We start from the raw sequence: 54135 nt of genomic DNA, 5'->3' as shown, positions 1-54135 counted from the left end.
GTCAGCGCTGACATCCCCGATTTTCATCCGGGTCAGCACGCCATCGCCGTCAATAAGAGAAAGCACCCGCGTGTCTTCATGCACCCGGTCAATCACATACGACTTACGCTCTTTTGCATCACTGCGATCCTCAAGCACCATACCTGCGCGGTATGAGCCGGTCATCCTGCGGGTTTTACTGTCCAGCCAGACCGGTTGACGCGCCTCGATATCCACCCCATCCCGTCCCAGCTGGCCGGCATTCTGTAACGCATCACGTACCAGTCCGGTCAGTTGCGCCTGTTCCCGTTTGCCGACCACGACAGCGGTGACATTTTCACTGCCGCCGCTCAGCTCGGCAAAGCGGCTGGCCAGCGCCTCATAGCGATCACGTTTGACCGGGATGCTGATAACCTCCGCCTCCAGCCCTGGCGCAGGCTCCGTGCGGCGGGAACGGGATACCCCGGCGGACTCCAGCACCGACATGGCGTTGCCGTTCGCCTGACGTCCCGCGCTGTCGAGGAAGACCAGCTGTGCATCCTGCGCACGGGCTTCGCCGAGCAGGACCAGCGTTTCTTTCAGCCCCAGACGCTCGGCCCCTTCAATAATCAGGGTGCTCTGCGGTTTAAGATGAAAATCGCCGCTCAGGACATGCTGGCGACTGATAATACGCTCGCGCAGATCATCGGTTCTGGCGAGCGAAATGGCACGCTCCGCAGAGCTGGCCAGCACCTGCACATCGCGCCCGAGCGCGGTGGAAATCCCGGTCAGCTGCGCGGTCAGGTCACGAATGCCGGCAACCCCGGACGGCGCGTTCATCAGAACCAGAGAATCCTTTTCCACCACGTCCAGAGCCGGCGGGGCGTACTGCTCAGGCCGGGTGAAGCTGACGACTTTCGTGGATTTGAGGTGCTCCTGGCTGAGCGCCTGAATGGACAACTCATCCAGCAGGTGTATACGGGAGGTGAACACCCCTTTCTCACTGTCCAGCGGCACAATCATGCCGTCTTTCAGCGAGGCATCGATGGCGTCACGAATGGCCTGGATAGCCGGCAGCTGCTCACTCAGTTCAGCAGTGGTCAGCATCAGTTCCCCGAAGGTGAAGCGGGTCTTGCTGTCACTCAGTTGTGAGATGGCCATCCTTACCGCGTCTGCCACGTCCGGCAGCGGGACCTCAGCGGGCACCGACAACACCGGCGGAGACGTCCTGCCGGGTGAAAGATTTTGAGTGAGCGAGGGGGATGACTGACTCACGCTGTCAGGCTGTTGTGGTTCTGGCTGGCGCGCCGGGGTATCCCGCACCGCCGGTGCGGCGTCCACCTGCGGGCTTTTCTCTGTCCGGGAGGCCTTTTCGGGTTGTGTTCCTGCTTCCGGCTCATCCCGTACAGGCATGGCTGGCGATACCCGTTCCGGCTGTGGAGGCGTATCGCGCTGCCCGGCATCGCGCGGCTCCACACTCTCCTGATAGGCCTTCAGGTCAAAGCCTTTTTCCTTCATTTGCCCGAGCCAGCGCTCCATCAGCCGCAGGCGGGACGGATCGACCTTTGCGCGGCGCGTGTCTTTCGCGGCCACATCCCGGCTGCGCAGTGTGGCCTCTGCCCCCACTGCCCCCTGAATTTCCCGGCCACGGGAGGAGTATTCTTCCCGGACCTCCTCCGGGATACCCTTAATCTCCCAGAGTCCGTTTTTACCCGTTTCTTCCACTTCATGACCGAGCGATTCAACCTGCTGACGAAGGGCGCTGCGGTAAATTTTGCCGAGCGTGACCTGGTGTTTCATGACGGTTTCGATAAAACCGGCGTTATGGATGTAATCAGTGGCCAGCGCTTTCCATTTCCCTCCGGACTCCGTCATGTTGGCGATCAGCAGGTGGGTGTGCAGCTGCGGGTCAAGGTTGCGGGAGGTGTCATGGGTGTAGGCGGCGGCCACCATCTTGCCGGTGTGCACAATGGAGGTAACACCGTCTTTGGTATCACGCGCGGAAATGAGTTTTTCCACATAGCCTGCGGCCACACGAACGGCATGGTTGTGTGCTTCCAGCATGGCTTTATCGTTGCCGATTAAGGCCAGAATGGAGACACTTTTCGGAGCGGAAAAGGTCAGGTCATGGCCCGGGCGGTGGACGTGCTGTCCGTTAACCTCCTTGCCAAGCCGTGAGCCGTCCGGCAGACGGCCCTCAAGCACGGCCGTCAGGTCATCCCCACGGACATTGCCCTCAAGGCCCAGTTCTTTTGCGCCTTCACCCATCCACAGGCTCTGGAGGCTGCCCAGAAAATAGTAGTTATCGGAATTGCTGTAGTAACCGGCGGCCTCGCCGGCTGATGCTACGGGGGCGACTGACATCATAATTCTTGCTCTCTGTCGTAATAACGCTGGTCGTTTTCGTCGTAACCCGGGTCGTCCGCGTCACGGTGAAGTAAAATGTTTTCTTCTTCCTGCGCCAGCTGGCGGTTAGTCCGGTGCTCATCTGCCGCTGCGTCAGGTGGCAGACTCTTTCCGGCCGTGGTCACGGTCAGTACCCCGTCAGGCTGTACGGACACTTTCATCTCCAGGTTCATGGATTCACCACCGGCGCTATCCTCTGTCTGCTGATCACTGTCACCCGATGCAGGACGCTGACGCGCCCTGTGCAACATGCCCAGTGGCGATGCGGCAGGTTGTTCTGGCACGGAGTGGCGGTTACGCAGGGTTTTCAGGGCATCAGGCAGTGAAGCGGCAGAGTCAGCAGCAGGTGCTGACGTTGTCGTGTCGGGGGATGCCGCAGGCGGTGTATTCAACACCACTGCCTCTTTCAGTGGTCCGGAGGGGCGCAGCGATACAACGTTATCTTTTCTCTCTTCTGTGACATGTGCTGTCACTGTGTTGTGATTCTGCGTCTCCGGCTTCTCCGCCACAGGCTCCCGTTCAGGCAGCTGCTCTTGTTCAGCCTGAACGACACGGACCGGTTTCTGTCTGGTGACTGTGGGTGTACTTGCTGGTACATCGTGGGGTTTACCCGCCGGTTCAGACGCAGGCACCGCTTTGGTTGCAGTGTCGCTACCCTTTTCCATCAGCTCATCACCGGTCGGGAATGTCAGCCCGGCCGCAGTCGCCGCGCGCTCATTATCCAGGATAACCTTCTCCAGCTCCGGACTCAGCGCGTCACGGATGTTGCGTTCCATCAGACCAGCATGGCGTTTTTTGAATGGCCGGTATTTCAGCTTCAGCCGCACCACCGGGTATTCACCCGGCAGACGCACGTAAAAACTCAGGTTCGGCAGCCGCATGATCTGTTCATAATCGACGACAGGGTTGTTGACCTTGTCCTTGCCCAGCGACACCCCGTCACGAACCTGATCCAGACCGTAGCTGTTCTGCTCGCGGATTTCGCGTTTACGCTGATTACCCAGTTCCTCTTCCACCACTTTGGCCATTTCCGCACTCGGGGAACGGCCATACATACGGGTGTTCATCAGGTCGAAGATACTTTTGGCCAGCTCACGACCGTAGACGTGAACCAGCTGCGCCATGTTCTGCATCCCCAGCACAAAACAGCCCCCGAACTTGCGCGCTTCCGCCAGGGTTTCGGCCAGCTCCGGGATGCGTTGCAGACTCGGGGTTTCGTCGATAATGAACCACACACGTCGCTCGTTGTTCTCCCCCATGCTCTGTAACATCAGCGTGGCCAGTGACACCCACAGGGAGATCAGCGGTCGCACACTTTTGCGGTGACGGGCCTGGGTGGAGATAAACAGCCAGCTGTTGTCGTAACGCGCCTGGGTCATCCACTCACGAATGGTGAACGGGGGTTTCGTTCCGTCATCCAGCCCTTGCAGGTAGCGCAGCGCTTTAGCGTAGTTGGTCACCACCGAGCGAATGGAGATGGCCGTTTTCTCAATTTTCTCCTCAACCAGGTTGGCTGACGGTGTGTTGGCCAGATAGCCACGCAGGCTTTTCATGCTGAGCGAAAGCAGGGTTTTGAGGAATTTCTCTATGCTTCTCTCCGGGTCAACTGACATGCGGATGGCGAGGTCAGCGAAAATGGTGCGCGAACTGGACACCCAGAACGGGTCGGACTCGCCTTCCACAGGAATGAGGCTGGCAGCCAGGTTGTCGTAGTCGACGGCATCGATACACTCCCCCCACATCTGCCAGTTGGCACAGCGCTCATCGTGGGCATTAAGAATGAAGTCAGTAGCCGGGTTATAATGGGTTTCGGTGAAGGTACAGCCAGAATCGTAGATAATGGCCCTGTCGCCACGTTTGCGTATGTAATCAAGTAGCCAGCGAATGAGGGTCGATTTACCCACCCCGATAGTGCCGTGCATCAGGAAGTTCAGCACCTCAGCCATCCTGACCATGTGCAGGTCCCCCACACGCAGATCGGACAGCTCGCCGTTTTTACGCAACAGTTTGTTGACCTCAGCGGGTTTGTCGGTCAGCTGCATCCCGGAAATGTATTCGTCCTCACTCTCCTTACGGCCGATATCGGCGATAAACCAGGTCACGGCCACAAACACCACCATACTGAAGATGCCGCTGGCGCCGGCCGCCCACTCCAGTTCATTCAGGACCTGTTCACCCATAGCCTGCATGTACGGATCGGTGTAAATCTGCGGCAGGGTCATTTTGAGAACCATTGCCGTCGAGGTCGGGGCATACCAGTAGTGCACGTCATAGATTTTCGGCGTGCCCGTGGCTGGCATCAGATCGATAAAACTGCTGTTGATGCTGGCAAACCACCACAGAGAGCCGTTATCGAGGGCTTCCTGCGGGATACGCCAGAGAAAGATGGCACTGGTCACTACGGCAAACAGGATGAAGATCCAGAAGCCTATCCAGTTGTTCACCTGAATGAACATTCGCCAGCGATAGGCGGTCATCTGCCCGCCCTGGGTGAGGTTTTTTCCTGCAAAGCTCATAAATGTAATGTCCGGCAGCCATCCCATCACCAGAGAGGTAATGTGACTACAGTAAGGGGTTAATAATTGAGAATCCGGCGCTCGCCGCAGACATGACTGCGTCAGACGCAGTCATGCGAGGAAGCGAAATTGCTGGGGATTTCCGTAGAGCACTTACGCGCCAGAGTTAAGAACACACCCCTGTAGCTCGTAAGACACCTGGCAATGCGCTATATTTATGCGCATAGTTAATGCACATGAGAACATGCGTATGAATACCACTCCGCGCCCACGCAAGAAGAGCACTAATATTTCGCTGGATGTATCACTTGTTGAAGAAGCGAAGACATTAAACATCAACCTTTCATCCACGCTTAATTCAGCGCTGGAAGATGTCGTACGGCTTAAACGTCAGGCGATGTGGAGAGAGGAAAACAAAACGGCCATCGAAGCCAGTAATCGCTTTGTGGAGGAACATCTCATACCCCGGAGCAGTGACGGGTTGAGGGTTATAAAATGAATCAGGGAACGATTTTTCGCAGACCGGATAACCCTGACTATCCCTATTTTGTCATTGCTCAGTCAGAACCACTGGAAAGCCTGAATACGCGGGTTATCATCCCGTTTGTACGCTGGCGACCAGCACTCCCGGGCATGAGCAAAATCAATCCGATTGTTGTTATCGGAGATGAGAAATACATTCTGATGACACACCTCATCCAGACCGTTTATCTGCATGAACTGAACGAAGAAGACATTCACAGTTACCGCGCGGAGCTACGCGATACTCTCGTCAACGCGGTGGATTTTCTGGTAACCGGGAGTTGAAGGAGGTTTCAGGTGCGCCAGTCAATCAGCGCACCTGACTGACGGTCAGGAGCCGATATCGACACCATGCTGCTGCATACAGTTACGCCATGCGCTGCCCGGTACACCATTATCAAGAAGGGTAGCTTCCACGTAAGGAAGCCAGGTTTGCTTACCTTCTTTTAACGCCACTCCGCCAGCGCGGGCAACCACCCCGTCTTCTTTACGAATTCCCAGGTGATTAACCGTGCCGGATTTCCCTTTTGCGATGGAATCAATTTTATTCACACACTCCTCAGCCACCTGCTTATCAGGATTTTCTGTATTCTTTTGGGAAGAACATCCTACAACCACAAAACTCAGCCCTACTGTCATGATGAACTGGCTTATTTTTTTCATTTTTAACTCCTGAAGTCAGGGCGAGAAAACCCGCCCTGAAAATTACATAATCCCGGCAATAGATTTTGCCAGCTGAGCTTCCAGAACGGGCTGCGCCTCTTCAAACTTGAGGTTCACCTTGTTGGCGTTGGACACCACACGGGTCTGGTATTTGGCGCGGTCACCCTGCTCGGTACTGGTCTGGACCTTAACGCCTGACGTTCCCTGCTTCAGAGCCGCGATATTGTCTGTAGTAACCGTTGCCTTGCTGTGTTCGGAAATTTGCAGGTCTGTCACCATCGTATAGTTGATGTCTTCGACCATCGCATCCGCCGCCATACCAATCAGGCCACTGGCCAGTCCCACACCCAGGGTTGCGCCGGCTGACGTCGAGTTATACGCCGTAATGCCCGCGCCCAGTGCCGCACCCATTGCCGCACCTTCATAACCCGTTTTCAGGAATCCCTGCGATTCACGCAGGTCCATTTTCTCGGCTTTCAGCACGTTAGCCTGAATCCAGTAGTAGGCTGTGTCCGGAGAGCTGGACACGCGGTAGCCTTTTGAATCGCCACGGGTTTAACAGACACCTCAGAGTCATTTAAGATGGCTTAAAGAGAGGTGCCCATGAGCGGTAAGCGTTATCCCGAAGAGTTTAAAACTGAAGCAGTCAAACAGGTTGTTGATCGCGGTTATTCTGTTGCCAGCGTTGCAACACGTCTCGATATCACCACCCACAGCCTTTATGCCTGGATAAAGAAGTACGGTCCGGATTCTTCCGCTAATAAAGAACAGTCAGATGCTCAGGCCGAGATCCGCCGTCTCCAGAAAGAGCTGAAGCGGGTTACCGACGAACGGGACATATTAAAAAAAGCCGCGGCGTACTTCGCAAAGCTGTCCGACTGAGGTACGCCTTTATCCGTGACAACACCTGTTGCTGGCCTGTTCGCCTGCTCTGTCGGGTGCTGGATGTTCATCCCAGTGGTTTTTACGCCTGGCTTCAGCAGCCGCATTCACAACGCCATCAGGCAGACCTGAGACTGACAGGACAGATTAAACAGTTCTGGCTGGAATCGGGATGCGTCTATGGTTATCGCAAAATCCATCTGGATCTGCGGGACAGCGGGCAACAGTGCGGAGTGAACAGAGTCTGGCGACTGATGAAACGTGTCGGGATAAAGGCTCAGGTCGGATACCGGAGCCCGCGGGCACGTAAAGGCGAGGCCAGTATCGTGTCGCCCAACAGGCTCCAGCGACAGTTCAATCCGGATGCTCCGGATAAGCGTTGGGTAACGGACATAACCTACATCAGGACCCACGAAGGCTGGCTGTATCTTGCCGTGGTTGTTGATCTGTTCTCACGCAAAATTATCGGCTGGTCCATGCAATCCCGGATGACAAAGGACATTGTCCTGAACGCACTGCTGATGGCTGTATGGCGCCGTAATCCCCAAAAACAGGTGCTGGTTCATTCGGATCAGGGCAGTCAGTACACAAGCCATGAGTGGCAGTCGTTCCTGAAATCACACGGCCTGGAGGGCAGCATGAGCCGTCGCGGTAACTGCCATGATAATGCGGTTGCAGAAAGCTTTTTCCAGTTGTTGAAACGCGAACGGATAAAGAAAAAGATCTACGGAACGCGGGAAGAAGCCCGCAGCGATATTTTTGATTACATCGAAATGTTTTATAACAGTAAGCGTCGGCATGGTTCCAGCGATCAGATGTCACCGACCGAATATGAAAACCAGTATTATCAACGGCTAGGAAGTGTCTAGATTATCCGTGGCGATTCATTTGGCAGCAAGCTCACTGGTGATCTTCGTCTGAAGACCAGACATGTCCTTGTCGGAAGTATTACGGATCTGAAGATAGACTGTTTTCTCTGATGATGGCTCCAGCCAGATGGTTTCACTCATCTGTGTTTTCACATCGAGGTTACGCTTTTTCACTGCGGTGGACATGGCACCACAACCAGAAAGCGCCAGTGCAGAAGCGATCAGGCCAACAACGGCTAATTGTTTTAATTTCATGAGTTCATCCTGTGCATAGAAATACATCCCCGTTAGCGAGGTACAGCTAACAGGAATGTTATCGGCTGATTTGAATGGATATTTATATAAACAGAAGTGTTAATGCTGGTTGGTGCATTAAAAAGGGGGCTTATGCCCCCTTTTTCTCAGTAACCCCGATTAGGGTCATATGTGCTTGATGGTTCGTTGAAGTTTGTACCCCAACTGTTTCCGTGTACATCCAGACCAGAGATACCACCAACCATCGGCATTCCTGATGTAGGATTTATAATTAAATCTGTATTACTAAAAGAATGGTTAACAGATTGGACTGATGAACTTACATCAAATCCAGTAACATCACTGGATGAAAATTCAGCGAACTGAAGGCCCTTACTCATCGAAATTGATTGGAACCTGGCAGCATCAAAGTCATTCAATCTGTATGCTTTAGCCCCACGAATTTCGTATAAATGGCCGGTATCTTTATCTCTTAGTAGGTTAAGTCCTTTCTTACCGTAACCAAAGATCACTGCGGACGCCCCCATAATTACTGCCATTGATAGATAAAGATATGCTGGCTCGTTCCATAAGAGATATAGGCATACTAACTGCATTAATACGGTAATAAAAACGCGCGGGATTATTGAATTTACCGAATTACCATATCCATTCTTGTCAGATTTACGTAGAAGATAAAGAAGCGGAAATGCTATCAAAGTACCTAATACATACATACCAGCCAATGCGAACCAATCTTCGCTGTTATAAACCCTGTGATAGGGTATTACATCATGCACTAACGGTAAGCCTGCATAGATCATTAAGACAGGAAAATAAGCAATTTTACTTAAATTACCTTTTATCATACCCCCTCCTACCCAGTTCTTTTCCTTAATTCCAGCAATTGACCTTCAAGTTTTCTTTTTTCTTCACCATCAACTACTGGCATTTGCTGATCGATCTCTGCCTCTTTCCTATGAATTTGGAAAGTGCTGTTCGCATTTAAACTCTCTCCTTTCAGGATATCACTGGATGTCTGAACAGTGGATTGTTTTTTACCAATTTCACCAGCAGATTCGTTGATTTTATGCTCATTTTCAGATCTTTGTTCCGCAACCCGGCGCTGTATATCATTTTGCGGTTCAAAACTCCGCCCTGACTGCTCGTGCAGTTTTGACTGATTTTCTTCGAATGCATCCTGCATAGTCGAACCCGATACCCGATTTCCGTCCACGGCGCCAGGGGTCCCGGTTTCAGTCATTCGGCTTCCGCTATGCTGAATCGTTTGTGACTCCAGCTCCTGCCCAGAATGACTGAATGTCCGATGTGAGGTTCCAGCCGAACCAGTGTGTTCCGCAGCCGCTGAATGTCTGCCATGTTCAATACCGCTGGCTGACGAAGCGTTGTTCCCTGTTCCAGTTTTCTGAATCGTCACAGCCTCGTGTTCACGGCTCAGTCCTGAATGGTTTGCATCCTGACGAGTGTATTCAACAGAGCTGTCTGGGATGTTCTCATCGCGATAAGAAGTGCCTGGTTGACTGACAACGCGCCTTTCAGCGATCGTTGATTGCTCACCACGATAGGTTTGTCCGCTTTCAGTATGCACTGAACCCGTAGTCTCCTGACCGGTTGATATGCCTCGTCCGGCTGGAAGGCTACTTTCCTCTGTAACCTGATGATTACCGGAAGAGCTACCACTCCTTATAGCCGCAGTACGTTCAGTTTCACTATTTGCTGAGCTGTACCGGACGCCATCATCATTCCGTACTGAGCCTGAATCCTGTTGCCCACCAGACCCACTGTGGACAATATGCTCACCACTGAATGCCGCATGTTCAGTACCACTGGCGAGGTCTGAGCGCGCCTGCTGATAATCACCGCTGATTTCAGGTTTCAGTCGTTCGTTTACAAACTCCATCGCTGCTTCACGCGCTGTCGGCGCACTGGTCAGCATGGACTGAGCCTTGTCACCATACTTATTAGCCGCCCAGTCAACGAACTCCTGACTGTAGTTCGTATCGAGGCTGGCACTCTGGTTCTGCGCCATCGTGGCCATACGGCTGAACTCATTACTCTGCGTTGAACTGGTAGTGTACTGATGGTACTGACTTTGAGCATCGTTGAGCGTAGCGGCAAATTGTTGAACGTTACTGTTTGCCGCATTCTCCGTATGATTCGAACCATCGCTTACCCGACTGCTGGTAACCATATCCATACCCTGACGGAAATCATTAACCGCCTGGCTGTTCTGGTCATGTCGCATATCCTGGGTATGTGAGCCTGAATCCTGAACCCCGCGTGAACTCCCCGTTGTATGGCGTGCATCCGCTGAAAGATTCCCTTCAGCCCCCCATTTAGCCACACCAATATTTATGCCACCACCAAGCGTAGTTTTTACGCCCGCAGAAAGGGAACCCTGATTACTGATATCCATCAGCTTGTTATAGGCTTCCTGCGTTGAGACGTTGTTCGCTTTCGCATAGTTTTCCGCTGCGGACATCATCATGCTGGCACCGCGCGAAGCATTGGTCGCCTTGCTGTTTTCACTGCCCTGGCTAATGCTGTCGCTGCTACCGGTCTGATGGGACAGTTGCGAAAGCTGTGACCACCCGCTGGTGACGCTGTGGTTGTAACCGTCGAGTGCCGTCTGGGCCTGTACCTGCGACTGCCGCGCCGACTCCTGGAATCCGCTGCTCGCCAGTTGGCTGAGTTTCATGTTCACCGGCAGGTTTGACATCGCACCGGAACCATCGATTACCGTATGGCCACCGGCAGTCTGGGTCTGAGTCGAACCATTATCCGCCTGCCATGTCTGCTGGCCCTGACGCTGCATCAGGTTGGTGTCCATCTTGTTCTGATTGACGTTATCCATCGACATGTTGTTAAACGACCAGTTGCCATCTGCCGTGGTTGCCGACACGCCGGCGGAGGTGAAGGCGGCCGAACTGAGTACGCTGCCTGCCACCTGTGAACCCATCGCCGCTGCCCCTTTCGTCAGGTAGAACGAAAGCAAGGGGATTGACAGTGAGAGATATCCGGCCAGGTTCGCCACATCAGAGTGCTGCAATGCCACCACATCCGTATTGGCCAGCACCAGTGCCGTGCCACCGGTTTTGGTCTGCAACCAGAAATTTGCGGCATAGTTCAGAATGGCAAACATGATCGGCCACATCTGGAAATAGATAAAACCACAGACATACAGCTTAAGCGTGTTCAGGCCAAACAGACTATGGTTGGACGCCGCCAGCGCTATCATCAGCGGGAACAGACACACCAGGATAAGCATCAGAAGCGACTGGGCAAACGGCAGTGTGCGGGTCGCCAGCTCATTACCGGCGGCCCAGCTGAGACGTTGCTTCGTTGCCGCGTTCTCGGTCGCCAGATTCAGCAGGTTCGCCGTATCGGAAGACCGTGCCGCAAACCCTTTCACCCCCTGCCGGACCGCGCTGTTGGTGATGTTGTTTTTCATGATTTGCGCCGCACTCATCCCGCCGGCATAGAAATACCCGTAGCTTTCACCCATCGCGTTAGCCAGAAGGGTCGCCCCGTTTACCTTGTTGCCGAAAATTTTATTGGTCAGCATGGTAAAGGTGGCACTGGCCGGATTTCCTTCCGTATTGGCCAGCGAGTTTATCTGTGCAGCCGCCTGCTGGCAGGTCAGAAACTGACGGGTCGAATCAGTGGTTTTGAATATCCCGCGCAGCGGACTCGGGTTACTGGTGATAAGCCCCAGCGGATCAGTGGAGTTCAGCAGCTGGTTCACGGTGTATTTGTGATTCAGCAAAATGTCGCCAATCACGCAGTTCTCCACGTAATCCGGCAACATCTGGGCCAGCTCCGGGTTCTGCGTGGTGAAGTCACTGGTTTCCGCCACTATCTGTGAGCCAAACAGCATCCCGCTCTTGCTGTAGGTCACCGAATCGGGTCTGGCCATCAGCATGTCATACGTCGACGCCATCTTGTACCCGATACTGGTGGTCAGTGAGGCAATGGCCGCCAGTCCCACTGGCACATTATCGGTTTTCCAGACCGCTGCCGGGTCTGACAGGTCGATAATCTGCACGGAACGTTTTGGAACCAGCAGGACAGACGTCAGGACCATGAAGATAGCCAGCCACTGCACCATCACCATCGGGTTACGTTGTTTGATAAAGGCAAACAGGGCGGCCAGCACCCCAAAGGTGCCGGCAATACGTAACAGTGTACTGAACGTGTTCATACCCAACAGGGTGACAACGGCGTCCAGCGCCGTTTTCCACATCCCCCCGCCATAGATGGTGTATATCTCAAGCATCAGCGATCACCCCAGTGATAGTTGCTCTGATAAGAGCCTGAAACGATGGTGGATACCTGCTGTTGCAGGTACTGCATGTTACGGTCGATGCCATCAAGCGCGTTCTGGTCAGCAGCAGACTGGAGTTTCATGTCAGCCAGCAAGCCCTGGGCATGTATGACGTTGTCGCGCAGTTTCGCGGCAGCCTCTTCCGGGAAGTTTTTGCCGGCAAGCGACAGACTTGCCTGTTTAACCAGTTCCTGGAGGTACTGGATCATCAGGTCCTGCGCGATGAAGTCAGCCACCTGCAACAGATAGGTCGCGCTCATCCCCATACTCTGTGCGTTGGTCAGGTATTTCAGGACGGGCACCGACGTGGTGTTTACAAACCCTTTTTCCTGATCGGACAGCGCATTGTCATCGACAAGTTTGTTTTGCATCGACAGCATCAGGTTTTTGACCAGCGTCACGAGCGCATTGGATTCGCTGATGGTCAGGTTCACGACAACCGGCGTGAGGCAGAGTGTGGCTTCATCACAGCCGTACACCTTCGCTGTTCCGCCCCGCATCAGCACCTTAATCAGATCCCGGTTATCGACCAGCGGCGTCAGAATGGTGACGTCGCCGTCCTTGTTGAAGATGATTGAGCCGACCGTGCTCATCACCAGCTCCTTCAGAGCCCGGTCATTGCCCAACAGGCCGTTTTTACTCAGCGTGTCCCAGATCAGGTTTTTGTTTTTCAGCACCTGGTCTTTTTCATCGTCACCGGCCTTGCTTGTCACCTTGTCACTCTGCCCACCCACGGTACAGCCCTGACGGGACGCGGCCCAGTCAGCAAACATATTGGTTTCACCCGAGATGTCCTGACAGATTTTCTGCTGCGACACCTGTGTGACCGGCCACAACCCGCCGATAATGCCCTGTGCCGCCTGACACGAACTCATGTTCATACTGTTCACATCGTTGGCCAGCTTTTGCAGAAAATCTTTCGCCTGCTTCAGTTCCGGCACCATCGTCTGGAGAGCCAGGTCAAAGGCGTAGCCGGCGGCGTTACTCATGATTTGTTTAACAAACCGCTGAATTTCTTCCCCGCTGATCATACTGAACGACCCCAGATAGGCATCGATACCGCCGCAGCCGGCGTTCAGGGAGGGCAACTGCATGGAGATGAGCTGGACGTTTTTGACGGGGTTTCGCAGATAGACAGAACCACCCGAGAAGTAACCTGCCGCCTGTCCCTGCCAGGCCTGAGCCTGGGAGACGTTGCCGCTGTAGCCGAGACTGCCAAAGAAGCCGTTCAGGTCGCCGTTGACATCAGCCTGCGCCGGCAGCGCAGCCAGACCGGCAAAAAAGACAGTGCCTGCTGTTATCAGTGCCTTAATCATGCGATCTCCTCACGGGGTTTCCGGGACAGGGTCAGGCGGCAGATGTACAACCCTGTGGCAGTGAAAAAGAAGCCGACACTCAGCGAAATGAGCAGCAGCACCGGCACGTCCTGAAGGTAAAGGGTCATTTCCGGGCGGGACAGTGCGCTGACCACGCGATGGGCCAGCGTCCCGTAAAACGCGGCAGATACCAGCAACGTCATGCTGAACAGCAGCCACACGCGCTCGGCACGCGATAATGCATACGATGTTGTATTCATGTTGAAGTCCGGTTGTCTTACTGAGGGGTGACCTGCGCACTTGCCGGCATCGGCGGCAGCGATTTCGGGTCAACGTTATCCAGGTCGGCCTGAATCAGGCTGGCCATACGGCTTTCAAGCGTGGGGATTTCCATCACCCCCTGCGTCAGCGGGTACGCCTTCAGGGTGTTGACGTTGACCACGAAGGCGGTCGGCGTGGCGATGGGCAGACCGTTGCCGAAGAACGTGACGATTTCATCGGCTATCGGTGAATTCGGGTCCGTTTTGCGGGGGATCATCGGGGTCGGGAAAGAGCCGTCCCCGCCACCGTCCAGGGTGTAGGGGTACACCCGGATATCGTGCTGATCGGCCCAGCCCTTCAGTAACGGGTCAAACTTCGCGCTGTACTGGCAGTGGGCCTGCATAAAGAGCACCACCGCATAATCCTTCATGTTTGCCTGGCGACCGTCCGGCAGTGACATCAGGTTCACCGGTGCAGGTGCCGGGATGGCCGATGCGGTCATGGCAGCATCGTGAGCCGGTGCTGTCGTCTTCGCCGCTTCCAGCAACGCCAGTTCTTCACGAATTCCGGCTTGTGCGAGCAGCGGCATGGCAATCAGCAGGGCGGTGAGTCCGGATTTAATGCTCATGATCGGCCTCCTTGTGATCCTGCTTTGCGTCATGACGGAACCAGCGATATCCGGCATACATCAGCATCCCGGCCGCTCCCATCCAGAGTCCGTTGCATAACCAGAGCAACCCCTGCTGGGTATGTTCAACTGACAGGGTCATCAGCTCACTCAGTACGCGCGCCATCGTGCCCCAGAAAAACAGTCCTGCGAAAAGATTAACGTTCATGGTTTGATTACCTTATGAATTCGGTTTAAAGCCGGTGGCCACGTTCAGGAATCGCTTCGACAGATCATCCTGGGTCATGAAGCCGTAGGACAGGGCACGGTAGTTTTTGCTGGTCGGGTCGACCAGGAAGAGTGCCGGGAAGTGCGAGATATTCATCGAACGTGACTGTCCGGTGTCCGGACGACTCTGTGGCAGACTGGCCGCCACCTGCCCGTCGACCGAAACCGGGATAAGCGAAATACCGTTGGTTTTTGCAAAGTCGGCCACCACGCCGGCCATCTGCACATCAATCGGGTCACTGCCCCGGTAGAAATAAAACAGACCGTACTGATGCGCCAGCTGCGTCACCGCGTTCTGCCGCGACTGCTGGTCACGCGTCTGCACAAACGGCGCCATGCTGTTGTAGTGCGGGTACTCCAGGTTGTAGTCGAGATCCGGGTGGCTCAGCTGCGCTGCCGCAAAGGACTGGCTGAACATCGACCCCCGGTCGGTCCAGAACTTCTGCCAGCGCAGGAACGTTGCCGTATTCTCTTTCGTCGGGTACAGGATGGCGCGGTTAAGCGCCTCCATCGTGTACCCGCGCAGCACCTTTGCCTGTTCCTGCGCGGACAGCTTACTCATATCCGGAACCGACTGCGGCGCGGGCTGCTGTGGCTTTTTGGGCAATTCAGCGGGCTTTTTCGGTTCGTTGTACCAGGCCCAGCCGGTAAACGGATCAGCCGGTGTCACTATCTCTTCAGCCAGGGCTGACTGACCGGCAAAGGCCAGCAACAGCCCCCAGAGGACACATTTTCGTTTCATTTACTTACCCCCCTGCTGGTTCACCTGGGCGGCGATACGATCCTTGATTTGTTTCACCTGCGTACTGGTGTCAGGCACTTTCTGGTTGTTCATCAAATCTTCGTAGAAGTCCGCGAAGTTGATTTTGTCGAAGTCGATGCTCTGCAGTTCCGGCACCGTGATCCCCCGGCAGTCAGGACTGCTGCCGCTGCCAAACTTCACGCCCAGCTGGTCACGACGCCCCTGCTCCTGAATGATGCGGGCGAGTTTGCCGTCAAAGACGCAGTAAACATGGCTGGTCTGGAGACATACGCCGGCAACCTGACGATCGCAGCGGTCACCCACACTGACGGTAATCTTCTTGGCTTTCGCCTTGCCGATGGCCATCTCATCATCGTTACAGGCCGATAATCCGGTGTCCTGTCCCCAGCCAGAGTCCTTACAACAGTTAGAGAATCCCGCGAAAGCTTTACGACAGCTCATCGCCTTACCGGTAAAGGCTCTGACGTTAATGGTGGAGTTCTGGTCCCTGACGTCTTCAGCAGCAGAGGCCAGGCCAGCGAGTTTGGCCACGGCAGTGTCAAACCCGTTATCCCCCGCCCCGTTGGTGTCGTCGCAGTCCCCTGACTTACAGATATACTGGCCACCGCAGACCAGGCCCGTGGACGAATGCACCGTCTGGCACTGATAGATGTAGTCTTTATGAGAACAGGTGCCGTCAATGTACTCAGAGCAGGTTTCACTCGCTTTGGTACAGGCAGCGTTGCTGGTCAGTGAGGCACAGGTGCCGGTCGTGTTCTCGCTGACCAGGTACGTATCGGTGTACTGCCAGCAGTCGCTGTGAACCGTCTGCGTGACACCATCAACAACCACCTGCCGGTCACCGCCTTTGATAGTGCAGACCGAGCCGGTTTTCTTTCCACCCGGGCTGTCCGGACAGACTGACGGGGTCGTCGTCGACGGGACCCAGACTTTCACCGTTGTCACGATGGTGATTGTCGCCGTGATTTTGGCGAGGCCATCATTGTTGGGGTATTTTGACGACATGACCGACATCATCATCTGGTCTATATAGTCAGAAACATCATTTGTCAGTGTCCCGCGCAGCATCCCGTCAGCCGGGACAACCTGCTGGGCCACATCCACATCAAATGTGTTATTCACATTTTTCAGCGTCTTCGACGTGCCGTAGAACGTCAGTTTCGAGCTAAAAAACGGGTTTCCGGCGCTGCTTTTTTGCGATGTGGTGATTGAACCTTCCAGCATGGTGGCCCCCGGTTCATCCAGCGGCAGCGCAAATCCAAGCGTGTTGTCATCGATTTTCGTAAAGACCAGCGTCGCCGGCGAGATGACCACAGTTTTCGTGGACACCTGATTCTCATAATGGCCGGTAATTTGTGTGTCGCGGGTACAGGTCTTTGATACAGCCACATCGGCGCTACAGGAGTAGTTATCAAACGTCGATTTTGACACGGTCGTCTGTGTACACTGCTGGCTGCTGCCATCCATGATCCCGTCAGCCGTGCCCTCCGCATTCTTGCCGATGGTGATAAAAGGGGCCTTCGGATCAATGGCGGGTGCCGGGTTTGTCGTACCGGACGAGATAACCGACTGCGCGGCATCATTGCCCTGAAGGGCCGCCTGACCTTTGTTTGCCAGCCCGCCGTCCCCGCCACTCACGCCACCGTAATACCCTTTCTCCGGCGGGTTCGCGGTATAGCCCGGAATGGCACTGGTGACCGTACCGGGATTTTTCAGGGTGTCTGTCCCGCTGGATGCACTGCCTTTGCCAAAACTTGCCCCCGCATCAAAGGCCGGATCAGCAGCACCGGCCAGGAGCGGAAACAAGATCAGCAGGGTGAAAAGTGACTTTCTCATCGTGCAGCCTCCAGTAACTGGCGGGCCGTTGCGGCACAGTCACCGCTTTCCGCCACTTTTTCCAGCGCCTCCTTCAGGGGCAGACTGCCCCTGATAACGTCATACCGGCCCGGGCAGGTCACCACCAGGGCTGGCACTGTGGTGATGTGGTACTGACTGAACAGGGTTGGATCGATTTGCACACCGGCATCCTTGTCTTCCTTGTTCAGCTCAAACATGAGCGCCGCCGTCTGGCGCATATCGTTATTGACCAGACCGCGTAACGTGGGCGGAATGTTGTATCGGCGCGCATCTTTCAGCATGGGCAGAAGGCCTTCACGTGGTATACCGAGGCTCACAAAATAGATGGCCGGGAACGTGTCTTTGTCACCCATCGTGGTGGACTGCGCCGCGATATTGCCCTGGAGGCGGTTAATCAGGTCCTGCTGCGCCTGCGGTAAGACAGGCAGCCCTGCGCCCGGGTCAGGCATTCCTTCTTTCATCGCTGCCAGTGCGTCCTGCTGTCCTTTGATCCAGTTACGGTCCGTAACGGAGGTCTCTGTCTGGGCACTTGCCAGCACCTGAGACGCAAAGCCTGCCAGGACGCTGAGCATCAGCGCCCGGAAATAAGCGGTTTTCATTGTCATGTCCTTAAAGGAAGACGCAGTTTCGTTTGCGCCAGAAGAGGTAGCCGAAGTTCTTTTTGGAGGACGGGGAGTTGTGCTTCATGCCCCAGGTCTGGGTGATAGCCCCGAACGGGTGGCAGTTGGTTGCCTCGGGGTACATGTTCACCATCTGATATCGCCACCGGTCTTTGGGAATAATGGGTGACGGGTACTGGTTACAGACGGCGTTATCGGCTCCGACAGAGTTCCAGACCAGTCCCTCGCGGTGCATCTTGAACGCCATCCTTTCCCCGACCAGCAAGGAGGTTTCCAGCGGTGAGAATTCACCACTGGTGTAACCGGTCAGCGGGTACATTGTCCCCTGACTACCGGCACACCAGAACAGCGGAGCGAGCGACATACCTGCCGCACTGGCCACCGCGTCGGCCGCACAGGCGGCCTGAGCCACAACATTCCCGAACAGTGCCGCTTCAGGGTTAATCAGCATCGAGAGCGTACTGTCATTCCACAGAGGGTCAACTTCAGAGAGGTAAGCGATGTCCATATCGCCGGTCTGCAGGCAACCCAGGCTGGTGATAATGTTGAGCCAGAAGATCAGCGGGTATTTGTACCAGTGAACGTGGTAAAACGCGCCGGCTGCGGGCCGGTCACTCTGACCTGACGTCCCTGTGCCCGTCCGCCCCAGGTCGATTTTAAATCCCCCCATATTCACCATCACACCCGGCTCACGGGTCACATCCACCATCGCCATCGGCTCCCAGAACCCAATGGCCAGACCAACGCGGTACAGGACCCCCACCGGACATATCTGGAAGGGGGAGGATGGGTTAGCGGTATCTTTCTGCGGACCGGAGGCGAGCTGGATATTGCCGAGTGTCATCGGGAACAGGCATTTCCAGCAGACATCCGTTATCGGGTTGACCCAGCGACCGTCTCCGGCGTTGCTGGCGGCGGTTGCCTGCGTGGGGGACCAGGACAGTAATATCAGCAGAATGCCGGCAAGCCATGAAAAGTGCTTCATTTCACCTCCCGCAGCCAGATACAGACCGGGCCGTCTTCCGTGTCATGAATGGAGCCGATAAACCAGCCATCGCCCGCAGGCGCTGAGGGTTGCCAGGCACTGATATCCGCCGCGCCCTTTTCCCAGGCCGCAATCACCTGAGGAGGGGCATCGTTTTCCATCCAGCGGGTGGCACAGGTCAGGTTGTGACGGTGCATCCAGTCGCCAAATTCAGCCCGGGTGGCCTCATCACTGGCTGGCGTAAAGTAGTGGGGGTGCGTCCAGAAGCCGTTGCGGTCACGGGTAACCGTCACCGGCCCGATATATTCAGGATGTGTCATGGGGTATCTCCGGGAGTGCCGCAGCCACCGGACGGCGGGAGGGCCAGTTAAAACAGAAAGGTCAGTGTGTTTCGGGCTTAGTCGCGGCTTTCATTACGATCGTTAGCCGTTGTTCTTTGCTCATGTCCTCAAGGGCTAGCAGGCCAGCCCGCAAGACGAGCGAGGGATAATAAAGGGGATTCTCTGCAAGAATGGCATTGAGCCGTAATGCCGATTTTTCATCATGACGAACGGCTGTAACATTCCGGCCCTTTTCAGCATCAGGGTCTTTTTTCATGGTGTTACCTTGTCGGGGTTAATCGGAAACCGTGAGAACATTCAGGCTGAGGCGGAGCGCAACGCAGTGAGCACCGAACATCCTGGATGGCCGCACGGTTGAATCAGTGAGGTTTAAGGGTACGCGTGACGATAAAGGCATAACCGTTGTCATCATCGTAGTCCGCGCCATGAGCCTCCCCGGCGGAAATGCGTTCAGCAGCAGCATTCAGATACAGGGTTAACATCTCTGTTGAGCGCGGAGACGTTATCTGCGCGAAGACCGCCACAACCCGCTTTTCTTCGTCCTGTGGTACAGCAATCATCCTCGTCAGCGCCTCCGGTACGTTCCGGCCAGCAACCTCAGAAAAGAACCCCGGAGGCGTAGTGCACAACTGACGCTCCAGTGTCACCTGAAGGCCCGGGCTTGTTACCGGTACATCGCTGAGTTCAGGCATATTGTCGTTTTCAGGAAACGGCGTGTGACTCACCCTGTTCACAGCCTCATTCAGACCGCGGACCAGATCACGGGTGATGACCAACGTATCAGACGTCACGATGATGCTCACCTGCCTGACGGGCCACATCTGTTTTTGCCAGTCGGTCAGCCTGGTGGAGTTTTCATCCTGACTGCGGGTGATATACCATCCTTCCCGCTCACTGCCCCAGATAAGCATGTTCAGCCATTCCACAGCGGAGCCATTTCTCATAGCGTCATCAATACTGTCATTCAGTGCCTGTTCTGAGAGAAGGGGGGTCATATAACGGTGGCGAACGCTGGTCACTTTTCGGCTGATGTCGCGTCTGTCTGCATTTGCCAGCCGTGTGCAGCGTGACGCATCCTGCGTCAGTTCGTAACCTGCCGAAAACAGTGCTTTTTCCATCTCGGCGAGCATCACCTGGTAATAGTTCTGGTTAGCAAAGTCATGCACAGCAGATGCATGACGGGCATTACCAAATTGTGCCGGCGGGACGGGTATTCCTGGTCTGGCTTCCCGGGTCCGCCGTACACGTCTCGCCTCTGCCAGGTATTGGATCACCAGCCAGCCGACCAGTAAAATAATCAACACCAGAAAGCCACTCAGCCCCTGCCCTATACTCAGGCAGGAAAACACACCCTGCAGCCCGTCCGGACGGGTTAAACAGCTGATTAGCGCCATACGTTCATCTCCTCCATTCTGTTACGGATAAGACTGACGAGATACAGGGGAAACGCCTCATCACGTTGTTCTGGTACCGCCGACACCAGACTGTTCTGCGCACACCAGTGATGCCAGGCACCGGCGATCAGCTCGGGTTGCCACGATTCGATTTCAGGGTACAGCTGACAGAGTTGATTCACGGCGTTGTCATTGCCTTTAGTATCCGTATTGTGGTCTGTCATGTGCTGAGGTACAGACTGCACCGCGGCATTGTGTTTCAGTGACATTCCGCGTTCTCCTGCCCTTCGCCTGCGAACAACCTGTCGAGACGCTCAGAAAGCGACATCGTCTGGCCCTTTTTACGTTTCGCACCGTCTTCTGCCCGCATGTTCTCCAGCAGAAGATGAATGATGAAGTCAGGGAATCTTTCATCGCGTGTTTCCGGCTCCTGAGTATCCAGCTGGTTCTGTCCGCACCAGTGAAGCCATGCTTTAGTCACCAATACCGGATGCCAGCCGTCAATTTCGGGGTACAGCGCCTTGAGCCGTTCAGCGGTTCCGCTGCGGGTCACGGTCGCTGGCGTTTTTCGGTCCTTTTTTTGGGGATGGCGTGGTGCGGATACCGCGTTACGGAGAGTGGGAAATAGGTCACCTAACGTAGTTGCTGTCATTTTTTTGCTCCTGATACCGGAATTTCTTCCACCTTCATCACACGGCCATCACGCGAAATCCGTGCCGGGATGTGTTCAAAACCAAACTTACGGGTCAGTACGCCAGACTGGTCAAAGTAGATACGCTCATTCAGGGCATTGCTGCTGTCCCTGATGTTGCCTTTCACCAGGATCACCTTAAAGTCTGTTTGCCCGGCGATTTGCTGCCGGATCCAGTTCACCTGCTCCCTGTCATCACCGTCGATGAAATAGAGCACCTGGCTGAAAGGCACCTTATCCAGCGGGTTGACCGTGTCACCCTTACGGGCAATCACGTTGCCCTGCATATCGGTAATGGTCTCTTTTACGGTGAAAGTCGGGTCCCAGACGAAGCTGCGGTAGGTCACGGCCTTACTGAGTCCTTCAACCGGGGTCGGGCGAACCGCGTGTTCTTTTACCCGCGCGGTTGCCTCCTCCCGTAACCGGTCAAGTTCACCGCTCTGCTCCATTCCCTTCAGGCGGTTCTGGATAAAGGTCAGCATGTCCTGTTCGGCAGGTTCGAACACGTTGCCCCAGGTCCCGAGATCTTTGGCACCACTGGCAGCAGAGAGCGTCAGCAGTATCAGAGCCGTCAGCTGAAGTCGTTTTTTCACATGCCCCCCTGGGTGCGCCGGGCAATGTCGGCGCGGATTTCATCGGTGATATCACGCTGAGGGCTCATCACTGCCGGTTTCACCAGGATGATGGCATTATGTGAAGCCTGCCATTCGCCCAGACTGGTCGTCAGTGCCGCGTTGAAGCGGGCCGTCAGGGCTTTCGCCCTGCCCTCATCAAGCTGTAACTGCGATGACTGCTGCATGAAGAGGTCAACCGTCCCTTTCATGTCAAACACCACAACTTCCGGGGTGACGGCCTTCGCCGTCACATACGCCACGCCGGTCATGGCCAGCAGTCCCGCCAGTCCCAGCAGCCCCCCTTTAAGCCAGCGGGATGTTTTGCTGGCCATCGTCACACCGTCCCGGACGGCATCGCCGTCATACGGCTTTTCGTTTTGTTCACTCATGCTGCGTTCACCCACTCTTCAAGTTCCCGAAGTTCACCGCCAAATTTCTTCTCCGCCAGCAGATATGCCGCCTCTTCCGCCGTGGCTCCGGCTTTCTGCGCGTTCTGCATATAGGCGAAATCCTCACCGCGCGAGCTGAACATGGCACGCGTGACGGGGTCGACAAACAGACGATGGAAGGAGCTGTATTCACCGGCGCTTATCAGCAGGGAGCTGTAGCCGGTTTGCAGGGCGGGCTGGAAGCCACGGATAACTTCTTTTTCCATGTCCGAGAACTGATCCGGGTTATCGGCAAGGTACTGTTTAAAGGCCCTTGCATCCTGCAGCAGGGTGATTTTGGTGGAGCTGTTGTTCCAGGCGGCTTCTGCTTCCTTGCTGGCGCTGAAGTCCTTGATGCCCTGGGTGATGGTGATAAACGCGCCCCGGTGGCGGCGCACGGTACGGTAGCCGGTTTCGATAAACCGTGCCGCGTGCGGGTTGGAGCCACCCAGCAGACGCCAGGCCTCGTCGATGATGCAGACTTTTTTGAGGTCGCGCGGGCTGTGGTACATCTTTTCCTGTATCGCCAGAATGAGCGAGAACAGGATGGACGAGAGCAGCTTCGGCTTGTCTTCCAGGCTCAGCAGCTCCAGCACCGCAAAGCGGGTTTCGCCATCGAGGGTCGGGTTGTCCGCATTGAAGTATTCGCCATCCGGCCCCCAGGTGCAGTAGGTATCGAGCAGCATGGCCAGCTCAGCGAGACGCGCGATAATCGTCGGTTTGTCCGCAAAGGCTGTATTGACCTCTTCACTGGTCAGGTAGCGATGAACATCATCGATACGCGCCTTGTGTTCTTTTTTCTCCCACGCATCCATGACCGCTTTTTGCAGGATGGCTTCACACACCCCATCCAGTGGCTGCGTCGGACTGGCCAGCACCGTCAACAGACGAACAATCCCTTCAGCAGAGTGTTTGATGTCCCGGACGTTAGCAAACGGGTTAAAGCGCAGCTGCGCCCCGTCGAGGTAGACCCCGCCGGCCTGGTGGCAGTAGTTCTTGTAGCTGTCCCCCATGTCAATGACCCAGGCATACCCATTGGCGTTGAGTACATCGCGCAGGACCCCCTGCGTCAGGAACGATTTACCGGCCCCCGAGGTGCCAGTGACGGCAATGTTGAAGTTGGTACTGCCGTTCTCTTCACCAAACATATCGAAGAAGGCCACCTGGTTGCGGTAGGTTGGCAGTGGCATTCCCACGTTCGACAGCTGGCGTTCTGCCACCACCGGCATCAGGCTCACCGCGTTCCAGGATTTGGCGCGAAGCGTAGCCCCGGTCATCTTCAGGTCTTCCCACATCCCTTCCTGCATGACGAACGGGAAGCCGGCCAGCCAGTTACGCATCTGCTGGTACTGTATCGTCACCATCTCCAGCTCGTTCTTGCGGAACACGTTGACGGCGGCCAGCTCGCAGGCCTGGGCATCGGTGTTGTTATCCGGCGCGAACAGGGTCAGATTGAAGTAGGTGTTGCAGAGCGCGATTTCGTTGCTGTTCAGCTGTTCGCGGGTGCGTCGCCATTCGTCTGCGGCTTTTTTGGTGCCGGGGAACAGTGCGGCGTAAGCTGAATTCGCTTTTTTTGACAGGTCCGTGTCTTTACGGAAGGCCTCACTCTGACTTTTGGTCTGTTCTTCCAGCTCCGTCGTCCAGGTCAGCATGAACGGACAGGGAATGCCGAGGTCGGGGAAACGCAGATTTTGCAGGTTGTCAGCCCCCTGCCAGAGAGCAAAGCGGCGCGGGTTCTTGCTGAGCTGCATGTTAATGATGCGACAGGCTGATGCCGGCAGGCGCGTCCCGCGCGTATCGATGCTTTCCGGCAACGCCATACGGATATGCGATGGATGAACCTTAAGGTCAATCCCCGGATCAACCACCTGGCGGTTAAGCTTCTCATCCTCGTTGTAATCCCCGGAGGACATCAACACCTGCTCCTGCCGGTAGTTCATCTGTTCACGTACCGCAGACAGGAAGGCGTTCACATCGGTGTTTATACTGTCGATACGCGCAGCTCCCAGTGAGACGCGGATGGTGTTGCGTATCTGAATCAGGTCATCAATTATCCGCTGCGTCTGGGAGGCGCGCTTCAGTGATTCTCCGTAGACAATAAAGATGCGGTAGTTACGCAGGTAGAGCGGGTATTCACGTTCGTTGGCCAAACCGTGAAGCGCCGAGCGCTGCCAGAATGCACGGGTGATTTTATTGAGGTGTTCGGCCATCTGACCTTTCCACATATCACCGCTCACCCCGCGATCGATACGCTCTCCTACACACTTGCTGGCCAGCAGAATAACGGTCAACGGCGTTTTACGGGGCAGTTTCTTGCGCAGCATGTCGTCGAGCGCGGCCATCACCTGCTCATTCGCACCGGGCAGTGGCGCGGCTTCCATAATGAAGCCTGCCGAACCGGCGTTGACGAAAATCTCATTGGTGTCGTCGTAATACCGGTACGGTAGTGCGGCGACCAGGGACGGGTAGTCCCAGGTCTGGGAAAGGTTGTTACGGGCCGTTGCCGCACCGTCTTCCTCTTTCCCGTTTTTCAGCATCCCCATCAGACTGTCGACAAAACTCATTTTCGGCCCTCCGCTGCGGCCCGGATCAACTCCAGGCGGCGCAGCCGCTCATCTTCCGACTGGCGAATAATGTGTTGCTCATTACCCCTGTTAACGTGCCAGTCACCCTGTAGACGCTCAATGACCACGCCCTCATCTTCCCGGGCGGTGGTGTCATTGCGGAAATCCGTCATTCGCCGCCCTCCCCGATAACGCGATAGCTCTCATCCCAGTGGGATTTGTTTTTCACAAACTCGACAACGGCGGGCTGATGAAAGTTGTCGTCCGTGTCCACCCAGGGTGCAATCCACAGGCGCTGCGTGGCGTCAGGGATGCGCTGAACCGGGACGCGGCCAGCGGTGTTGACCGGCACCGGCGTGGCATGACTGGTGGTGACCAGCGGCGTGACCAGTGAGCCGGATGTCTCCGCCTGGGCAGTCGCCAGCGGGCGAGGAGCAATTGGCTTAGCGGCGGCGGTTCCGGTTGCTGCGACGGAAACAGGACGCCACGGATTGACGCCCGGCGCTGTGTTACGCAGTGCCGGCAGGGTTTCACCCGCAGGCTTTTTTGTGGCTTTATCAGCCGTCAGGTCGTCCAGGCTTTTGCCCTGCGCGGCCAGTTTGTTGGCCTCTCCGGTCGTCAGGCACTGGTCGGTGGCGGTCTTGTTGCAGTCGAAATCAGAATTGAGACCGGCGCAGCCGGTCAGTGCGCTGCACAGCAGTGCAGCACCCAGTAGTTTTTTCATGGGGTAACTCCGGTGGTGTTTTTGGGGGTTATTGAACGGGAAGGCTCTGGTGCAAAATCAGCAGCGGTGGTCGCTTATGGGTTACAGATATAGCGGATCCATTTTAAAAGGGTTGCAGGGTTAAGGGATGCGGGCTGCATGTCTGGCGGCTTATACATCGCGCCGGACAAATCCATATCTCATAGCCGTTTCAGCCACGTCCAGCAGGTCAGCATTGGCTTTAAACTCAGCTTCAAGCCATAACCTGACATCATCATGTTCCAGCTTCCCTTTTTCCAGAACAGCGGCCCTTAGTGCTTTCCAGGCTTCACTGTCACGCGGTTCATATGACTGAAGCCTCCTGTCGATAACCTCGTCCCAGCCGCCTGGCGTACTCAGTTCGGAAACCAGAAAAATGGCAAACACACTCAAAGGTGGAAGGGAGTACAGGCTATAAGGCAAAAGCTCATAGTTCAGCACTATGGTAACGAAGATAGCGGCCACCACAGCCAGTAGTATCCCGGCGAGCTTCTTGCTGATACACCCCAGCCTCTTTCCTTCAGACCAGGCTTTCCAGTCCTGCTTAATACCTCTCAGTAAAACAATGCGGTTTTCCATGTCTGGCTTCTTCATTTTCTCTCCTTTTCTTCAGGTGTTGTGTCCTGGGTTGGCGAGTGCAGCTCACGCCACACCATGCCGCCAGGTATTGACTCGGCCAGGAAAAGAAGGCCTGCCAGAAAAAGGAACATGCCGATAAGCTGTACCCATATAAAACCGGAGAAAAGCGTGGAGAACAAAATGGACCACGAACCGGCGAATATAAGTCCTGGCCTCCACCGGGTTGTTGCCCACTGCAGTGTTTTCCGTGATTTCATCCTGAGTTCCTCATCAGTTGATGGTGTCACCGAGGCGCAGCTGGCTGGCCTGGCGGAGAACATCATCGGGGTTGATGTTGCCGACTGAGGTAGTGCTGGACGTGGTGGTCTGACTGGCGGGTTGCGGAGCAACGGCGTTCTGCGCGGCGCTACCTGCTTTCTGCAGTTCCTCTTTCGCTTTCTGGTCTTCAGCGTCTTCCAGTGTTTCCAGTCGGAAACCTTTCTGGAACACGACCGTGACCAGGTTGCCGGCACCGATATCAATCACCGGGTGATACTGCTCAGCGCGTTTAATCCAGTACTGACTCAGGGTGTCGGCCGCCTTACTGGCTCCCCCACCTAACCCCTGCTTAAACACGTCGCCGGCACCGACATCGGCTGTGGCGCCGAGTCCTACTGACGGTGTGGCAGCAGACTTAATCCCTTCACCAAAACCTGAAAGCAGACCCGCTGCGCCGGCGTAGCCGACAATCATGCCGTTACGCATCACTGGCTTGCCGCGCACACCACCCTTACCCTGGTAGCTCACGTGACCGTCAAATTCCATATCGACGTGCTTGCCGTTTTTCAGCACGCAGCTGATCGACTTTGTTCGCACCACACCGCGCTCGCTGGAGATATCCCCCCAGATTTCGCCCACCACAAAGCAGCCATCCGCGCTGTACTCTTTGTTGTTGGGCATCTGGATACTCCCCAGAAGACGAATGGTGACGGGCTGGGTGTTCTGCTGGCCGGTGACGCTGGCGTTGGCATCGGCCCCTTCAATCATGATGGCGTCAGAGAAGGAGCCGGACGGAATCCAGGGCAGTTTTGTGGGCTTTTTCTTCAGACTGTCGTAGCTGAATTTGGTGGTCGACAGACCGCCTGTCATGCGCTGGCCGGAGCCGCCCGGATAGAACCCTGCGCCCTGCCCCATATTGACACCAGTGGCGGCCGGTGTGCCTGTGGGGGTCACGGAGTATTCGGGGGGTCGGGCCTGACCGGCAGCAACGGGACCCGGGAGTGGTGTTCCGTTCTGACCAGCAGGTGGTGTCTGCTGGCCTGTGGTCGGGTTGCTGCTGGGGGCTTTCGAAAGCTGGTCATTCAGGCGCTGAATTTCCGCGTCCTTGTCGGCGAGTTTCTGGTCGGTGGCGAGTTTGTTCTGCGCAAACTGCTGCGAGAGCGTGGCAAAATTTTGCTCGAGCGCAGAGGTCTTCGCCTGCTGTTGTGCCAGTGCGGCATCGCTGACCTGCTGGTTAAATGCGGCGGTCACGACACCGGTCATGTTCGGTGCGGCAACCGGCGCGGGCTGCTTTTTCGCCTGCTGATACTGCCCGTACCAGATAACACCGCCCGCAGCGGCTGCGCCGCCCACAAGAACGGCGGCGAGGATGGCCACCTGCTTACGGCGGGTCTTCAGGTTTTCATTCAGATTCATGGGCGGGTGTCTCCGTCATCTGAAAACACAATCCAGGCGTAGCCTTCGCCGCCGGCATAGAGCTGGCTCTGTGAGAGCATGACGGCCCTGACGCCCTTGCGCCAGAAGTCGCGCTCGCGCAGGCTGCGGGTGACGTTGCCCGGATTGCTCATCCGGAAACGCACCAGACGAAGGTGGTTGCCGACAAACTGGCGTTCCGGTGTCAGGCGTACATCACTGGCGGGTGTGTATGCCGGCATCCGGCTGACCGGGTATTCCTGGTAGTCATCAGGCACCTGGCCGTTGACGACGGCCCGGGACAATGCGACCAGTGTCTTTTCATAGGTCTGCCCTTCTTCCCAGGCCTTCGCGTCATCGTTCTTGCGAAGTGGTGGTGACATGGGGGTGAAGCGCAGGGTCTTGCCGTTGCCGGGCTGCGGTTTGATATTCAGGCTCAGCGATGAGCCGCGGTCAGTCTGGATAAACAGTGTGAAGTTCTGGCCAACAAGCGGAGACAGAATGAGCGCTCCGTCATCGGTCGTGCTCTGGTCGTAGGCACCGGATGGTCCGCTGATGCTTGTGATTAATTCTCCGTCGACAACAACCTTGCTTGGGTTGGTGTTGCTGAGAGTGACGTTAAAGGCGGCGTCGTTCTCAAACGGAATGGCTGCGGGTGCGGAAGCGGCCCGAAGGCCGCCAGTAAAGAATCCCGCTGCCAGAATCACAGCAGCAGCTGCCGGTGAAATGCGAAATTTCATGGGCAGTCCTGTTAGTTGGTGGTGGTTACCGGCTGGAGTTCCTCGAAGCTGTGGAGGTTAATCACGCCATTCACATAACTCAGTTTCAGTCGGTAGATTTTTTCTTCGGGCTTCAGGAAGGTGGTGATTGCGCCGTTGGTGGTGGAGGATTTCAGCGTGCCGCTGAATTCCACGGAGCCATCATTGGTGACCCGGATTTCTTTCGTGTCGAACTGGGTGGTAATCCCTCCTTTCTTGATGCGTTCAGCTTCAATATCCAGGGCTTTCTTGAGCACATCCCGCTCAGCAGAGGGGACGTACCCAAGAATCATTTTCTGGTTATTGTCGATGTTTTCCGGGGTGATATTCAGTCGCCAGTAAATAAAGGAAGTGGCGAACTGTGTCATGCCGGTTGCGTCTGCGCTGACTGCATCAGAAGCGAACGGACGGTTATACGTCATTGGGGTGGTAATGGTTTTCTGGGTGGTGGCAAAATGCCATGCCAGCGAACCGGTTAAAACGTTACCCACTCCCAGAATCAGGGTTAATCCTGTAAGGCCAATAAACGCATAGCTGAGTTGTTTATCGCGTTCCCCTTTGATTTTCAGTTTCATGAAAGTTATGCCCTCCAGTGTCGGAAACTTGAATCAGGTATCTGGCGAAAAGTGACTTTGAATAAAAGTGACGGCAGGTGCCAGTAACAGAAATTAAGTAACCAGAATGACCCCTGCCCTTTTTTCAGATATCTCACAATAAGCCAGAGAATCCCCGCTATAACGCCAAGTTCGAGTGACATATTGTTAAGCACCCCTAAAATAACCAGGGGTGCGGTCACAATTAATTCATCAATCGGAAGGCCTAAATAGCGCTCCTGCTGGTTCAGAGTTTCCGGGAAGTAGTATTTATCCTCTTCCCCGCTCATCGTCTAGCTCGCGATGCCGAAGGCGACACGGGTAAAGATGATACAAATTACGATGCCGACAAATACCAGTGGGGAGCGGGCTTTAATATAAATAAACAGGCCCATAATGATTTCGGCGATATAGAACCATTTAACCAGTGAGGAGCCAGAGCCGAATGTTGAAGTGACCGTGGAGGCCTGTGAAGAAAGAAGGTCAGTACCGGATGCGAATGACGGGTTGGTGACCATAAGTGCAATTAAGAATGCACTTGCTGTTTTTAAGTAAAATTTCATCTGGCGATTTTCGCGAGCTTTACGGAATAAAGACGCTACCGCCCATCCCTTACCGACGTTAAGGGCGCTGCCTTTGGTTAACATGCTTGTTTTCTCCGGAAGTAAACAAAAGTGGTGTGCGTAAGTTGTTGTTTACGCGGGCGCAATTGTCCCATGACCCTAAAAAAAAAAAACTGTGACGCATGTCACACTTTTTTGGTTTCATTCGGATTTATCTGAATATGTAAGTGAGTAGGCTTTGTAGACCGGAAAGTTCTGAAATGGCTTACAGGATCTATAGCTATGAAAGTAAAAGAGAAAATGTGGGATGGTCGCGGCCGTCCACGAAAGTTCCAGCCCGGCGAGGCGGTCGAGTGGCGGCTACGTGCGCCGGATAATTTGCTTATGGAGCTGCGAATATGCGCGCGGGCGGGTAACAGGAGTGTGAATGAGGAAATTATTGCAAGGCTTCTTTTATCCCTGAATTATCAACCAGGGAAGGCAGTAATTAAAACTGCGGAAGGCGAACGGCTCATTTCGCTGGCGGTCAGGTTCGAGGAGTGGCTCGGAAATTTACTGAATGAAGTGGATGGTGAGGCTGAAGAGAAAAATAAGGTTCCGGTGCACCAGGAGCAGTTGTGGATGTGGCGTGAAGGTGAGCGTGTGTTACTCCCCGGGAAAACTACAGGCTACAGTATGCGTATTCCCGAGAATCTTGCAGATGAAATCAGGGCAATGGCAAAGGTGCATAACCGTAGTCTGAATGACGAAATGCTCACCAGGTTAATGAATACGCTTGGATATTTTACTGAGAGATTACTTGACCAGAATGAGGATGCGCAGGCACTGAAAGTGCTGTGTATGGAATTTGAGGTTTTTTTAAAAGAAAAAATCACGGAGGTGGAGAAAGAAGACCTTCCGTGGGATGAGGGTGAGTCTCAGTGATCGACAGGGCCGGAAAAGTCCGGCCTGAAACCAATAATTAATCCGTCAGGAAGTGGTCTTTTTCAGCCTTATCTTCTGCATCGTTAATCGAGCTGATATTGGCATTTATCAGTTCTTCAAGCTTCACTCCAGAGTCTGGCCCCTTCATCGTGACAAAGATATCAGAGACAAGTGCGGTGAGAATCATAATACCTTCACGTGAGCCAGAGACTTTCTTAATGAGGTCGCGTCGGAAACCATCGAGATCGAAAGATGGGCCTTCTTCCTTCGATTTGTAGACCATCAACCCGAGTCGAACTAATTCGTTGACTATTGATGAATAGTTCATGTCAGACGTTGTTGCGCCTTTCTGTAACTCAATCTCAAGAATATCATGTATTTCTCTGTCAATTTTATCTTTAAAGTAGATGTTCTTTCTTGGCATGATATTTTCTCAAAAATTTCATGCAGTGCCTGATGCGGCACTGCAATGCTACATATAAGTCAGTTCCCGAAGTAACTCGTCTCTGTAACTTACTGAGAGTTCGTGTAAATCGGGCTTTTTGAAGTGTGCTAATCCGGCACCATCATGTGTGTGCATCAGGCACTGTGATGTGTGGGGTTCAGGCACTATTCATTTTTAAGTTACTCTAATTATTGAATACACACAATCCCCACACTCAACAGTGCTGTATCAGCACACACAGTAGTGCTGCATTAGGCACTGCAAGGTGTGCTGATGCACACACCTTTATCGTTCACACAGCATAATTCCGCATAATACGAACAGGTATACATCTGAATTAAAAGAAAAAATCTGCAAGACGAAGTCTTGCGTGGGGTGTGATGTTTTATGAGGTTAGTAAAGAGCGGCATGTAAATACGGTTGCCTGGTCCGCTTTCATTATTTCAGCCAGGGGTAAAAGTCATGCCGGAGAGCGCTTACGCGCGTTTGTAGTGAATAAACTTGATTAAGACGATCTGGCGGGGTATTTTTTAAAGCGGCTCCCATTCGTGCTTATATCTCGTTAAAAGGCCAGATGATGAAAATAACATTATTACCCGCTGCCGTGCTGGTCGTTTCACTTTCAGCGGGCGCAGCTCCCCAGATGTGTTTTGACCAGGCAGGAAAAGACTACCGTATTGATCCACTCCTGCTGATGTCAATTTCCATTAAGGAAAGCAGACTGCGGGCAGGTGCGATTAATGGATCAAACAGGAATGGGACAGAAGATGTCTGCGGGATGCAGGTGAACAGCTCTCATTACGGAAAGCTTAAAAACTTTAATATTACGCGTGACCGGTTGTTAAATGATCCCTGTATCTGCGTCTATACCGGTGCCTGGGTTCTGGCGCACAACTTCCGGTCGTATGGTAAAAACTGGGACAGCGTAGGAATGTATAATACCGGCCCCTCGAAAAAGCTCATCACTCAGCGCCGGGCGTATGCCGAAGATATTAAAAATATATATCGCGTTTTGCTGGCACGAAAAACGATCCTTTCGCAGCATCAGGAGCAGAGCGGGGGAATGGTTAATGCAGAAAAAACAGCAGAGACGGCGTCACTGAATAACACACAATAAAAAGCCGCTCATCAGAGCGGCTTAATTTTCAGGCCTTCATCTTTGCAAACTCTTCAGCCAGTTTCCATAATGCCTGATTTAATTTGATATCACCGTCAATACCGGTGACTTCCCGCGTTCTGGTCAGACTGCCTTTTTCAGTTCTGCCACGGATACCACCCCGGATCACATTTTCCTGCACCACATTAAAAGTGGTCCATAAATCCTGTCCCTGGTCGAGGACACGGCGCGGTTTAATAATCTGCTCTGGCGTTACCGGCGATTTTTTCCCGTCATACTTATACTCCAGAGCGGCGGCACCCAGGAGACGTTGTTCAGGTAAAGAGAGCTGAATGCTTTTCATCATGTCGATATTTTCATCAACAGCATCAAATGTTTTCAGCACTGTATAAGCGCCCTCGATAACCTGTCCGACAATATCCCCTTTGTGTGGTACGCGGATTTCACCAAAATCTTTCCAGGCTACCAGACCATTTGAGCAAACCTGACGAAACATGCCTGGGATCATTTTATAACTGCTGGAGCCATCATGGCTGTTAAGCAGAATAATTTCCGGGACTTCTTTACCGTTAATCTGGTCATGTCGGCGCAGGCGCAGCATATGTTTCGTAAACTCGCGTTTATCCTGGTCACGCGGGCGTGACTGGGTTGCATAATACGGCTGGAATCCCTCATCACGTAAACGATCAAGAATATTAATGGTCGGGATATAGGTGTAACGCTCTGAGCGAGAATCATGTTTATCAGCAGAAAACGCGCTCGGGACAATGCGCTGTAATTCATCATTCGTCAGCGGGCGGTCTTTACGGATTGATGACGGCACACGATAGCGGCTTGCGAAACTGACCATAATTATTGACTCCTGATTAATTAGTAAGTGATGAAGAAATAACACGGTGAAAATTGTCCAGCGGCATTGCTGCTGCTACCGGGCGACCGTCGATAACCCAGACAGAGATATAATCCGGGCACTCGTTATTAATTAACGTCAGCTCAGTGGCATTCGCTGGCGGTGTAAAAATTGCCGGTTGTGGCTCCCCTTCCGTTGCGGCAAGGACCCAGCAAAACAGATCCATGAACTGGGCAACGGTGAGGTTTGAATCACATCTTCCGGTAGATTCTTGAGCGGCGGTTTTGACGTTGACGTTTTGTGTGTGCATCCTGGTTTTCTCCTGTGGTGATGGTGTCCATCTCCCTGGTGAGTTCTCTCGCGGCAAAGGGCAAAGGGAGCAACGGCGAAGGGAGGAAGGAAAGGGGCGCTGACGAAAGTTTTTGCAGCCTTTCGCAAAAAGTTTTGGCGGCGTTTATTTCACCCCTTGTATGACGACCCGGCGGTGCTACAAGCAGCCCTCCGCGTGAGGACACACGGGGGATGGCTTCACCTGGCGAACAGGATGCACACACCCGACACGTCGGAACGGCGTGGCGACATTAAAGCGACGGCTACGCCGGCGCGGTGAAGGCGCTCCGGACGGTACGGCCGGAGAAGCCGCAGCTGTTGACCTCAGCCATCAGACCCTAGCGATAGCCCGAAACCCGCAGGGGTTCGGCGGAGACTGGCTGGTGCGAAGCAGCTGCCTGGCGGAGTGGGGCTCGACGACCGGACGGCGCAGCTGGCCGGGAGCCGAAGGGGGCCATCGCCCTGCCCGTTTTTATCGTTCTGGCCATCCTGGTGACGCTGGCTGATATCACTGTGATTTGACCGGAAACCTGACCCACACATTCAAAACAGCAATTACCATTAACGCTAATGTATGCGTCCATTAGCACTAACTTGCAGTCCAGATGGTGGCATACAGATGAGAATGACCGGGAAACTGAGGGGCACAGCGGTAGCGCCGGAGGCGCTTTCACCCGCCCTGGCTCCCCGAAGGGGAGCGCTGGTTTATGGGGTTACCCCGATGAAACGCACCGGGGTATATCGTCTGGCAGGATCAGATCAGTTCCTCCCCGTTTCCCCCGCATTCCTGCTGATAGTGCATCATCGCCGTCACCAGCAGGCCGTTAAGACAACCTGCACCGTCTCCGTCAGGATCACACTGCCCGCACAGGTGAAGCAGGTTGGCCAGAAAATCGGTGACAACAGTTTCCACACTCTCACTTTCGCGGTTAAGCCCGGTTTTACAGGCGAAGGCCCACAGCGCCTGTGCAGCCAGTGCGGCGTGGTCTTCAACACTGCGGATTTTTACCGGCTCAGGCTGCCCGCTGAGGTGATCGGCCATTGTCTCCAGTACAGTGGCAGGCATTCCGTTGAGTGTATTATTTTTCATGTTTCTCTCCCGGCGGCAGGTCTGCCCTGCCGCCCTGTCTGTCAGGCGGCCACGGAGGCCAGAATGTTTTTCATGGCGTCAAAACGCTCGCGAAACGCCAGACGTTCGTGCCACGCGTTGAAGTAATAAACGGGCGTATAGCGTACAAGGCTGGCCTTGAGGGTCAGCGTATTGCCGGTCACCACTTTCGCGGGTATACCCAGTAGTGCCAGCTGGATGAAGGCCATATCCGCCACCATCGGATCGATATCGGTACAGGTGGCGTAAAGCTGTTCAGACGGGTTCAGTCCAGCTTCCACCATCCAGTACGCAAAGGCGATCACCATTCCGGCGCTGCCGCAGGCTGGCTCATCAAGCGCCATCCACCCGTCACGTTTTATCGTCTCCTGAGCGCCAGGCATGAGTAATCCGGCCATCAGGCGGGAGATGCAGGAAGGCGAGAAATACTGCCCCATTTCGTCCGCGCCCAGCTCCTGCTCCATATACAGGGAGCCGAGAAAATCATGAATTTCGCCCGCCAGCCCTTCCACCATCAGACAAAACAGCTGTTTCATGGCGTCTAAATCGGACGGCTGATAGCGGTCGCAGATCCGGCGGCTGCTCTCGATGTTCTCCGGCGAGCGGATACGCGCCATATCCAGCTCGCTGGCCGCCAGGGTAATGAAATCGCGGAACACCTCAGAACGGCGCATGTACGGCGCCGTATGGCGGAACACCTGGGCAAACTGCTTACGCGCCTCAGCAGGTAACATCACCCGGGCAGGGGCGGACTCTGCTGGCGGCACCGCTGGCGACTCAGCCAGGAACAGGGATTCAAAACTCAGTTGTGACATGGTTCCTCCTTACCGGCCGCCCGTGGGCGGCCGTCTCCTTTTAAGCCAGTCCGAGCGCCGGATAGACGCTGACACCCAGACCACAATCGGCGTTTGCCGCATAGCCTGTGCCAGCATTCACCACGGACATAAATTGCTGCCACTGGTTAAAGCGCAGTGCGGGAACGTGGGCAGATTTTCCGGCCCGGAGGGCATTTACAAACGCCTCGGCCTGTGCGACAGTCTGCGGGTCAAATTTCATGATCAATCTCCTTTGGTTGTGATTGCCGGTTCACCGTTACCGCGGCTACCCGGCGTTGAGAAAGCGGGGGAAACCTCGCTTTTTTAATGCGCGGAATTCAGCGGCGCATCGAGAAAGAAACGGGAGATCACATCCCCGATCAGTTCTTTGTGATTCAGGGTGTGCAGGTCGTGACACTCGAAGAAACGTTCTCCGTACCGCACATAAATCGCGGTCACATCGCCGCCCGTGAACTCCATCGATTTGAATGACTCCCCGCCAAAACCCCGACACCAGTCCATCGGCGGCAGCATTTCCAGCTGTCGGATGTAGCGATTTTGCGTAATCTCTACCCACTGACGGCGAAACCCGATGTTTTGCTTTTCCTGTACCAGGGCGAACGTCATCAGCTCCGCATCCGGGTAAAGGTGACGCACGTTATCCAGCGTTTTCGCGCCGTACTCGGTGACCCATTCACCGTTTCGTTCTTTCGCCCAGGCATACACGGTGTTGCTGGACGGAATGAAGAAAACCATTGGCACTGCGGTCGGGGTGTTAGCGTTCATTTATCTGGCTCCTGTTGGCTCAGTTCCGTGCTGCGGCTGCCGCACGGGGTAAAGAGGGTTATGGGCTATTTCACGCCCAGACGGCGGAACATATCGGCAATGATGTTTCTTCGGGTATAAGAAGCCCCTGCGGCCTTCAAATCCTCCAGAACGTTCCATGCGTAGCTCACCTCATTGCCATAAATCGCAATGAGAGATGCAGTTTTAGGCTCAGGGCCTGATTTTCCCCCTATCTTCCTGGAAGATTCAGGAGCGGCGGTTCTGACGTTGACGTTTTGTGTGTGCATCCTGGTTTTCTCCTGTGGTGATGGTGTCCATCTCCCTGGTGAGTTCTCTCGCGGCAAAGGGCAAAGGGAGCAACGGCGAAGGGAGGAAGGAAAGGGGCGCTGACGAAAGTTTTTGCAGCCTTTCGCAAAAAGTTTTGGCGGCGTTTATTTCACCCCTTGTATGACGACCCGGCGGTGCTACAAGCAGCCCTCCGCGTGAGGACACACGGGGGATGGCTTCACCTGGCGAACAGGATGCACACACCCGACACGTCGGAACGGCGTGGCGACATTAAAGCGACGGCTACGCCGGCGCGGTGAAGGCGCTCCGGACGGTACGGCCGGAGAAGCCGCAGCTGTTGACCTCAGCCATCAGACCCTAGCGATAGCCCGAAACCCGCAGGGGTTCGGCGGAGACTGGCTGGTGCGAAGCAGCTGCCTGGCGGAGTGGGGCTCGACGACCGGACGGCGCAGCTGGCCGGGAGCCGAAGGGGGCCATCGCCCTGCCCGTTTTTATCGTTCTGGCCATCCTGGTGACGCTGGCTGATATCGCTGTGATTTGACCGGAAATCTGACCCGGACTGATTTGATAATGGTCACTATTAATGCTAATGTACGCATCCATTAGCATTAATAAATGGTGCATGAAATGGCTAAAGAATCCCGGACAGAACAGTCGCGGGCCTGTTTTTACCGCAATTTTACGTACACCCGTGAACACCTTGCGAGAGATTACCAGGCAGAACTGCAGCTTTATTCTGATGATTCCTGGGAATACCCTCAGCGCGCAGCCCGTCTCAGTGCTGCGGTGAAACGTTATAAAACCTACCGGATGCTCTGCTTTATTTTTGAGATTGCAGACAGCATTGATCTGGATTTAACACCGCTTATTGTAAAGCGCCTGTGCACCCGCCTTTTTGGCAGGTCCGGCAGTCAGGATATGATAGTGGCCATCTTTGGCCAGAAAGGTCGCCAGCACCGCAGCCGTGACAATACGCCTTCCACACTGGATGAGATTGCAGACCGTTACCGGCTTGCGGCACATTCCTGCCAGGCATCAACCCTGAGTGATATTGAAAGCGTGAAAAGGGATTACCAGGCAGAGATCAGGAAGGGAAGAGAGCAGGCAGCGCCGTAGGCGCTGCCGCCCTGCCCCGTTCCCCGGAGGGGAACAGCCCTTCCCGGAAGTAAAGGCGTGCGGTCGCGCAGGGAAGGAAAAAGGGGCTACCGGCGAACCGGCAACCCCTTCATAAAGGCGCTTCAGGCATGTCGTGGCAACTCAGCTCCTGAAAAGGCGGGGTTTCCCCCGCCTCCAGGTAGCTTACTTACCGGATTCGTAGGCCAGAACGGCAGCGACCTCCCGTTCTCCGTCCTTCAGCCGGATTTCGCAGAGCGATTTTCGGGTGAGGAATGTGAATATTAAGAGTGTTAAACACACGATTAATACGCACCAGATAACAGTACTTCGCGGCAGTTTCATGGTTTACTTCTCCTTGCCTTTCGGCAGGTAAGCGGCCATACTGGTGTTGATCAGACATGCAGTGGGCCTCGGGTTAATTGAAAAATTACTCGGGGCTTTCTGTTTTCTGCCACACAACCGGCAACAAACCACCTTCACGTCATGAGGCAAAAAACCTCAAGCGCCATCGCCATTATATCCCGTTGTCGATCATCTGCCCAGGAATAACAGTCTGAAAACTGTATAAATTCACATCCTTTTTCGTTCAACCGTTAACCACTTTGTGGTGCAGTTTGTTTGGAACCTGCCAGCGCTCGGCGTCCCGGATATGTTCCGGTGTCTCCCGGACGATGAACGGGATTTCATACATCAACGCATACAGCGGTTCACCGCTCAGGCGCAGCCAGTTCAGTTCTTTCAGCGACGCGAACCGCGTCTGCCAGCGCCAGAATGCACCCGCCAGCTCCCCCGCGTCGAACTCGTCGCTCCACCGGGTATACCAGGTGCAGACGGTTTCCGGGGACTGAAAGTTGATGTCGGTTTCAGCCTGCGCGAGCAGGTTCTGGCGTAACTTCCAGCGCTGGTCGAATTCACGGGATTCGCGGCGTATCTGTCGGGTGGTCTGGATACCCGCCCTGTGCAGTCTTCTGCCCATGCGGGTGTGCATGACTTCGGGGAACAGTTCGGCCTGTACGTCCAGCGTGAGCGGCAGCGGGCAGGCTTCTCCTCCAGTGGCAATCATCGTGTCCAGCGCTTCCTCGACCTGTTTCAGGTTCGAATGGCGGTTCTTTGGTACCCAGTTCAGACCCGGGATCTGACGTGCGACCGTGGCATTCAGGCGACCGCTGCCCGTGAGCACCCGCAGAAAGGTGCGCACATACGGCATGGCGGGCAGTCGGGAGCCGCGTTCGCGGGCGGACTCCACCTGGCTGATAGCCTGAATCGCGGCCTGACGGGCAGGTTTCAGGGAGACAAGGGCATGGGATGACGGGATCATGCTGTCACCTCCCCACTCATCAGGTTTGCCACGGTACTCGCCGTGCAGTTAAACCGGCGCATCCCTGCCATCCGGGCGATCAGCTGGCTGACCCGCTCAGGCTGGAGTGTCTCATTCTGGTACAGGGTGCGCACTACGGAGCCACCCGAAGAAAGAAGAACCAGAAGCCAGTACGGCGACACCTCACCAGGACTGCACACGCACAGGTGCCAGTCATCACTGTTATCCGCGCTGAAACGGCACTGTACCGGGAAAAAGCCCCCAAATTCACTGCGGTACTCGGCGCAGACGCGCCAGCCCTGCGGGACAGTCAGCAGGCCGGTCACGGCATCGCTGAGGGCGCGGCGTGCTTCCTCGCCCTGCTGGCGGATAAACTCCAGATCGGAGGCGGTCAGGGTGTTGATTCGGGTCAGATCGTAGTTCATGGTCATATGTGTTCCCGCCGCCCGAAGGCGGCGGCCTCCGGTGTCAAGCAGCGTGGTCAGTGTGGGTTTCTGTTGTCTCGTCGGCCTGAACCGCTGGCGCAGGGCGCACCATCCAGTCAGGCAACCAGCCCTGAGCATTCAGATCCTGTTCGGCGGCCTTCGCCGCATCGCGGCGCTTGAGCTTCACCACCTCACCCGCACGGGCGCTCAGTCCGGCTTCTTCATAGGCCTTGCCAATCTGGGCAATTTTGAGCTTGCCAAAGTAGCTCTCCGCATCAGGCTGCCACCATTTGCGCAGGTCAAAGTCCAGCGCCGCTTCCAGCCCGTCCAGTGAACTGACAGCCGTGTGGTTGTAAAGACGCTCCTGTAGCCCGTCGATACCGTGCGCCGCACAGAATCCCAGCAGGGTATTCACCTGCTCTGCTGACCATGACAGCAGCCAGGTGAAATCAAGATGCCAGCCGTCGGGGAGCGTTGCCTGAAGCGCCGCTTTCTGCTCTTTGAGCGCTGTCAGCGCCTTCCCTTCCTCACCGGAGGGAGCCAGTGATGCAAGATGATACTGATTCGATGACACTGAGGCTTTCAGCGGTTCGCTGCGTTTACCGTAGCTGCGGTCAAACATACTGAGGCACAGTGTCCACGTCAGCAGCGCCACCGACACATCGGGGCGACCCGCCAGTTCGGCCTGAACGGCGAGCGTGCGCTCGGCGGACATGGCCTTAACCAGCGTTGCCGGATAGGCGTCAGCGGGAATGTCAGGTGTGGTGTGTCTGATAACATTATTCTCACGCTCCTGACGAACCTGTTCTTCTGCCGCCCTGTCTTCGTCGGTCAGTCTGCGGATGCCTGGCTGAACCTGAAAACTGTCCCCGTCCCATGACACCCAGATACCGTGCGCGGCGCGAAACTCCGGCGTGGCTTCGCGGTAAGTCGCCTCGCAGTGAATATCGTCAATCTGCTGCTGAAGCTCGTATTCGTCGTCATACGCCGCACATCCTTCAATTGCATCTTCCAGCTCGTTAATACGTTGCTGTTCCTCTTCGGTCAGAACTGGCTCTGGCATGGCAAAACGATACAGTTCCCTGTCCTCGCCGCTGCCCCTGAGTTCTGTCATACGGAATTCAGACCAGCCCCAGCCCTGCTCCTGCTGAAGGCGGGCGGCAAGCACGGTGAGTTTTCCTGCCAGCAGGGATTTCACCATCGCGGCATCGGCAAAGGTGCTGTCCTTATCGCTGAACAGATCGGCTGTCAGCGTACCGCCAGCGGCGGTATAGGTTTCCTCGCTCACATACGCAAACATCGGGTGACTGATGGCCATTTTGTCGTCGGTGGCCATCCTGCGCAGGGTCTGTACAGAAGGATCACGCCACTGTTCAACAGCCTCTTTCCAGACCTGTTCCTGACGTTCATGGGTGTCCGCCAGCGTCAGCACTTCGCACTGTTCAAGGGAGATACTATCCCGCGCCAGCGCGTCCAGCAGGGAGGGCGCAAGGTTCGCCAGTTTCAGGCAGCGCTGGACGTGGCGCGGGTGGTAGCCCATCAGGGCGCCAATCTGTGAGGCGGTTTTACCTTCCTGCTCAAGGGTGCGAAAACCGATAATCTGCTCGGCAGGGTGCATGTTCTTGCGTCTGCCGTTCTCAATCATCGAGGCCGCCACCGCCATCTCCACGGGCAGGACTTTTACCGGAACAAACGGGGTTTCTGCATCGAGCACACCGCGCAGCACCAGAATGCCCGTCCCCCTGCGACGACCTTCCCCGCCGACAATGCCGATCGTGCCGTCCGGCAGTTCTGCACCAATCAGGTTTTGCAGGATACCCATTGCCTCAATGCTGCCTGCCATCTCTTCCACTTCCTGAACGGTATGCGGAATGATGCGCGTGTTCAGACTGGTAGGCGACAGGCGGGAGTAAGGGAAGATTTGCACGGGCGTGTCAGCGAGCAACTGAACGAGCTTCTGTTCAGTAGACTGCGCGATTTTTTCCGCTGACTTTTTAGCGGGGGTGGATTTTGCGGTTTTTTTTGCCGTATTATTGGTGGCGACCATGATTTTTACTCCTGTGTTTAAGTGATGGTTCGCCGTGGCCGGAGGGCTATCCGGTCACGGCACTCGATTAATCAGTGATGCGTTTCGGGTGTGCTGCCAGCGCCATAAAAGACGGGTAGCCATCGAGCACCTGCATCATGGCTTTCGCCCCTTCCAGCATCGCGGTATCAGATACCGTAGCGCCGTTCTCACACACGGAAATCGTTGCCACGATCCCCGATTTCACATCTGAAAAACGCTCATACGTGCGGTTACTGAACAGGACGCGCTTGCCCTCAGCCATGACCTGCCAGTTGTTGCAGTCATTAAAACGGGTGTCCACGTTGTCAAACTCGACCACATGGGTGTCGCTGGCCTGAATGCGCAGCAGCTTCACAATGTCATTGCTCTGCCCTACTTTTTTGCCCGACTGGACGGAATTAAGGTTCTGCATGGTTCCTCCTTCTGTGGGTTAAGGCCGGATATCCGGCCTCCGGTTACAGCTGCACGTCTCGCAGGTTGCGTTTCAGATCACTCAGAAAATCCGCTTCAAACGACCACGCGCGCCAGTTGAGCAACCCGTGAGTGCGGATCTCCGCCTGAATATCGCCATAGCGGTTCACCTCTGAGAGCGTGACAGTCACGCCCTCTTTCAGCGCAGTGGCCTGAGCCACGTATTCACGGGCGACCGTAACCGTGTCCTGCCCTTCCCCCATCTTCCTGGAAGATTCGGGAGCGGCGGTATTGACGTTGACGTTTCGTGTGTGCATCCTGGTTTTCTCCTGTGGTGATGATTGTCCATCTCCCTGGTGAGTTCTCTCGCGGCAAAGGGCAAAGGGAGCAATGGCGAAGGGAGGAAGGAAAGGGGCGATGACGAAAGTTTTTGCGGCCCTTCGCAAAAAGTTTTGGCGGCGTTCACTTCACCCCTTGTATGACGACCCGACGGTGCTACAAGCAGCCCTCCGCGTGAGGACACACGGGGGATGGCCTCACCGGATGAACAGGATGCACACACCCGACACGTCGGAACGGCGTGGCGACATTAAAGCGACGGCTACGCCGGCGCGGTGAAGGCGTTCCGGACGGCACGGCCGGAGAAGCCGCAGCTGTTGACCTCAGCCATCAGACCCTAGCGATAGCCCGAAACCCGAAGGGGTTCGGCGGAGACTGGCTGGTGCGAAGCAGCTGCCTGGCGGAGTGGGGCTCGACGACCGGACGGCGCAGCTGGCCGGGAGCCGAAGGGGGCCATCGCCCTGCCCCTCTTTTTGGTGATGGCCATCCTGGTGACGCTGGCCGATATCGCTGTGATTTGGCCGGAAATCTGACCCGGGATGATTTGAGAACGGTCACTATTAATGCTAATGTACGCATCCATTAGCATTAATAAACGGTGCATGAAATGGCTGAAGAAACCCAGACAGAACAGTAGCGGGCCTATTTTTACCGCAACTTTACGTACACCCGCGATCATCTGGTCAGAGACTATCTGGCCGAACTGCACAATTACCACGATGATTCCCGGGAATACTCTCAGCGGACAGCCCGTCTCTCCGCTCCACTCGCGCAGTGTTCACCTGTTGCTCTCTTTTGGCTGCTGCACCATATGGATTATCTCGCGTCGCAGCACATAAACATATGAAATCATTGCCTCCTCGTTAGCGGGTAAGCTATGGGACTTGAGTAGGTACTATAATCAGCAGAATTGCAGTGCTCCGATACCATAAAAAAGTTTTTTTTTAAAAAAAACCGAGTACATTTAAAGGCTCACAGCCTAAGAAAAGAAGCAGATCGAATGAAACGTTTTTTATGTGTTGCCAGCGCATTTCTTTTTAGTTCGACGGTGTTTGCCTCGAACGAACTTGAGATAAACGGATTGCCCTTAACACTAGTATTGAATGATAACAATATTGCAAAGGTTTCTTCATGTTCTGATTTCATCTCATTACGCAAATCAGGTGAAACTGTAAAAAACATCCTTGATATTTCTGAACCAGATTATGACCAGGCAAAAGCTGCCCTAACTGATTGTTATATAAATGCCTATGCAATCCAAAACGGACTGGTTAAAAAAGACGCGTCTGCACCATCGTTAAGTGACTTATTGAAGCATTTCCCAGCTTCTGAAAAATTAATTGTCAGTGATAATGAAAAGGAAGCGGTGCAAAAAAAATTCAATGGTGAAAGCATATGGGATACCTCACCAGATCTAGTGATGAAAGGTGATGTTTTACAATCTCAGAGTGACGATACAGGATACCGGTTAATATCCTACAGCACATATTCAAATAGGGATGGAAAAGATTTTAATATTGTAACCATCGCTGCGTTTACGTTACACGGAACATACGGAATCAGAAATAGCTACATCATTAAATCTAAAGAAGAAAAGATATGGAAAATACAAAAGGTTGATGAAAATAGCCCACTTTAATGATATGGCCACAGCCCTGTGGCCATTAGCTTTATTAAAATAATTACTTATCAGAAAGAAGCTGGTCGTGCGTATCTTTATTACGCGGGTTTCGACTGTCATCTAAACCGGTTCTATGGGACTCAGCCGCAGCAGTAGGCCAATCACCACGGTTTACAGCAGCGTTGAAATTAGGGAAGTTTGATTTTAATTTTGGAATGCCAATGTTAAATCCCATGTCGACTAAAGCTACTTTTCTGTCATTAGAAAATGCATCATAACCTGTATAAAGACTACGTAGTCCCGTCTCTGTTATCTGGACATCTTTGATACACTCCGATATGACAGCATCATTTGTAAGATGGATGTTCGGAATTGCAGAAGAATCCGCTGCATATTTATTAAATGCAGCCTTGATATCTCCAGCAGAGACACTTTTATCAACATCTTCGGCATTCCCATGCCCCTGATTAATAGTAGCGGTCTTCTTAAATGGTAATGCAGCAGCCATCTCAGCGGTAGCTAATAAATGACCAACTCCGACGGTAATATTACCACCGGTATCCTTATACATTTTATTCTTAAAACCCTCATGTTTTTTAAGATTATTGACACACATACTCATCAGAACACCGTTGTATTCCTTTGTTGTGGGAATATCGATTTTCGTGCTATCGCCAATCCCATCGTGACCATTACCAGCATTACCAGCATTACCACCAGTTCCGCCGCTAGAATTGTCTCCATCGTAGCTATGAATTGTACCGTATGGGGTATCATGGTCGTTCCAGCCAGTTCCCTGATTTGAAGTTTCTACACCGCTCATAAAATTCCTCTTTGACGTTCATTAAAATCAACAAAAAAAACAACTGTATATATATACAGTTTCACTACCTTACGCCTATCATAACCATGCAGTCAATAAGCTTTTTTAACTATTCCGCTATTTTTTAGCAGGTACCAATAGCGGGTGAACTAGCGTAGTAGGACACACGGGGGGATGTCCTCACCGGATGAACAGGATGCACACACCCGACACGTCGGAACGGCGTGGCGACATTAAAGCGACTGCTCTGCCGGCGCGGTGAAGGCGTTCCGGACGGCACGGCCGGAGAAGCCGCAGCCTTTGACCTCAGCCATCAGACCCTAGCGAAGCCCGAAACCCGAAGGGGTTCGGCGGAGACTGGCTGGTGCGAAGCAGCTGCCTGGCGGAGTGGGGCTCGACGACCGGACGGCGCAGCTGGCCGGGAGCCGAAGGGGGCCAGCTGCGGGATTCAGGTGTTTTGAGGGAATTTGCTGATCGGGTTTCAGAGCCGGAGACTACGCCACGCCACGCCACGCCACGCCACGCAGGACAGTATCTGTGACAATTTGCCCTCACAACATTTTCAGGGCCGTACTTTGTGCATTCCGGGGCGGAGTGAGGCAGCGCCGCAGGCGCTGTCCTTTCCGCCCGTCAGCCCGCAGGGATGACAGGGTTTTCGCGCGCGAACAGGCGGCGCCTCTGCCCCGCCCGATCCCGTTACTGACCGTCTCCCTTCCCGCCCTGAAGGATGAAGTGACCGCACAGGTATACGGCACACTGGCGGGTTGCTGATTCGCAGATCTCTTCCAGCACTTTTGCCGTGGTGACGGGGCTGAGTCCTGCCTCGCGTCTTCGTACGTTTATCAGTGTTTTGTACTGGCGCAGTATGGAACGGGTATCTGTTGAAAGCTGCATGGTGTTCTCCTCTTTCACTGGCAGCCGGAAGCATGTCTTCCGGCATCCTTTCAGGCCTCAAGCGCAGCGCACAGGCTTTGCATGATCTTAACTTCTTCTTTCAGGGTGACCTCTGAAGACACCCCTCCCTGCCCAGCGCTATCGGCGATGCGCTTCAGTTCACTGCCAGCCAGCTTCATCACCATTTCGAGAGAGGCCGCCGGAACAGTCACGGTGCGCTTCGCGCGGCGCTCGTCGAGCATGGTTTCAACAATTGCGTGTATCTGGCCAATGTCCGCACCACTTTCGAGACAGGAACTCAGCCGGCGCATGACTTCATCCAGATCCTCATTGTTCAGATCCCAGTCAACGCACATGCTGCGGATATCATTTCGGTTCCAGCTTGCGAAAACGTATTTCTCGCCATCAAGGTCGGAACACCGGAACATTTCAAGGGCGATTTCTCTTGCTGTACCAATCATCTCTTTCTCCTTAATTCGGGCGGCATCGCCGCCCATGGTCAGTCAAGCGCACGCCAGATGGTTGCGCTGGCGGGATGGTTTTCTGCGAAAGCCATCAGCTGCTCATGACGGCGGCAGAAGTGGCGGCACAGCTCCTCATGGTCATGGTTGCTGTGAAACCAGCTGCGGTGATTCAGCACCAGTGCGGTGAGGATGATCCCCGCCACTTCCCCGCTGACAGTCTGCTCAAACCAGTTATCCGGATTGCAGAAGGTCAGGCTCTCCACGTCCGGCGCCATATAACCGCTGCCGTCCGGCAGGCGGTAAAACTGCCAGAAGCCACCCTGATAATCGGGGCAATAACGCTGTGCATAGGCGTACACGGACGCCTCAGCGGTCATATAGTCGCCGCCGAACATATCGGGCAAAAAGGTCAGACGCTGCGCGCCCTCAAGACGAACGGCATCACAACAGGTCACGGTCTGGTTCATAGATCCTCCACGGTTAACATATTCTCGGTTCCGGCATCGCCGTGACGACACGACAGACCGGCGAAAAGCGGAGGACGCAAGGGCGACGCCGCAAGCCGCAGCGCAAAGCCTTCACGGGCTGAATGCACCGTGAAGGGTGCGAACGGGTGAGGACGGAGGCGTCAGCGAACCCTTGTGGCCGATGCGGCCGGGCTACAGTGAAGTCACGGCTATGCCGTCGCCGCACGGAGTTTCAGGGGAGTTTTACTGTCCCGACGCGGCCCGGCGGGCGGCGGCGGATAAAAGCGGAAGGCACTGACGTCCTTATTCGCTGTGGATGGCCACCGGTTGCCGGGGGGTATTTCCCCCGGCTCGTTATCAGGCCGCCAGTGCGTCTTTGAGCGCGTACACATCTTTTCGCGCGTTCTGCACGGACTCTGGCTCCGGCCGTCCGGCTTCCCATGCCTGTCCGGTACGACGCTCCAGCTCGCGTTCATAGTCGCGCAGGATGCGGGAAAGGAGGGACGCCGGCACACTGACCAGGCGGTTTGCCGCTTCACGCTGACGGGCCAGGAGGTCGCTGACGTCTGAATTCGTGACACCTTCACGGCGGTAATCCGCCATAGTCATTTCACCGATGGTCTTCATTACGGCGCGAATTTCGGCCACATCCGGTTCGGGCTGGTTTTCACGACAGGCCACGCTAATCCCCTCTTCCGTCCAGATCAGCAGGGTCAGGGGTTCGTCGAAAGTGAACATGTTTTCGAGCTGCACACAAAGTTCTTCACGGGTTCCGTACATTGTCTTTCTCTCTTTATCAGTGTTAACAGGCCGGGCCTTCGCCCGGCAGGGTCAGTCAGTCCTGAAAGGTTTCATCCAGTACCAGGGCTTCTCGGTACGCTTCCAGTAGCAGGGTGTTAATACGACGCAGACTCTGCGCGGCCATTCTTTCAGGCAGCGTGGCCGCATCATGGCGATGCTGAGATTCGAGACGGTTCAGCATCATGCGCACATCACACATGGCGTTACTCAGTGCGGCCACGTCCGCGCGCAGATCTTCAAGCCCGGGATAGTTCATGCGGCCTCCGGCCAGTCAGGATAAAAAACGCCGTCATTCGCAGCCGGTATTCTTCTCGCCCGTTCAACCTGTGCGAGACGGCGAACACCGGCGGCGTGGTACTGTTCCAGCATCTCGATACCGATATAGCGGCGGCTGGCTTCGGCGGCGGCTACGCAGGTGGAGCCGCTGCCGGCGAACGGGTCAAGGACAATTGCGCCCGGACGCGTAAGGGATTCAATCAGCGGGCGCAGGCTCTGCACCGGCTTCTCGGTCGGGTGGTGATGGTTGCCCGTGTATTTCCAGGGGATCACGTCCGGGATGGGACGGTCCGGTGTCTGCGGGCGGCCCTTCGCCAGCAGGTAGGCATTCTCATGGGTGTAGCCCACGAAGGTTGATTTGGAGGCGTAGCTTTTGGCAAAGACGACATGCCCGACAACGCGGAACCCGGCCGCTTTCCAGGCATTCAGGAACAGTTCTGCACGGTTCCAGGCGTAAAAGCTCACCATCAGACTGTCGTTTTTCAGGACGCGATACATTTCGTGGCACGCAGGCTGGAGCCATTCTGCTGAATTGTCCCCGGCCAGGGTGCGGCCGGTGCGGTCCTTATAGCCCACAAGGTATGGCGGATCGGTAAGAATAAAATCGACGGCACGCGCCGGAAAACGGGACATCACCTGCACGCAGTCACCCAGGATAAAACGGGACATAGACACACTCCTCTCTGATATGCGGCACCCTGTTGCGCCGTGCCGCCACAAAAACCCGGCTCTGAGCGGAGGGCGCAGGGGCGATGCCGCAAGCCGCAGCGCAAGCCTTTCACGGGCTGAATGCACCGTGAAAGGTGCGAACGGGTGAGGACATCGACAACGTGAACCCTTGTGACCGCAGCGGCCGGGTTAGCGTGAAGGCACGGCGCCGAACCCCGCCGCCGGCAAGGCGGCATAAACGCGGAGGGAACCGACACCCTTTGTGCCCTGAATTCCAGGACATGACTGCCCGGTGTCGTCCTGTTTTCGTGCGATATATGGCGGGTGAAAATGCGGGGGTGTTATGTGATCATCCGTCCTGAAACCCTCTGAAGGGTTTTCACTTCAAACGAATGGCATGATTCAGGGACACCTCCCTCCCCGGAAGGTGTCCATTTTTTTGTCTCAGAGCCCCTTCACCCGGTCAATGGCAAACTGCAGCGTGTCCCAGTTAAATCCAGTGCCGGCATCGTGGCTGCGGTTGCAGATACGCATGGCTTCAGCAATCTCCTCCGCTGTAAGGCTGCCATCAAGGGACAGAAAGTCATCTTCAAGCCAGAACGTCCCCATACACAGCGCGTCAGGCGGATACTGCTGTAGTCTCGCGATGAGCGCCGCCACGGTCACAACATCGCGACAGGCTGAATGAGGCGGCAGCACGCGATCGGCAATGTCATTCCAGCACCAGTCATCGTCCTCCGGAACCGTCGACCGGAGCGTGGTTTTCTCCACGCCCGGTAGCAGGGAAAGCTGCTCCAGAATTTCACCCAGGCAAAGTCGTTCACTGCTGGCATCCTCGCTCCCCAGGTAATGGTTGTTGATATACACGGCAAATTCGCCGTTATTCAGTTCAATACAGGTCAGTCTGAACATGGTTATGTCCTCAGCATCCGGCACCTGTCTGCGCCGTGCCGACACAAAAACCCGGCGGAAAGTGGAGGACGCCAGGGCGATGCCGAAGCCGCAGCGCAAGCCCTTCACGGGCTGAATGCACCGTGAAGGGTGCGAACGGGTGAGGACGGAGGCGTCAGCTTCCCTGGCGGACGAAGCGGCCGGGTTAGCGTGAAGGCACGGCGGTTTCAGGAAGGAGGACGGGAGAGGAAAAAAATAAATTTAACTTAGAGAGGGAGTGGAATTTACTTCACACAGGGGCATTTTATAATTGTCGAAAAAAATAAGCCTTCAGATTTAACGGCAGGACTGAGATGTCACCCTGCCGTTTTTTTTAGTCCTGAAGAGAACAATGCAGGATAGAGGGTTACAGGATTGAGAAAATGAGACGGTGCCAGCCGAAGACAGAAATCTGGAAGTTGTCAGCTGGCACGAAACTTATTTAGCTGTACTGCAGGCGGAGACTAACGATGATCGGAGTACGCGAAACTCAATTACGTCGTTACGCTCGAGGAGCCTGAGGGCATCTGGCGAACAGGTCATTGCAGCCTTCAGTGCCAGTGAAACAGCGAGGCTGCGGTAGCGGTTTTGCAGCTCGGTGGGGGTATCACCAGGCACTGCGCCAGAGACTTGCAGGTACGCTTTCCATGCATCTGTCTGGGCCAGAGCATCACGTTCCACGGCTTCGAACTGGGCTTCACGTTCCTTTTGCTTTTGCATGGCCATCTGGTTAAGAACCACCGATGTGGCAGCGGCATTCACCGCACCAGGTATTGCCACTGTGAGCGCCACAAACAAAATTGCAGTATTACACTTCATATGCCCTCCTCATTGTGTTCATCTCCCTTATGTCCTGACAGTTCAACAGCTTCTTCCTGATACCGGCTTCTGATAGCCGTCAGCGTCAGCCCCGCTATTTTAACCTTTTGCATCAGTCTCCCCAGGCTGTCTGGTTACCATTCTGGATGATGTTCTTCAGGATCGGTCCTTCGCCTTTTTATCGTCAAAAGCCAGGAGAACCCCGAGTCCGATAAGTGAGGCGTAGCAGACCTGCATCACGATAGTCACCGGAAGGGAGATGTTATCAACCAGAACCCCGGGAACGACGACAGCCACGCCAGCCAGTATCATCCCCCGCCCAATCTTCTTCACCCGGTCAGGCCACTGAGACTCAGGCACGTTCCGGGCACGCAGAAGGTTGTGAATGAACTGCACTGTTGTTCGTTTAATCACTGACATGTTTTTAGTCTCCAAATGCCCGTCGCATGTTTTTCTTTATTCCAGCTGTTTCCGCTCCGGGTGATGTGGTGACGGGCGAAGCCGCATTTTCCGTCTCTCCCGCTTCGCTGATGCCCGCGCCGCCAGGTTCTGCGCGAACCATCTGCCGGACAATGGCCTGTAACTCACTGACCGTAGCCGGTGGCACCGGCAGGCTGGCCAGCAGACGCGGCAGCTCCGGCGCAGTGGTGTGCAGTGCCAGCCCGGTGATAATGAGGTTTCTCAGCAGATCGCCGCGCAGGCGTGACGATACCCCGGCCAGCAACTCTTCAACCCGCTTACTGCTCCGGTCATCCTGAAGCGCGAGCGTGTAGCGCCTGCGTTCCCTCTCAGCAGGCATTTCCACGGACAGTTTCCGGGTATCAGGCTCGTCCGGTAACCCGGACAGGGATGACCAGGTTCCGGATACCATTGCCATCACGGCGCAAAGCCGGACGGCGCTGAGCTGGCCGTCAAAGAACACCGGGATTAGCGCAGGTAAACGGGGATCAGCCTGATACACCACCGCACCTGCGGTGGCGACTGTCCGGATAAATTCACCGCGCAGTGGCTGCGAGATGGTGTTTATGGTCGCCATCGCCGCGATGTCGGTGCGATCATCACTGTGCAGATAGAAAGAATACAGGCCGTCCGGCACGTTTAGTCCTCTTTATTGTACAGGGCAATCTCTCTGGCCAGCGCCAGCTGGGGATCGCCAATAACCTCGATACGTTCAGGAGCCAGAGGCCAGGCCTGACGTATCGCCTCTTCGATCAGGGAAGCCCCTCCCCCGACCAGAAATACCCGGTTCACGTTCCTGAAGGCGGTCAGCTCGCTGGTCACGCGCGCACCCAGTGCGGCAATCGCTTCGGCTATTTTTCCCCGGACGTAATCAATCTTTTCGGCATCGTTGATGACCCGCTGTAAATACTCACCATCATCCCGGTTACGGATGACACTGTCAGCAATCAGGGCGCTGGTTTCACTGTCTGCTGCCCGCAGTGCACCTGCGGCTGCGCGTGTCACCAGTGAAACACCGACAGACGGGTTACCATGTACCGCACTGATATCATCAAACTGACCAACAATCACACCCGCATCGAGCGTGGTTCCGCCGAGATCGATAATCAGCGTGGTTTCACCGGCTCCGGGCTGAAGCTGGGACAGTCTGGTAAACGCTGCCGGCAGTGATTCCGGCATGACCTTCACATCCGTCACGGTGAAGGCGCAGCCTTTGTTGAGTGTCAGTTCCCGCATGAGGTTCTCCCGTTTACGGCGGATATTCACCTCATTGCGCTGACAGTCCTGATCGTAATACTCACTCAGGGGCAGCGTGACCGTCAGGCTTACCGGCTGCGGCACCAGGCCACTGTTCAGCAGAGCATGGTGAACAGCCAGCAGGTTAAGATCGCCGTACTGATAGTCCACGTTCGTCGTCGGAATCGCATCCCGGCTTACACTGTCCCACGTGTATTTCAGTGGCCCCACCTGATAGTTGAACGTTGCCGCACTGAATTCCGCCACTTTCCAGCCGTGCCGGAATGAGTTTGCCGAGATCCGGGTCTTCAGTTCATCACCTTCAAACCATGCCAGCTTAACATTTGTTGAACCATCATCGCAGAAAATCTTCATCATTATGCACCATTAGTTACACTCAATTTGATACTAATTATAAGAGCAAAATGAAAAAAAAGCTATATTTCTCAAATTGAGACGATTAAAAAAATCATAATGATAATAACCATCAATTTGAGTAACTTATGCGCCTCACATAGTTCTTAATGCGGGCCTTCTGGATTATCTTTGCCTGGTTAAATATACTGTATGTGTATACAGTGTTTTTTTTTTAGTCAGGAGGTAACATGAAGCTACAGCTTTTTAGCCCCGGGACAGATACCCCGCCACAGGCCCATCCGTTTTTCGCCGATCTGGCCAGCTGCGGTTTTCCCAGCCCTGCCGGCGATTACATTCAGTCAGATCTGGATCTGCATGAGTACTGCATACGCCATCCGAGCGCGACTTATTACCTCAGAGCCAGCGGAGACAGCATGGCTGACGGCAGCCTTTACAACGGCGATCTGCTGGTTGTGGACAGTGCGGAGAAACCCCGGCACGGCGATATCGTTGTGGCCAGCGTTCAGGGGGAATTTACGGTCAAACGGCTCCTGCTGACGCCACGACTGACACTGCAGCCCATGAACGCCACCTGGTCCCCCATCTATCCGGACCCGGACGAACTGGACATCTTTGGCGTCGTCACGCACATCATCCACCGTCCCAGGGAGATGTACTGATGTTTGCCCTGGCCGATGTGAACAGCTTCTATGCCAGCTGTGAACGTGTTTTCCGCCCGGATTTAAAAGGGAAACCCATTGTCTGCCTTAGCAACAACGACGGCTGCGTGATCGCGAGAAGTGCCGAAGCGAAGCCCTGGATAAAAATGGGCACCCCGTGGTTCCAGATGAAGAACGAATGTTACCCTGAAAAAATATTCGTATTTTCAAGTAACTACGAGCTTTACGCTTCGATGTCAGCGCGCGTGATGAGCTGCCTCGAGGAGCTGGCGCCGAGGGTGGAACAATATTCGATTGACGAGATGTTCCTCGATCTGAGCGGTGTGTCGCATTGCATGGACCTGGAAGATTTTGGCCGGCAGCTGCGCCAGCACGTGTATGACTGTACCCGCCTGACCATCGGCGTGGGGGCCGGACCTACGAAAAGTCTCGCAAAATCAGCCCAGTGGGCCTCCAAAGAGTGGAAACAGTTCCGGGGCGTGCTGGCCCTGACGCGGGATAATCCTCAGCGAACCCGTAAACTGCTGTCACTTCAGCCGGTCGAAGAGATCCGGGGCGTGGGAAATCGCATTGCACGCAAGCTTAATGTACTGGGTATCAGGACCGCACTTGATCTGGCCCTGACGAACCCGGCCTTCATCCGGAAAAATTTCTCCGTGGTTCTCGAGCGAACGGTGCGCGAACTGAACGGGGAAAGCTGCATGTCGCTTGAGGAATCACCACCAACGAAACAACAGATTGTCTGTAGTCGCAGCTTTGGCGAGAAGATCACGGAGTACGATTCGCTCCGCCAGGCTGTCTGTCAGTACGCAGAACGGGCCGCTGAAAAACTGCGTCAGGAGCACCAGTATTGCCGGCACATTTCCGTTTTCGTCAAAACGTCTCCGTTCGCCGTTAAAGAGCCTTATTACGGCAATGTGGCCACGGAGAAACTGCTTACCCCCACTCAGGACACCCGGGACATTATTGCGGCCGCCACAACGGCTTTGGAGCGCATCTGGAAGGATGGCCACCGGTATGCCAAAGCCGGAGTGATGCTGAATGACTTTACAGGCTCAGGTGTTTCGCAGTTGCAGCTGTTCGACGAACGGCCACCACGTCCTCACAGCGCTGAGCTGATGAAGGTTCTTGATGGTATTAACCATTCCGGCCTGGGACATGTCTGGTTTGCCGGACGAGGAATTGCACCTTCCTGGCAAATGAAACGCAATATGCTGTCCCCTGCGTACACCACCTGCTGGAAAGATATCCCCATCGCGAGGATCAGTT

68 protein-coding genes and 3 pseudogenes (2 of these 71 only partly in view) are annotated in these 54135 nt (G+C 54.9%); 12 read left to right on the top strand and 59 right to left on the bottom strand.

The features are described from left to right. Together traI and traD are read right to left on the bottom strand one after the other, a co-directional pair. Positions 1-2325 carry the start of a conjugative transfer relaxase/helicase TraI gene (gene traI / locus L3069_RS25190; RefSeq protein WP_236901931.1) on the bottom strand. It extends 3096 nt beyond the left edge of the window, so the window shows 2325 of its 5421 coding nt (coding positions 1-2325); the start codon lies at positions 2323-2325; its stop codon lies off the left edge, out of view. Beyond that, a complete protein-coding gene (gene traD / locus L3069_RS25185; RefSeq protein ID WP_236901930.1) occupies positions 2322-4880 on the bottom strand; it encodes a type IV conjugative transfer system coupling protein TraD in 2559 nt (852 codons plus the stop codon). The genes traI and traD overlap by 4 nt, the downstream gene beginning before the upstream one ends. A gap of 250 nt (positions 4881-5130) precedes the next feature. Here traD and L3069_RS25180 point away from each other — a divergent pair, with 250 nt between their 5' ends. Then, a complete protein-coding gene (locus L3069_RS25180; protein ID WP_088545064.1) occupies positions 5131-5379 on the top strand; it encodes a type II toxin-antitoxin system CcdA family antitoxin in 249 nt (82 codons plus the stop codon). After that, on the top strand, positions 5376-5687 hold the full coding sequence (locus tag L3069_RS25175; RefSeq protein ID WP_088545065.1) for a CcdB family protein: 312 nt from the start codon (positions 5376-5378) through the stop codon (positions 5685-5687). The genes L3069_RS25180 and L3069_RS25175 overlap by 4 nt, the downstream gene beginning before the upstream one ends. A gap of 45 nt (positions 5688-5732) precedes the next feature. Here L3069_RS25175 and L3069_RS25170 read toward each other — a convergent pair whose 3' ends face one another. Together L3069_RS25170 and traT (L3069_RS25165) are read right to left on the bottom strand one after the other, a co-directional pair. After that, positions 5733-6065, bottom strand: coding sequence for a hypothetical protein (locus L3069_RS25170; RefSeq protein ID WP_236901929.1), 333 nt, complete (start codon positions 6063-6065; stop codon positions 5733-5735). A gap of 42 nt (positions 6066-6107) precedes the next feature. Further along, a pseudogene (gene traT / locus L3069_RS25165) lies at positions 6108-6608 on the bottom strand (complement resistance protein TraT); the annotation flags it as partial. Between the two features lie 60 nt (positions 6609-6668). Between traT (L3069_RS25165) and L3069_RS25160 the strand changes: the two are divergent. After that, positions 6669-7816 (top strand): IS3 family transposase gene (locus L3069_RS25160; protein ID WP_087794475.1). Its coding sequence is split into 2 segments (ribosomal slippage): positions 6669-6906 and positions 6906-7816, totalling 1149 coding nucleotides; the frame shifts between segments, so codons are not numbered across the junction. An 18-nt stretch (positions 7817-7834) separates the two neighbouring features. On the opposite strand, the pseudogene traT (L3069_RS25155) reads toward L3069_RS25160, so the two are convergent. The 28 genes and pseudogenes from traT (L3069_RS25155) to L3069_RS25020 all read right to left on the bottom strand — a co-directional run. Then, positions 7835-8071, bottom strand: a pseudogene (gene traT / locus L3069_RS25155) (complement resistance protein TraT); the annotation flags it as partial. Between the two features lie 146 nt (positions 8072-8217). Next, complete coding sequence (locus L3069_RS25150; RefSeq protein WP_088545068.1) at positions 8218-8919, bottom strand: hypothetical protein; 702 nt, start codon at positions 8917-8919, stop codon at positions 8218-8220. 8 nt (positions 8920-8927) lie between these two features. Continuing rightward, positions 8928-12347 carry a conjugal transfer mating-pair stabilization protein TraG gene (traG, locus tag L3069_RS25145; protein ID WP_236901928.1) on the bottom strand — a complete coding sequence of 1140 codons (3420 nt, stop codon included), beginning with the start codon at positions 12345-12347 and terminating at the stop codon, positions 8928-8930. After that, positions 12347-13711 (bottom strand): conjugal transfer pilus assembly protein TraH, encoded by a 1365-nt coding sequence (traH, locus tag L3069_RS25140; RefSeq protein ID WP_200928197.1) that lies wholly within the window; start codon positions 13709-13711, stop codon positions 12347-12349. The genes traG and traH overlap by 1 nt, the downstream gene beginning before the upstream one ends. Then, positions 13708-13971, bottom strand: coding sequence for a hypothetical protein (locus L3069_RS25135; protein WP_032656071.1), 264 nt, complete (start codon positions 13969-13971; stop codon positions 13708-13710). The genes traH and L3069_RS25135 overlap by 4 nt, the downstream gene beginning before the upstream one ends. A 17-nt stretch (positions 13972-13988) precedes the next feature. Continuing rightward, the gene (locus tag L3069_RS25130; protein ID WP_088545070.1) at positions 13989-14600 is read right to left on the bottom strand and encodes a type-F conjugative transfer system pilin assembly thiol-disulfide isomerase TrbB; all 612 of its coding nucleotides are present in this window, start codon (positions 14598-14600) and stop codon (positions 13989-13991) included. Continuing rightward, positions 14590-14808: a hypothetical protein gene (locus L3069_RS25125; RefSeq protein WP_088545071.1), complete on the bottom strand. Its 219-nt coding sequence runs from the start codon at positions 14806-14808 to the stop codon at positions 14590-14592. Before L3069_RS25125 ends, L3069_RS25130 begins: the two co-directional genes overlap by 11 nt. Before the next feature lie 12 nt (positions 14809-14820). Next, a complete protein-coding gene (traF, locus tag L3069_RS25120) occupies positions 14821-15609 on the bottom strand; it encodes a type-F conjugative transfer system pilin assembly protein TraF (RefSeq protein WP_088545072.1) in 789 nt (262 codons plus the stop codon). Then, positions 15610-17466 carry a type-F conjugative transfer system mating-pair stabilization protein TraN gene (traN, locus tag L3069_RS25115; protein ID WP_236901927.1) on the bottom strand — a complete coding sequence of 619 codons (1857 nt, stop codon included), beginning with the start codon at positions 17464-17466 and terminating at the stop codon, positions 15610-15612. Then, on the bottom strand, positions 17463-18086 hold the full coding sequence (gene trbC, locus L3069_RS25110) for a type-F conjugative transfer system pilin assembly protein TrbC (protein ID WP_236901926.1): 624 nt from the start codon (positions 18084-18086) through the stop codon (positions 17463-17465). Before trbC ends, traN begins: the two co-directional genes overlap by 4 nt. Before the next feature lie 10 nt (positions 18087-18096). Further along, positions 18097-19092 (bottom strand): conjugal transfer pilus assembly protein TraU, encoded by a 996-nt coding sequence (gene traU, locus L3069_RS25105; protein WP_236901925.1) that lies wholly within the window; start codon positions 19090-19092, stop codon positions 18097-18099. Beyond that, entirely contained in the window at positions 19089-19412 is a 324-nt protein-coding gene (locus L3069_RS25100) for a hypothetical protein (protein ID WP_236901924.1), read from the bottom strand. Before L3069_RS25100 ends, traU begins: the two co-directional genes overlap by 4 nt. Positions 19413-19473: 61 nt before the next feature. Then, on the bottom strand, positions 19474-19689 hold the full coding sequence (locus L3069_RS25095) for a hypothetical protein (RefSeq protein ID WP_200928241.1): 216 nt from the start codon (positions 19687-19689) through the stop codon (positions 19474-19476). A 103-nt stretch (positions 19690-19792) separates the two neighbouring features. After that, positions 19793-20827 carry a hypothetical protein gene (locus L3069_RS25090; RefSeq protein WP_236901923.1) on the bottom strand — a complete coding sequence of 345 codons (1035 nt, stop codon included), beginning with the start codon at positions 20825-20827 and terminating at the stop codon, positions 19793-19795. Next, positions 20818-21096 (bottom strand): hypothetical protein, encoded by a 279-nt coding sequence (locus L3069_RS25085; protein ID WP_088545079.1) that lies wholly within the window; start codon positions 21094-21096, stop codon positions 20818-20820. The genes L3069_RS25090 and L3069_RS25085 overlap by 10 nt, the downstream gene beginning before the upstream one ends. Continuing rightward, complete coding sequence (locus tag L3069_RS25080; protein ID WP_236901922.1) at positions 21087-21479, bottom strand: hypothetical protein; 393 nt, start codon at positions 21477-21479, stop codon at positions 21087-21089. Before L3069_RS25080 ends, L3069_RS25085 begins: the two co-directional genes overlap by 10 nt. Continuing rightward, positions 21476-22111, bottom strand: a complete 636-nt coding sequence (traW, locus tag L3069_RS25075; RefSeq protein ID WP_088545081.1) for a type-F conjugative transfer system protein TraW — start codon at positions 22109-22111, stop codon at positions 21476-21478. The genes L3069_RS25080 and traW overlap by 4 nt, the downstream gene beginning before the upstream one ends. Then, a complete protein-coding gene (gene trbI / locus L3069_RS25070; RefSeq protein ID WP_088545120.1) occupies positions 22108-22521 on the bottom strand; it encodes a type-F conjugative transfer system protein TrbI in 414 nt (137 codons plus the stop codon). Before trbI ends, traW begins: the two co-directional genes overlap by 4 nt. Then, positions 22518-25124 carry a type IV secretion system protein TraC gene (gene traC, locus L3069_RS25065; RefSeq protein WP_088545082.1) on the bottom strand — a complete coding sequence of 869 codons (2607 nt, stop codon included), beginning with the start codon at positions 25122-25124 and terminating at the stop codon, positions 22518-22520. Before traC ends, trbI begins: the two co-directional genes overlap by 4 nt. Further along, positions 25121-25297, bottom strand: coding sequence for a hypothetical protein (locus tag L3069_RS25060; protein WP_176600604.1), 177 nt, complete (start codon positions 25295-25297; stop codon positions 25121-25123). The genes traC and L3069_RS25060 overlap by 4 nt, the downstream gene beginning before the upstream one ends. Beyond that, complete coding sequence (gene traV, locus L3069_RS25055) at positions 25294-25848, bottom strand: type IV conjugative transfer system lipoprotein TraV (RefSeq protein WP_088545083.1); 555 nt, start codon at positions 25846-25848, stop codon at positions 25294-25296. The genes L3069_RS25060 and traV overlap by 4 nt, the downstream gene beginning before the upstream one ends. A 150-nt stretch (positions 25849-25998) precedes the next feature. Next, positions 25999-26460 (bottom strand): hypothetical protein, encoded by a 462-nt coding sequence (locus tag L3069_RS25050; protein WP_236901076.1) that lies wholly within the window; start codon positions 26458-26460, stop codon positions 25999-26001. Further along, positions 26457-26702: a hypothetical protein gene (locus tag L3069_RS25045; RefSeq protein ID WP_088545084.1), complete on the bottom strand. Its 246-nt coding sequence runs from the start codon at positions 26700-26702 to the stop codon at positions 26457-26459. The genes L3069_RS25050 and L3069_RS25045 overlap by 4 nt, the downstream gene beginning before the upstream one ends. 13 nt (positions 26703-26715) lie before the next feature. Then, complete coding sequence (gene traB, locus L3069_RS25040) at positions 26716-28119, bottom strand: F-type conjugal transfer pilus assembly protein TraB (RefSeq protein WP_236901967.1); 1404 nt, start codon at positions 28117-28119, stop codon at positions 26716-26718. Beyond that, complete coding sequence (gene traK / locus L3069_RS25035; protein WP_088545086.1) at positions 28116-28856, bottom strand: type-F conjugative transfer system secretin TraK; 741 nt, start codon at positions 28854-28856, stop codon at positions 28116-28118. The genes traB and traK overlap by 4 nt, the downstream gene beginning before the upstream one ends. An 11-nt stretch (positions 28857-28867) precedes the next feature. Continuing rightward, on the bottom strand, positions 28868-29449 hold the full coding sequence (locus L3069_RS25030; RefSeq protein ID WP_088545087.1) for a TraE/TraK family type IV conjugative transfer system protein: 582 nt from the start codon (positions 29447-29449) through the stop codon (positions 28868-28870). Between the two features lie 5 nt (positions 29450-29454). After that, the gene (gene traL / locus L3069_RS25025; protein WP_236901966.1) at positions 29455-29757 is read right to left on the bottom strand and encodes a type IV conjugative transfer system protein TraL; all 303 of its coding nucleotides are present in this window, start codon (positions 29755-29757) and stop codon (positions 29455-29457) included. A gap of 3 nt (positions 29758-29760) precedes the next feature. Then, positions 29761-30114: a type IV conjugative transfer system pilin TraA gene (locus tag L3069_RS25020; RefSeq protein WP_236901965.1), complete on the bottom strand. Its 354-nt coding sequence runs from the start codon at positions 30112-30114 to the stop codon at positions 29761-29763. A gap of 198 nt (positions 30115-30312) precedes the next feature. On the opposite strand from L3069_RS25020, the gene L3069_RS25015 reads away from it, so the two are divergent. Then, positions 30313-30954 carry an Arc family DNA-binding protein gene (locus L3069_RS25015; RefSeq protein WP_236901964.1) on the top strand — a complete coding sequence of 214 codons (642 nt, stop codon included), beginning with the start codon at positions 30313-30315 and terminating at the stop codon, positions 30952-30954. 37 nt (positions 30955-30991) lie between these two features. Here the strand turns inward: L3069_RS25015 and L3069_RS25010 are convergent, their stop codons facing one another. Continuing rightward, positions 30992-31378, bottom strand: a complete 387-nt coding sequence (locus tag L3069_RS25010) for a relaxosome protein TraM (protein ID WP_088545091.1) — start codon at positions 31376-31378, stop codon at positions 30992-30994. Positions 31379-31976: 598 nt separating this feature from the next. On the opposite strand from L3069_RS25010, the gene L3069_RS25005 reads away from it, so the two are divergent. Beyond that, complete coding sequence (locus L3069_RS25005) at positions 31977-32516, top strand: lytic transglycosylase domain-containing protein (protein ID WP_236901969.1); 540 nt, start codon at positions 31977-31979, stop codon at positions 32514-32516. 28 nt (positions 32517-32544) lie between these two features. Here L3069_RS25005 and L3069_RS25000 read toward each other — a convergent pair whose 3' ends face one another. After that, the gene (locus tag L3069_RS25000) at positions 32545-33366 is read right to left on the bottom strand and encodes a DUF932 domain-containing protein (RefSeq protein WP_236901963.1); all 822 of its coding nucleotides are present in this window, start codon (positions 33364-33366) and stop codon (positions 32545-32547) included. 16 nt (positions 33367-33382) lie between these two features. Beyond that, positions 33383-33676 carry a hypothetical protein gene (locus L3069_RS24995; protein WP_236901962.1) on the bottom strand — a complete coding sequence of 98 codons (294 nt, stop codon included), beginning with the start codon at positions 33674-33676 and terminating at the stop codon, positions 33383-33385. 262 nt (positions 33677-33938) lie between these two features. Here L3069_RS24995 and L3069_RS24990 point away from each other — a divergent pair, with 262 nt between their 5' ends. Next, positions 33939-34202, top strand: coding sequence for a hypothetical protein (locus tag L3069_RS24990; RefSeq protein WP_236901957.1), 264 nt, complete (start codon positions 33939-33941; stop codon positions 34200-34202). Positions 34203-34450: 248 nt separating this feature from the next. Here the strand turns inward: L3069_RS24990 and L3069_RS24985 are convergent, their stop codons facing one another. The 5 genes from L3069_RS24985 to L3069_RS24965 all read right to left on the bottom strand — a co-directional run bounded on the left by L3069_RS24985 (position 34451) and on the right by L3069_RS24965 (position 36692). Next, positions 34451-34786 carry a hypothetical protein gene (locus L3069_RS24985; protein WP_236901961.1) on the bottom strand — a complete coding sequence of 112 codons (336 nt, stop codon included), beginning with the start codon at positions 34784-34786 and terminating at the stop codon, positions 34451-34453. 41 nt (positions 34787-34827) lie between these two features. Further along, positions 34828-35619 (bottom strand): N-6 DNA methylase, encoded by a 792-nt coding sequence (locus tag L3069_RS24980; RefSeq protein ID WP_236901960.1) that lies wholly within the window; start codon positions 35617-35619, stop codon positions 34828-34830. Positions 35620-35659: 40 nt separating this feature from the next. Beyond that, positions 35660-35860 (bottom strand): hypothetical protein, encoded by a 201-nt coding sequence (locus tag L3069_RS24975; RefSeq protein ID WP_014063859.1) that lies wholly within the window; start codon positions 35858-35860, stop codon positions 35660-35662. 83 nt (positions 35861-35943) lie between these two features. Continuing rightward, the gene (locus L3069_RS24970) at positions 35944-36405 is read right to left on the bottom strand and encodes a DUF1419 domain-containing protein (protein ID WP_236901959.1); all 462 of its coding nucleotides are present in this window, start codon (positions 36403-36405) and stop codon (positions 35944-35946) included. Between the two features lie 65 nt (positions 36406-36470). Continuing rightward, the gene (locus L3069_RS24965; protein WP_236901958.1) at positions 36471-36692 is read right to left on the bottom strand and encodes a hypothetical protein; all 222 of its coding nucleotides are present in this window, start codon (positions 36690-36692) and stop codon (positions 36471-36473) included. A 262-nt stretch (positions 36693-36954) separates the two neighbouring features. Here L3069_RS24965 and L3069_RS24960 point away from each other — a divergent pair, with 262 nt between their 5' ends. Both L3069_RS24960 and L3069_RS24955 read left to right on the top strand, forming a co-directional pair. Then, entirely contained in the window at positions 36955-37218 is a 264-nt protein-coding gene (locus tag L3069_RS24960) for a hypothetical protein (RefSeq protein ID WP_236901957.1), read from the top strand. A 102-nt stretch (positions 37219-37320) separates the two neighbouring features. Beyond that, positions 37321-37809, top strand: coding sequence for a cytoplasmic protein (locus L3069_RS24955; protein ID WP_236901956.1), 489 nt, complete (start codon positions 37321-37323; stop codon positions 37807-37809). A 183-nt stretch (positions 37810-37992) separates the two neighbouring features. Here L3069_RS24955 and L3069_RS24950 read toward each other — a convergent pair whose 3' ends face one another. The 7 genes and pseudogenes from L3069_RS24950 to L3069_RS24920 form a co-directional block, all read right to left on the bottom strand. Next, entirely contained in the window at positions 37993-38112 is a 120-nt protein-coding gene (locus tag L3069_RS24950) for a type I toxin-antitoxin system Hok family toxin (protein WP_274205380.1), read from the bottom strand. Further along, positions 38060-38209: pseudogene (locus L3069_RS24945) on the bottom strand (DUF5431 family protein); the annotation flags it as partial. The pseudogene L3069_RS24945 and the gene L3069_RS24950, both read right to left, overlap by 53 nt. Positions 38210-38395: 186 nt before the next feature. Beyond that, positions 38396-39127, bottom strand: coding sequence for a plasmid SOS inhibition protein A (locus tag L3069_RS24940; protein ID WP_236901955.1), 732 nt, complete (start codon positions 39125-39127; stop codon positions 38396-38398). Further along, positions 39124-39558: a conjugation system SOS inhibitor PsiB gene (gene psiB, locus L3069_RS24935; protein ID WP_236901954.1), complete on the bottom strand. Its 435-nt coding sequence runs from the start codon at positions 39556-39558 to the stop codon at positions 39124-39126. The genes L3069_RS24940 and psiB overlap by 4 nt, the downstream gene beginning before the upstream one ends. Before the next feature lie 37 nt (positions 39559-39595). Then, entirely contained in the window at positions 39596-41599 is a 2004-nt protein-coding gene (locus L3069_RS24930) for a ParB N-terminal domain-containing protein (RefSeq protein ID WP_236901953.1), read from the bottom strand. 67 nt (positions 41600-41666) lie between these two features. Continuing rightward, positions 41667-42032 (bottom strand): hypothetical protein, encoded by a 366-nt coding sequence (locus L3069_RS24925; protein ID WP_236901952.1) that lies wholly within the window; start codon positions 42030-42032, stop codon positions 41667-41669. 43 nt (positions 42033-42075) lie between these two features. Next, entirely contained in the window at positions 42076-42348 is a 273-nt protein-coding gene (locus tag L3069_RS24920; RefSeq protein WP_236901951.1) for a hypothetical protein, read from the bottom strand. A 263-nt stretch (positions 42349-42611) separates the two neighbouring features. On the opposite strand from L3069_RS24920, the gene L3069_RS24915 reads away from it, so the two are divergent. Together L3069_RS24915 and L3069_RS24910 are read left to right on the top strand one after the other, a co-directional pair. Beyond that, a complete protein-coding gene (locus tag L3069_RS24915; RefSeq protein WP_236901950.1) occupies positions 42612-42956 on the top strand; it encodes a hypothetical protein in 345 nt (114 codons plus the stop codon). Between the two features lie 414 nt (positions 42957-43370). Next, positions 43371-44009: a hypothetical protein gene (locus L3069_RS24910; protein ID WP_236901949.1), complete on the top strand. Its 639-nt coding sequence runs from the start codon at positions 43371-43373 to the stop codon at positions 44007-44009. A 43-nt stretch (positions 44010-44052) separates the two neighbouring features. On the opposite strand, the gene L3069_RS24905 is transcribed toward L3069_RS24910, so the two are convergent. The 12 genes from L3069_RS24905 to parM form a co-directional block, all read right to left on the bottom strand. Beyond that, positions 44053-44814, bottom strand: coding sequence for a glycoside hydrolase family protein (locus L3069_RS24905; RefSeq protein WP_236901948.1), 762 nt, complete (start codon positions 44812-44814; stop codon positions 44053-44055). 696 nt (positions 44815-45510) lie between these two features. After that, positions 45511-45708 (bottom strand): hypothetical protein, encoded by a 198-nt coding sequence (locus L3069_RS24900; RefSeq protein ID WP_236901947.1) that lies wholly within the window; start codon positions 45706-45708, stop codon positions 45511-45513. Between the two features lie 50 nt (positions 45709-45758). Next, positions 45759-46169 (bottom strand): hypothetical protein, encoded by a 411-nt coding sequence (locus L3069_RS24895; protein WP_236901946.1) that lies wholly within the window; start codon positions 46167-46169, stop codon positions 45759-45761. Between the two features lie 38 nt (positions 46170-46207). Continuing rightward, positions 46208-46639: an antirestriction protein gene (locus L3069_RS24890; protein WP_236901945.1), complete on the bottom strand. Its 432-nt coding sequence runs from the start codon at positions 46637-46639 to the stop codon at positions 46208-46210. A gap of 357 nt (positions 46640-46996) precedes the next feature. Then, positions 46997-47419, bottom strand: coding sequence for a DUF1380 family protein (locus L3069_RS24885; protein ID WP_160890697.1), 423 nt, complete (start codon positions 47417-47419; stop codon positions 46997-46999). A 55-nt stretch (positions 47420-47474) separates the two neighbouring features. Next, positions 47475-47696 carry a hypothetical protein gene (locus L3069_RS24880; RefSeq protein WP_236901944.1) on the bottom strand — a complete coding sequence of 74 codons (222 nt, stop codon included), beginning with the start codon at positions 47694-47696 and terminating at the stop codon, positions 47475-47477. After that, complete coding sequence (locus tag L3069_RS24875; protein WP_236901943.1) at positions 47693-48385, bottom strand: DNA methylase; 693 nt, start codon at positions 48383-48385, stop codon at positions 47693-47695. Before L3069_RS24875 ends, L3069_RS24880 begins: the two co-directional genes overlap by 4 nt. A gap of 444 nt (positions 48386-48829) precedes the next feature. Next, a complete protein-coding gene (locus tag L3069_RS24870; RefSeq protein WP_236901942.1) occupies positions 48830-49297 on the bottom strand; it encodes a hypothetical protein in 468 nt (155 codons plus the stop codon). Positions 49298-49753: 456 nt separating this feature from the next. Then, positions 49754-50134: a hypothetical protein gene (locus tag L3069_RS24865; RefSeq protein ID WP_236901941.1), complete on the bottom strand. Its 381-nt coding sequence runs from the start codon at positions 50132-50134 to the stop codon at positions 49754-49756. A gap of 156 nt (positions 50135-50290) precedes the next feature. Continuing rightward, entirely contained in the window at positions 50291-50554 is a 264-nt protein-coding gene (locus L3069_RS24860; RefSeq protein ID WP_236901940.1) for a hypothetical protein, read from the bottom strand. A 4-nt stretch (positions 50555-50558) separates the two neighbouring features. Next, the gene (locus L3069_RS24855) at positions 50559-51230 is read right to left on the bottom strand and encodes a plasmid partitioning/stability family protein (protein WP_236901939.1); all 672 of its coding nucleotides are present in this window, start codon (positions 51228-51230) and stop codon (positions 50559-50561) included. A gap of 2 nt (positions 51231-51232) precedes the next feature. Further along, entirely contained in the window at positions 51233-52204 is a 972-nt protein-coding gene (gene parM, locus L3069_RS24850) for a plasmid segregation protein ParM domain-containing protein (protein WP_236901968.1), read from the bottom strand. Positions 52205-52434: 230 nt separating this feature from the next. On the opposite strand from parM, the gene umuD reads away from it, so the two are divergent. Together umuD and L3069_RS24840 are read left to right on the top strand one after the other, a co-directional pair. Beyond that, positions 52435-52866, top strand: coding sequence for a translesion error-prone DNA polymerase V autoproteolytic subunit (umuD, locus tag L3069_RS24845; protein ID WP_236901938.1), 432 nt, complete (start codon positions 52435-52437; stop codon positions 52864-52866). Then, on the top strand, positions 52866-54135 hold the 5' portion of the coding sequence (locus L3069_RS24840; protein WP_236901937.1) for a Y-family DNA polymerase. 2 nt of this gene lie beyond the right edge of the window; 1270 of the gene's 1272 nt are visible here — the first part of the coding sequence; it begins with the start codon at positions 52866-52868; its stop codon straddles the right edge of the window (only 1 of its three bases is visible, at position 54135). The genes umuD and L3069_RS24840 overlap by 1 nt, the downstream gene beginning before the upstream one ends.

Source organism: Enterobacter cloacae complex sp. ECL411, assembly GCF_021869665.1.
In the GTDB taxonomy this organism is placed as follows: domain Bacteria; phylum Pseudomonadota; class Gammaproteobacteria; order Enterobacterales; family Enterobacteriaceae; genus Enterobacter; species Enterobacter intestinihominis.
Note: the sequence above shows the minus strand (reverse complement) of the source record. Positions and strands in the feature narration are given on the sequence as shown.

Coding starts and splice junctions, on each gene's coding strand:
- traD (WP_236901930.1), bottom strand. CDS start 4,880: ATGAGCTTTGCAGGAAAAAACCTCACCCAGGGCGGGCAGATGACCGCC.
- L3069_RS25180 (WP_088545064.1), top strand. CDS start 5,131: ATGAATACCACTCCGCGCCCACGCAAGAAGAGCACTAATATTTCGCTG.
- L3069_RS25175 (WP_088545065.1), top strand. CDS start 5,376: ATGAATCAGGGAACGATTTTTCGCAGACCGGATAACCCTGACTATCCC.
- L3069_RS25170 (WP_236901929.1), bottom strand. CDS start 6,065: ATGAAAAAAATAAGCCAGTTCATCATGACAGTAGGGCTGAGTTTTGTG.
- L3069_RS25150 (WP_088545068.1), bottom strand. CDS start 8,919: ATGATAAAAGGTAATTTAAGTAAAATTGCTTATTTTCCTGTCTTAATG.
- traG (WP_236901928.1), bottom strand. CDS start 12,347: ATGCTTGAGATATACACCATCTATGGCGGGGGGATGTGGAAAACGGCG.
- traH (WP_200928197.1), bottom strand. CDS start 13,711: ATGATTAAGGCACTGATAACAGCAGGCACTGTCTTTTTTGCCGGTCTG.
- L3069_RS25135 (WP_032656071.1), bottom strand. CDS start 13,971: ATGAATACAACATCGTATGCATTATCGCGTGCCGAGCGCGTGTGGCTG.
- L3069_RS25130 (WP_088545070.1), bottom strand. CDS start 14,600: ATGAGCATTAAATCCGGACTCACCGCCCTGCTGATTGCCATGCCGCTG.
- L3069_RS25125 (WP_088545071.1), bottom strand. CDS start 14,808: ATGAACGTTAATCTTTTCGCAGGACTGTTTTTCTGGGGCACGATGGCG.
- traF (WP_088545072.1), bottom strand. CDS start 15,609: ATGAAACGAAAATGTGTCCTCTGGGGGCTGTTGCTGGCCTTTGCCGGT.
- traN (WP_236901927.1), bottom strand. CDS start 17,466: ATGAGAAAGTCACTTTTCACCCTGCTGATCTTGTTTCCGCTCCTGGCC.
- trbC (WP_236901926.1), bottom strand. CDS start 18,086: ATGAAAACCGCTTATTTCCGGGCGCTGATGCTCAGCGTCCTGGCAGGC.
- traU (WP_236901925.1), bottom strand. CDS start 19,092: ATGAAGCACTTTTCATGGCTTGCCGGCATTCTGCTGATATTACTGTCC.
- L3069_RS25100 (WP_236901924.1), bottom strand. CDS start 19,412: ATGACACATCCTGAATATATCGGGCCGGTGACGGTTACCCGTGACCGC.
- L3069_RS25095 (WP_200928241.1), bottom strand. CDS start 19,689: ATGAAAAAAGACCCTGATGCTGAAAAGGGCCGGAATGTTACAGCCGTT.
- L3069_RS25090 (WP_236901923.1), bottom strand. CDS start 20,827: ATGGCGCTAATCAGCTGTTTAACCCGTCCGGACGGGCTGCAGGGTGTG.
- L3069_RS25085 (WP_088545079.1), bottom strand. CDS start 21,096: ATGTCACTGAAACACAATGCCGCGGTGCAGTCTGTACCTCAGCACATG.
- L3069_RS25080 (WP_236901922.1), bottom strand. CDS start 21,479: ATGACAGCAACTACGTTAGGTGACCTATTTCCCACTCTCCGTAACGCG.
- trbI (WP_088545120.1), bottom strand. CDS start 22,521: ATGAGTGAACAAAACGAAAAGCCGTATGACGGCGATGCCGTCCGGGAC.
- traC (WP_088545082.1), bottom strand. CDS start 25,124: ATGAGTTTTGTCGACAGTCTGATGGGGATGCTGAAAAACGGGAAAGAG.
- L3069_RS25060 (WP_176600604.1), bottom strand. CDS start 25,297: ATGACGGATTTCCGCAATGACACCACCGCCCGGGAAGATGAGGGCGTG.
- traV (WP_088545083.1), bottom strand. CDS start 25,848: ATGAAAAAACTACTGGGTGCTGCACTGCTGTGCAGCGCACTGACCGGC.
- L3069_RS25050 (WP_236901076.1), bottom strand. CDS start 26,460: ATGAAGAAGCCAGACATGGAAAACCGCATTGTTTTACTGAGAGGTATT.
- L3069_RS25045 (WP_088545084.1), bottom strand. CDS start 26,702: ATGAAATCACGGAAAACACTGCAGTGGGCAACAACCCGGTGGAGGCCA.
- traB (WP_236901967.1), bottom strand. CDS start 28,119: ATGAATCTGAATGAAAACCTGAAGACCCGCCGTAAGCAGGTGGCCATC.
- traK (WP_088545086.1), bottom strand. CDS start 28,856: ATGAAATTTCGCATTTCACCGGCAGCTGCTGCTGTGATTCTGGCAGCG.
- L3069_RS25030 (WP_088545087.1), bottom strand. CDS start 29,449: ATGAAACTGAAAATCAAAGGGGAACGCGATAAACAACTCAGCTATGCG.
- traL (WP_236901966.1), bottom strand. CDS start 29,757: ATGAGCGGGGAAGAGGATAAATACTACTTCCCGGAAACTCTGAACCAG.
- L3069_RS25020 (WP_236901965.1), bottom strand. CDS start 30,114: ATGTTAACCAAAGGCAGCGCCCTTAACGTCGGTAAGGGATGGGCGGTA.
- L3069_RS25015 (WP_236901964.1), top strand. CDS start 30,313: ATGAAAGTAAAAGAGAAAATGTGGGATGGTCGCGGCCGTCCACGAAAG.
- L3069_RS25010 (WP_088545091.1), bottom strand. CDS start 31,378: ATGCCAAGAAAGAACATCTACTTTAAAGATAAAATTGACAGAGAAATA.
- L3069_RS25005 (WP_236901969.1), top strand. CDS start 31,977: ATGAAAATAACATTATTACCCGCTGCCGTGCTGGTCGTTTCACTTTCA.
- L3069_RS25000 (WP_236901963.1), bottom strand. CDS start 33,366: ATGGTCAGTTTCGCAAGCCGCTATCGTGTGCCGTCATCAATCCGTAAA.
- L3069_RS24995 (WP_236901962.1), bottom strand. CDS start 33,676: ATGCACACACAAAACGTCAACGTCAAAACCGCCGCTCAAGAATCTACC.
- L3069_RS24985 (WP_236901961.1), bottom strand. CDS start 34,786: ATGAAAAATAATACACTCAACGGAATGCCTGCCACTGTACTGGAGACA.
- L3069_RS24980 (WP_236901960.1), bottom strand. CDS start 35,619: ATGTCACAACTGAGTTTTGAATCCCTGTTCCTGGCTGAGTCGCCAGCG.
- L3069_RS24975 (WP_014063859.1), bottom strand. CDS start 35,860: ATGAAATTTGACCCGCAGACTGTCGCACAGGCCGAGGCGTTTGTAAAT.
- L3069_RS24970 (WP_236901959.1), bottom strand. CDS start 36,405: ATGAACGCTAACACCCCGACCGCAGTGCCAATGGTTTTCTTCATTCCG.
- L3069_RS24965 (WP_236901958.1), bottom strand. CDS start 36,692: ATGCACACACAAAACGTCAACGTCAGAACCGCCGCTCCTGAATCTTCC.
- L3069_RS24955 (WP_236901956.1), top strand. CDS start 37,321: ATGGCTAAAGAATCCCGGACAGAACAGTCGCGGGCCTGTTTTTACCGC.
- L3069_RS24940 (WP_236901955.1), bottom strand. CDS start 39,127: ATGATCCCGTCATCCCATGCCCTTGTCTCCCTGAAACCTGCCCGTCAG.
- psiB (WP_236901954.1), bottom strand. CDS start 39,558: ATGACCATGAACTACGATCTGACCCGAATCAACACCCTGACCGCCTCC.
- L3069_RS24930 (WP_236901953.1), bottom strand. CDS start 41,599: ATGGTCGCCACCAATAATACGGCAAAAAAAACCGCAAAATCCACCCCC.
- L3069_RS24925 (WP_236901952.1), bottom strand. CDS start 42,032: ATGCAGAACCTTAATTCCGTCCAGTCGGGCAAAAAAGTAGGGCAGAGC.
- L3069_RS24920 (WP_236901951.1), bottom strand. CDS start 42,348: ATGCACACACGAAACGTCAACGTCAATACCGCCGCTCCCGAATCTTCC.
- L3069_RS24910 (WP_236901949.1), top strand. CDS start 43,371: ATGAAACGTTTTTTATGTGTTGCCAGCGCATTTCTTTTTAGTTCGACG.
- L3069_RS24905 (WP_236901948.1), bottom strand. CDS start 44,814: ATGAGCGGTGTAGAAACTTCAAATCAGGGAACTGGCTGGAACGACCAT.
- L3069_RS24900 (WP_236901947.1), bottom strand. CDS start 45,708: ATGCAGCTTTCAACAGATACCCGTTCCATACTGCGCCAGTACAAAACA.
- L3069_RS24895 (WP_236901946.1), bottom strand. CDS start 46,169: ATGATTGGTACAGCAAGAGAAATCGCCCTTGAAATGTTCCGGTGTTCC.
- L3069_RS24890 (WP_236901945.1), bottom strand. CDS start 46,639: ATGAACCAGACCGTGACCTGTTGTGATGCCGTTCGTCTTGAGGGCGCG.
- L3069_RS24885 (WP_160890697.1), bottom strand. CDS start 47,419: ATGTACGGAACCCGTGAAGAACTTTGTGTGCAGCTCGAAAACATGTTC.
- L3069_RS24880 (WP_236901944.1), bottom strand. CDS start 47,696: ATGAACTATCCCGGGCTTGAAGATCTGCGCGCGGACGTGGCCGCACTG.
- L3069_RS24875 (WP_236901943.1), bottom strand. CDS start 48,385: ATGTCCCGTTTTATCCTGGGTGACTGCGTGCAGGTGATGTCCCGTTTT.
- L3069_RS24870 (WP_236901942.1), bottom strand. CDS start 49,297: ATGTTCAGACTGACCTGTATTGAACTGAATAACGGCGAATTTGCCGTG.
- L3069_RS24865 (WP_236901941.1), bottom strand. CDS start 50,134: ATGAAGTGTAATACTGCAATTTTGTTTGTGGCGCTCACAGTGGCAATA.
- L3069_RS24860 (WP_236901940.1), bottom strand. CDS start 50,554: ATGTCAGTGATTAAACGAACAACAGTGCAGTTCATTCACAACCTTCTG.
- parM (WP_236901968.1), bottom strand. CDS start 52,204: ATGAAGATTTTCTGCGATGATGGTTCAACAAATGTTAAGCTGGCATGG.
- umuD (WP_236901938.1), top strand. CDS start 52,435: ATGAAGCTACAGCTTTTTAGCCCCGGGACAGATACCCCGCCACAGGCC.